Consider the following 49,346-nt stretch of genomic DNA (forward strand, 5'->3'; position numbering starts at 1 on the left):
AGGGCGGTGATGTGGTGATCGGCCGAGTGATCGTCGCGCCAGTGGCACGCGGCACCGGGCTGGGCCATCAAATGATGGAAGAAGCTCTCAAGCGGATTGACGACATCTGGCCTGAAACGCCGATTTTTCTGTCAGCCCAGGCGCATTTGCAGGGGTATTACGGGCGGTACGGGTTTGTGGCGGAGGGTGAGGAATACCTGGAGGACGATATTCCGCACATTGGCATGCGGCGTCAGTGAGCGCGCCATCGCAGGCAAGCCAGCGCCCACATTGAACCGTGTTCACCCTTTGAAACGCGGTCGAATGTGGGAGCGAGCTGCTCGCGAAGGCGTCAGCGCAATAATCGCTACATTCAGGGATAACCCAACACCTGCTTGATCGCCCCCAGATTCGCCTCGATCCACTCGCGGTCAATCGCCCCCCAGCTACGAATCCGGTAGCGCCCGGCATGATTGCGCGCGCCGTCTTCCTGCTCGAACTCACACAGGATGTCCAGGTCGGCCAATGCCGCAATCGTGTCCTGCGCCGTGCGCCGCGGCATCCCGGTGGCGTCGGTCAACGCCGGGACGCTGCTGGCCAGCCCGCTGTCGATCAGGTACGCCACGTACAGGCGGCGATAGAAACTGCTTTTGGTCTTGCTCACGTCCATGCTTGGTCGCCTGGTGAGGTTAGGGCTTGCCCTGCAAGTCGCGATACGTGAGGTACACCCGCAGGTCGAATTCCACCTGATGGTAGCCGGGCATCATGTATTCGCAGAGTTTGTAGAACGCCTTGTTGTGGTCCGATTCCTTGAAGTGCGCCAGTTCGTGCACAACGATCATGCGCAGAAATTCCGGCGCCGCCTCTTTGAACAACGCCGCGATGCGAATCTCTTTCTTGGATTTGAGATTGCCGCCCTGCACCCGCGAAATCGTGGTGTGCAGGCCCAGGGCGCGGTGGGTCAGGTCCAGGCGGTTGTCGAACAGCACTTTGTCGATGGCCGGCGCGTTACGCAGGTGTTCCTGCTTCAAGGCCAGGGCATAGCTGTACAACGCCTTGTCACTTTGCACCGCATGGCGCTCGGGGTAGCGTTGCTCCAGGTAGGCGCCCAATTGATCCTTGGCGATCATCTGGCGCACTTGCTCCTGGAGCGCTGCGGGGTAAGCCTGGAGGTATTTCAGCGCGGTCATGGGGTCTGCAACAGGGTTCGAATGGGCGCCAGTGTAGCGAATTCAAAGCAGACGGGGGTGAGACCAATCGGCCACTTCCTCAGCAATCAAGGGCTGGGCCGCCCATGGCCCCTGGACGAACGAGCAACCATTGGCCTTCAGCCATTGCGCCTGTTCGAGTGTTTCCACGCCTTCGGCGATCACTAACACATCAAAATGCCCGCACAACTGGATGATGCTGCGCGCCATCGCGGCGTCCCGCACCGAACCCGGCAGACGCGCCACCAATTGCGGGTCCAGCTTCAACGTATCGAACTCCAGGTCACGCAGATGGGCCAGCGAACACTGGCCCAACCCGAAGTCATCCAGGGCAATACGCACGCCGATCCGCCGCAACAACTTGAGCTGCTTGTTGGTTTCATCAAGGTTGCTCATCAGGCTGTCTTCACTGATTTCCACCTCCAGCTGCCGCGCCTGCAACCCATGTCGCTCAAGGACCTGCTGCAGTTGGCCGGCCAGGTTGGGCATGTTGAACTGACTGCTGCTCAGGCTCACGCTCAGCACCAGTTCTTCATCGAAGCTGGTTTGCCAGGCCTGACGTTGGGCGGCGACCTGCTGGTAAATCCAGGCGCTCAACTGGCTGATCAGCCGCGCCTCTTCAAGCAACGGCAAAAACAAGCCCGGCGGCACATCGCCGACGCTCGGGTGCTGCCAGCGCAACAACGCTTCGACGCCACGCAAGCGCCCGTCCTCCAGCGAGACCTGGGGCTGGTACACCAAGGTGAAATCCTTGTTTTGAATCGCGGTACGCACGCTGTCTTCAAGCATCAGACGCGAGCGGGCACGGCCGTTCATTTCCTGATCGTAATAGCGATATTGCTGACGCCCCGCACGCTTGGCTTCGTACATGGCGATGTCGGCCGCGCGCAGCAGGCCATTGAGGTCCGAGCCGCAGTCCGGGAAGGTCGCAATGCCAATGCTGACGCCAAGCATCACATCCAAACCGTCGACCTGCTGACACACCGACACGCGTTCGATCAGTTTTTCCGAAATCTTCGCCGCCTGTTCCGGGAATTCCAGCTCCACCAATGCGGTGAACTCATCCCCGCCCATGCGCCCAAGAATGTCGTAGGAACGCAGACACGCCTGCATTTGCTCGGAAACCCAGCGCAGCACCCGGTCTCCCGCGTCGTGGCCCAACGAATCGTTGACCCGCTTGAAGCCGTCGAGGTCCAGGTAGAGCAGCACCAGCGATTGCTCGGTTCGCTCGCTGCGCAGCAACGTGTTTTCCACTGCCTGGTGGAAGCCGCGCCGGTTCAGCAGGCCGGTCAACGGGTCGGTCACCGCCTGGAACTCCAACTGCTGGTGCAGATGGCGCACCTCGGACATGTCCAGCACCGTCACGACCATGGCCTTCTGCTCGGCGGGTAACGGCGCGCAGGACAATGCCACCGGCACCTGCTGGCCGCGACTGGTGCGCAAAATGGCGTCGTGCTGGCGCCATGTCTCACCTTTGCGATACGCCTCGTACATCGCGAACCCCAGCCAGGCCGGCACATGGGGCTTTTGCAGGAAGCTCAAAAAGCTTTCGCCCTGCAACTCGGCCATCGTCGCATTCAGCAGCCGCGAAATGGCCGGGTTGGCGTACTGGATCACACTGCCCTCGCCCACCACCAGAATGCCCTCGGCGGCGTTGTCGAGCACCGAGGCGTTAAAGGCGCGCGCGGACTCCAGGTCATGGCTCAGGCGCTGCAAGGCACGGCGGTTGCGCTGGTGTTCCAGCAACGCCTGCACCTTGGGCTTGAGAATGTGGGGGTCGAAGGGTTTGAACAGGTAATCAATGGCGCCGCTGGCATAGCCTTCCAATACAGAGGCAGGCGACTGGGCATGGGCGGTCAGGAAGATAATTGGCGTCATGCGCGTGCGTTGGCTGCCACGCATCAGGCGCGCAACCTCAAAGCCATCCATGCCGGGCATGCGCACATCCAGCAAGACCAGGTCGACTTCGTGCGCGAGCAGTAACTCCAACGCCTCCAGCCCGGAAGCCGCGGTCATCACGTGCCAATCTTCACGCTGCAAAAGCGCACGCATGCTGATGAGGTTTTCCGGGTAGTCATCAACCACCAGAAGAACCGAACTACCATCGCCGGGGTGTGGAGCGCAATCCATGCTACGTCTCTTCCTTGAAGGGCTGTACCGGTCACTTCTGATATAAAAACCGGACAAACACTGAGGCCTCACTCTAGCCCCGGTTCTAAAAAAGCAGAAGTGACGCGGGTGCCATCATTGCGCCAAAGCTCAGGAAGCCGACTAACGGTCAAGCGCTACAGCCCACGGCCCATGGGAAACATGGCTTTTTGGCACTCCTCTGACGCCAATAAATTGCCAGCAATTGTTTAACAACCGGACGATCACCGCCTATAAAGAACGTGAATGGCCCCCGGGCCAAAGCCTCACCTCTGTAAAAAGGCCAACACCATGATCGACCTTTCCACCTGGAACCTGAGCATTCCGGTCGGCTCGCCGCCCACGACCATCGACACTCCGAAACTGCTTAGCGGCTTCAAGGACCAATATTTCCAGGCCGAAGGCAGCGACGTGCAATTCTGGACACCCGTGACCGGCACGCGCACAGAAAACGCCGTCTACCCGCGCAGCGAATTGCGCGAAACCTATGCCGACGGGCGTCTGCGTAACTGGACTTACCCCGACGCCGACAACTTTCTGCGCGCCACCCTGGCCGTCAACCAGGTGCCCTCGAGCGGCAAAGTAGTCATCGGTCAGATCCACGCCTATGACAGCCAGAAACCCCTGATCAAGCTTGAATATCAATTCAAGGAAAAAACCCAGACCGGCAACATTGTCGCCAAAGTGCGCATGCGCCCGGACGAGGATGAAGGCCGCGTGATTATCGTGGCCTCCAATGTGCCGCTGGAGAAGAGTTTCACCTACGTGATCAACCTCAATAAAGCCGGGCTGCTGACCGTCGAGGCCGCTGACGGCCAGTGGAATGAGCGCATTGGTGCCGCGTGGGGCGCAAAACCGCTGTATTTCAAGGCCGGCGCGTATGTGCAGGACAACAGTGGCAACAGCAAGGAAGGCGCGCGGGTGACGTTTGCGAAGCTGGATATTGATCACGAATGAGTGTCGCCTGATTTCAAGCAGGCCTGGCCCTACGACTCCACGGATTATTCGCGTTTAAACACGCCGCTGATCCCTGTGGGAGCCGGGCTTGCCCGCCATGGCAGACTGTCAGCCAACCCATTCGGTCACTGACACGCCGCGTCGCGGGCAAGCTCGGCACCCACAGGCAATCTGCATTGGCAGGGCAACCCTGCGGCGAATCAGCTCGGCGCAACGCACAAGGGTCAAATCCCGGCCACAAAAAAGCCCGCATCGCTGCGGGCTTTTTGTTTAAACGCCTGAGGCTCAGTTCGCCTTGGCGTTCAACTCACCTTTCAGGTAACGCTGGTACATCGCTTCCAGGGAGATCGGCTTGATCTTCGAAGCATTACCGGCCGTACCGAACGCTTCGTAACGAGCGATACACACGTCACGCATCGCGGTCACAGTGGCACCGAAGAATTTACGTGGGTCAAATTCGCTCGGGTTGGTGGCCATCAGGCGACGCATCGCACCGGTGGACGCCAGACGCAGGTCGGTGTCGATGTTGACCTTGCGCACGCCGTACTTGATGCCTTCGACGATTTCTTCAACCGGCACGCCGTAGGTTTCTTTGATGTCGCCACCGTACTGGTTGATGATCGCCAGCCACTCTTGCGGTACCGAGGAAGAACCGTGCATCACCAGGTGGGTGTTAGGGATGCGTTTGTGGATTTCCTTGATGCGGTCGATCGCCAGCACGTCGCCGGTAGGCGGCTTGGTGAACTTGTAAGCGCCGTGGCTGGTGCCGATGGCGATGGCCAGGGCGTCCACTTGGGTCTTTTTCACGAAGTCAGCGGCTTCTTCCGGGTCGGTCAGCATCTGGCTGTGGTCCAGCACGCCTTCAGCGCCGATGCCGTCTTCTTCGCCGGCCATTCCGGTTTCCAACGAACCCAGGCAGCCCAGCTCGCCTTCAACCGAAACGCCGCAGGCGTGAGCCATGGCCACGGTTTGTTGGGTCACGCGTACGTTGTACTCGTAGTCGGTTGGGGTCTTGCCGTCTTCGCCGAGGGAGCCGTCCATCATCACCGAGCTGAAGCCCAGTTGGATGGAGCGCTGGCACACGTCAGGGCTGGTGCCGTGGTCCTGGTGCATGCACACCGGGATGTGCGGGAATTCTTCGATGGCGGCCAGGATCAGGTGACGCAGGAAAGGGGCACCGGCGTATTTGCGGGCACCGGCCGAAGCCTGAACGATCACTGGGGAGTCGGTCTTGTCAGCGGCTTCCATGATGGCGCGCATCTGCTCAAGGTTGTTGACGTTAAAGGCTGGGACGCCGTAGCCGAACTCGGCTGCGTGGTCCAGCATTTGACGCATGCTGATAAGTGCCATTGTGTTGTCTCTCCCGATCGTGGGTCGTTAATCGTGCAAGCCTGCCGTAGCGGCGGCTGCTATTCAAGTTATTGCAGATCAAGGGGTTAAGGCTTGGCCTGCTGAATCGTTATTGCAGTGACGGACCTGACACAAGCTCCAATTTGAAACCCGATCAATGTGAGAGCTGGCTTGCCTGCGATGGCGATTTGTCTGTCGACATCTTCGGTAACTGACCCACCGTCATCGCGGGCAAGCCCACACCCACATTTGATTTTCATTGGGCTCACTACTGGGCCTTGCAGCCTCGCCCAATCAAATCATCGGTGGCGACCCAGTAAATCAGGCCTTCCTCACCTTTTTGGTGAAACGCCAACTGGTCGTTGCTGTACAGCACGCCCGAGGCAGCAACGTCCTGTTTAAGACGATAAACCTGGTCGGAACCGCCGAGGCGTACATCCACCTCGGAACGCGCCTGGTTGGCAAAGCGCCAGTTGACCTCGGCCTTGCTGTCGCACGTCCAGGTGGTCCACTTGTCGGCCGGCTCTGCCTTGTTGAACATGTTCATGCTGCTGCAGCCGGCCAACAAGGCCAGGGCTGCCAGGGCGAAAACGCCTTTCATTGCCAATCCTCGAACGGCGACCCAAAAGGCCGCCAAAGCTGTCGGTTAGTTGATCAGACCCGTCAAGGGCAACCCTGTTCCTGACCGTTGGGCGCGGCGTCGTATTGCTCAAGCCGCTCGTTGCCGATGCGCTTGTTGATCACCGGCATGGTTTCGGCTTGCCAGTCAGCCTGGTAGCAGCTCTTTTTCTGCGTAGGCGCAGGCTCTGCAGCGGCAGGCTTCGCGCTTGGCGTGCTGCCGCAGCCGGCCAACAGGCCCGCTGCGATCACCAGTGCCAACGACTTGATCATGGGAATACTCCTTTTCCGGATCACGAGCCTTAGCCTTTGGCTCGAGTTTCCAGCACTTCAACGGCCGGCAGCACTTTGCCTTCGACGAATTCGAGGAACGCGCCGCCACCGGTAGAAATGTAGGAGATCTGGTCAGCAACGCCATATTTATCGATGGCCGCCAAGGTATCGCCACCGCCGGCGATGGAGAATGCCGAGCTTTCAGCAATGGCGTGGGCCAGTACTTTGGTGCCGTTGCCGAACTGGTCGAACTCGAACACGCCCACCGGGCCGTTCCACAAAATGGTCTTGGACGACTTCAGCAGTTCAGCGAAGTTGGCTGCGGTTTGCGGGCCGATGTCCAGGATCATGTCGTCGGCGGCCACGTCAGCGATGAGCTTGACGGTGGCTTCGGCGCTTTCAGCGAATTCCTTGGCCACGACTACGTCCACCGGCAGCGGCACGCTGACTTTGGCCGCGATGGCGCGCGCGGTGTCGAGCAGGTCCGGCTCGTACAGGGACTTGCCCACCGGGTGGCCGGCTGCGGCCAGGAAGGTGTTGGCAATGCCGCCGCCGACGATCAACTGGTTGCAGATCTGGCTCAGGCTGTTGAGCACGTCGAGCTTGGTGGAGACTTTGGAACCGGCCACGATGGCCGCCATTGGCTGCGCCGGAGCGCCCAGGGCCTTGCCCAGTGCATCCAGTTCTGCGGCCAGCAGCGGGCCGGCGGCGGCGACTTTGGCGAACTTGGCCACGCCATGGGTCGAACCCTCGGCGCGGTGCGCGGTGCCGAAGGCGTCCATCACGAACACGTCGCACAGGGCCGCGTATTGCTGGGCCAGTTCGTCGCTGTTCTTTTTCTCGCCTTTGTTGAAGCGCACGTTTTCGAACAGCACGATGTCGCCTGGCTTGACGTCAACGCCGCCCAGGTAGTCAGCCACCAGCGGCACGTCGCGGCCCAGGGCCTTGCTCAGGTAGTCGGCTACCGGCTTGAGGCTGTTTTCGGCGGAGAACTCACCTTCGGTCGGACGACCCAGGTGGGAGCAGACCATCACGGCCGCGCCTTTTTCCAGGGCCAGCTTGATGGTCGGCAGCGAGGCCAGGATTCGCGCATCGCTGGTGACAACACCGTCCTTGACTGGGACGTTGAGGTCTTCGCGAATCAGTACGCGCTTACCTTGCAGATCGAGGTCGGTCATCTTCAACACGGTCATGGGTCGCAGTTCCTGAATTACTGTTGAGGTTGTGTGGAGGCGATGTGCAGATAATGTTCGGCAACATCCAGCATTCGGTTGGCAAACCCCCATTCGTTGTCGAACCAAGCCAGGATGTTCACCAGCCTGGGGCCGGAAACGCGGGTCTGGCTGGCATCGACAATCGCCGAATGCGGGTCATGGTTGAAATCGCAACTGGCATGCGGCAACTCGGTGTAGGCCAGCAAACCCTTGAGCGGGCCGCTGGTGGCGGCGTCGCGCAGAATCCGGTTGACCTCCGTCGCGTCAGTGTCGCTGACAGTCTGCATGGTGATGTCCAGGCAAGACACGTTCACCGTCGGCACCCGTACGGCTTTGGCTTGAATTCGCCCGGCAAGTTCCGGTAACAATCTTTCGATACCTCGCGCCAGCCCGGTAGACACCGGAATCACTGACTGGAAAGCCGAACGCGTGCGGCGCAGGTCTTCGTGGTGATAGGCGTCGATGACCGGCTGGTCGTTCATCGCCGAGTGAATCGTGGTGATCGACACATAATCCAGGCCAATCGCCTGATCCAGCAGGCGCAACAGCGGCACGCTGCAGTTGGTGGTGCAGGAGGCGTTGGACACCAGCAGCTCATTGCCGGTCAGGCAATCCTGATTGATGCCGTAGACGATGGTGGCGTCGACATCCGCCTCGCTGGCCATCGGCTGGGAAAACAGCACACGCGGTGCGCCGGCGTCGAGAAAACGCTGGCCATCGGCACGGGTGTGGTAAGCACCGGAGCATTCCAACACCAGGTCGACGCCCAGCGCCGCCCAGTCGATGCCCTCGGGGGTGGCACTGCGCAGGACTTTCACGCAGTCGCCATTGATATGCAGACAGTCGCCTTCAACGCGCACTTCGCCGGGAAACCGGCCATGGGTGGAGTCAAAGCGTGTCAGGTATTCGATGCTGGCCATGTCGGCCAAATCGTTGATCGCGACAATTTCAAACCCGGCCGCCGCCCCTCGCTCAAACAGAGCACGCAAGACGCAACGACCAATGCGGCCGTAGCCGTTGAGTGCAACTTTGTAGGGACGCGGTTGGGGCATGGGGTTCTCGATCAATGTTAGTTCGGTGTTGAATGCTCTGACGCCATCGCGGGCAAGCCCGCTCCCACATTAGACCGCGATCCAAATGTGGGAGCGGGCTTGCCCGCGATAGCGCCAGTGCAGACAACGCAGACTGACTTAGTCTTCCAGCAGCTCTTCAGCCTGACCCAGGATGTTTTCCAGGGTGAAACCGAACTCTTCGAACAACGCTGGCGCCGGCGCCGACTCACCGTAGGTGGTCATGCCGATCACGCGGCCTTCCAGGCCCACGTACTTGTACCAGTAGTCGGCGTGAGCCGCTTCGATGGCAATACGCGCGCTGACCTGCAACGGCAGAACCGATTGCTTGTAGTCGGCGTCCTGGGCTTCGAACAGGCTGGTGCACGGCATGGACACAACGCGCACGTTGCGGCCCTGGGCCGTCAGCTTGTCGTAGGCCTGAACGGTCAGGCCGACTTCGGAACCGGTGGAGATCAGGATCAGCTCCGGCTCGCCAACGCAGTCCTTGAGCACGTAGCCACCACGGCTGATCGCAGCGATCTGCGCGTCGGTACGCACTTGGTGCTGCAGGTTCTGACGCGAGAAGATCAGCGCCGAAGGGCCGTCCTTACGCTCAATGGCGTGTTTCCAGGCCACGGCAGATTCGACCGCGTCGGCTGGGCGCCAGCAATCCAGGTTCGGTGTGGTACGCAGGCTGGTCAGTTGCTCGACCGGCTGGTGCGTCGGGCCGTCTTCGCCCAAACCGATGGAGTCGTGGGTGTACACATGGATCACACGCTTCTTCATCAGCGCGGCCATACGTACGGCGTTGCGCGCGTATTCCATGAACATCAGGAAGGTTGCGCCGTAAGGCACCAGGCCGCCGTGCAGGGACACGCCGTTCATGATGGCGCTCATGCCGAACTCGCGCACGCCGTAGTACATGTAGTTGCCGCTGGCGTCTTCGGCCGAGACACCTTTGCAACCTTTCCACAGGGTCAGGTTGGAACCGGCCAGGTCAGCCGAACCGCCGAGGATTTCAGGCAGCAACGGGCCAAAGGCGTTCAGGGTGTTCTGGCTGGCTTTACGGCTGGCGATGGTCTCGCCCTTGGCCGCCACTTCGGCGATGTAGGCCGAGGCTTTTTCCGAGAAGTCGGCAGGCAGGTCACCGGCCAGGCGGCGTACCAGTTCGTTGGCCAACTCTGGGAATTCGGCGGAGTAGGCCGCAAAACGCTGGTCCCACTCGGCTTCGGTCGCCAGGCCTTTTTCCTTGGCGTTCCACTCGGCATAGATGTCAGCCGGGATTTCGAACGGGCCGTGGTTCCACTTCAGCGCTTCACGGGTCAAGGCGATTTCCGCGTCACCCAGTGGGGCGCCGTGGCAGTCTTCTTTACCTTGCTTGTTCGGCGAGCCGAAACCAATGGTGGTCTTGCAGCAGATCAGGGTCGGCTGCTCGCTCTTGCGGGCGGTGTCGATGGCGGTCTTGATCTCCTCCGGATCGTGGCCGTCGACGTTACGGATCACTTGCCAGTTGTAGGCTTCGAAACGCTTCGGGGTGTCATCGGTGAACCAGCCTTCGACTTCGCCGTCGATGGAGATGCCGTTGTCATCGTAGAAGGCAATCAGCTTGCCCAGGCCCAGGGTACCGGCCAGGGAAGCCACTTCGTGGGAAATGCCTTCCATCATGCAGCCATCACCCATGAACACATAGGTGTGGTGGTCGACGATGTTGTGACCAGGGCGGTTGAACTGCGCGCCCAGGACTTTTTCAGCGAGTGCGAAGCCAACAGCATTGGCCAGGCCCTGGCCCAGCGGACCGGTGGTGGTCTCAACGCCTGGGGTGTAGCCGAATTCCGGGTGACCCGGGGTGCGGCTGTGCAGCTGGCGGAAGCTCTTGAGGTCATCGATGGTGACGTCGTAGCCGGTCAGGTGCAGCAGCGAATAGATCAGCATCGAGCCATGGCCGTTGGACAGCACGAAGCGGTCACGGTCGGCGAACGACGGGTTGCTCGGATTATGTTTCAGGTAGTCACGCCAAAGTACCTCGGCGATATCCGCCATGCCCATCGGGGCACCGGGATGGCCGCTGTTGGCTTTTTGCACGGCATCCATGCTGAGGGCACGAATGGCGTTGGCACGCTCACGACGGCTGGGCATCGCTGATCTCCTGGGGTTGCTTAAAAGAAACGGAAAAAAGGATCGGCATTTTCCCTCAGCCACCGCCTGCGGGCAATCACAGATAGTCACTTGAGGTGTTTTTCCTGCGGTTTGCGCGCTAATCGCTTGCAGAAAAGCCTGACCGCTTCGTCTAAAGGTTATAGCGGCTGCTTATAACTACCGATTATCGACCAATATCAAAACTTTTTGATATTGGCCTTGCGGGGATATCCGCCCGTCACTAGACTGCTGGCCTTATGAACCTACCCGTGCCCTCCCTGCGTCCTGACGACGGCGATGAACTGGCAGCCTTGTGCAAGGCCGCTGGTGATCCGTTACGCCTGAACGTATTGCGCGCACTGGCCAACGACTCTTTCGGCGTACTGGAACTGGCGCAGATCTTCGCTATTGGCCAATCCGGCATGAGCCACCATTTGAAGGTCCTGGCCCAGGCTGACCTGGTGGCCACCCGCCGCGAGGGCAATGCGATTTTTTACCGCCGCGCCCTGCCCCACACCGAGCTGCTCGGCGGCAAACTGCACGCCGCGCTGCTGGAAGAGGTGGACAGCTTGAGCTTGCCCGGCGACGTGCAGTCGCGCATCAGCCAAGTTCACGGACAACGCGCTGCCGCCAGCCAGGATTTTTTCTCACGGGTCGCCGAGAAGTTTCGCGCCCAACAAGACCTGATTGCCGGCTTGCCGCAATACCGCGAAAGCGTACTGGCGCTGTTGGACAAACTGGGCTTCAGTTATTCGGCCACGGCGCTGGAAGTCGGCCCTGGCGATGGCGGTTTCCTGCCGGAGCTGGCGCGCCGCTTCAAGCAGGTGACGGCCCTGGACAACAGCCCGGCGATGCTCGAACTGGCGCGCCAGTTGTGCGAGCGCGAGGCGCTGGGCAATGTCAGCCTGCAGCTGGCGGACGCGTTGAACGACACAAACCTGCGGGCCGATTGCGTGGTGTTGAACATGGTCTTGCACCATTTCGCCGCCCCCGCCGACGCCCTCAAGCAGATGGCAAATTTGCTGCAACCCGGCGGTAGCCTGCTGGTCACAGATTTATGCAGCCACAACCAGAATTGGGCCAAGGAGGCCTGCGGTGATCTCTGGTTGGGTTTTGAACAGGACGATCTGGCCCGTTGGGCCACCGCTGCGGGACTCGTTCCCGGGGAAAGCCTCTATGTAGGTTTACGTAATGGTTTCCAGATTCAGGTCCGCCATTTTCAGCGGCCGGCTGGCGACACTCACCATCGGTAAATATCAGGAAAACATCGAGATGAGCGAATACTCCCTTTTCACCTCCGAGTCCGTGTCTGAAGGGCATCCGGACAAAATCGCCGACCAGATTTCTGATGCGGTGCTGGACGCCATCATTGCTGAAGACAAGTTCGCCCGTGTGGCGTGCGAGACTCTGGTGAAAACGGGCGTGGCGATCATCGCCGGTGAAGTCACCACCACCGCGTGGGTCGATCTGGAACAGATCGTGCGCGACGTTATCACCAAGATTGGCTACAACAGTTCCGACGTCGGCTTCGACGGCGCGACCTGCGGCGTGATGAACATCATCGGCAAGCAGTCGCCCGACATCAACCAGGGCGTGGACCGCGCCAAGCCTGAAGATCAGGGCGCTGGCGACCAGGGCCTGATGTTCGGCTACGCCAGCAACGAAACCGAGGTGCTGATGCCGGCGCCGATCACCTTCTCGCACCAGCTGGTGCAGCGTCAGGCCGAGGCCCGCAAAAACGGCCTGCTGCCGTGGCTGCGTCCGGATGCCAAGTCCCAGGTGACCTGCCGTTACGAAGGCGGCAAAGTCGTGGGTATCGACGCCGTTGTACTGTCGACCCAGCACAACCCGGACGTGTCCTACGCCGACCTGCGCGAAGGCGTGATGGAGCTGATCGTCAAGCACGTGCTGCCGGCCGAACTGCTGACCAAGGACACCCAGTTCCACATCAACCCGACTGGCCAGTTCATCATCGGTGGCCCGGTGGGCGACTGCGGCCTGACCGGCCGCAAGATCATCGTCGACAGCTACGGCGGCATGGCCCGTCACGGCGGCGGCGCGTTCTCGGGCAAAGACCCGTCCAAGGTTGACCGTTCGGCGGCCTACGCCGGTCGTTATGTGGCCAAGAACATCGTCGCTGCCGGCCTGGCCGAGCGTTGCGAGATCCAGGTTTCCTACGCTATCGGTGTAGCCCAGCCTACGTCGATCTCGCTGAATACCTTCGGCACCGGCAAGATCAGCGACGACAAAATCGTCAAGCTGGTGCGCGAGATCTTCGACCTGCGTCCATACGCGATCACCACCATGCTTGACCTGCTGCACCCGATGTACCAGGAAACTGCAGCCTACGGCCACTTCGGCCGTACCCCTGCGCAGAAGACTGTCGGCGACGACACCTTCACCACGTTCACCTGGGAAAAAACCGACCGCGCCAACGACCTGCGCACGGCCGCCGGCCTGTAAGCACGCGCTGCCCCAAAAGCCCCGCCGGGTTCGCCCGGCGGGGCTTTTTATTGCCTGCGCAACAGGCATTACACATTTGGCGCCCTGAGTTCCCGACTGGGCGACAAACCCGGCGACTGCCAGCCACACGCCAAAGACCTGCATAGCAAGATTGACGTGGCGCAGGCCAAGAACGACGTGCTGAGCGTGAAGGCTTTTAAAGCCGCACGAGAGCAGGTCAACAAAGGTTGTAACAAACTGGCCGAGTCTTAAGCCAAAGTCGACGCCAGGCAGCAAACACAGGAAGCCAAGATGGATAAGAACGATGCGGTGAAAGCGTTGGGCGGCCTGTTCAAGTAATTCGAAACACCCGGTAAAAAGCCCCGCGCTGTCGGGGCTTTTTTGTGGCCGCCTGGATCACTTAGGCTGGGCGCCCCTTCCGAGCAAGGATGCTCATGATGCGTTTATTGATTGCTCTGTTACTCAGTGCCTTGCCCTTTCTGGTGTGGGCAGAAGACTGTCCCGAGGACGCCCGATCACAGGTCGGCGCGCTGGCCAGGCAGATCACGCTGTGGGATGACAGCTACCACCGGCTCGGCCAATCTCCGGTCAGCGATGAACTCTACGATCAGGCGCGCCACCGCCTGGACCACTGGCGAACGTGTTTCCCCAAAAACAGCCTGACGGCTGACAAGCCACTCGCGAGTTCGCGGGGCACACGGCCTCACCCGGTCGCGCATACCGGACTTGAAAAGTTACTGGATGAGCAGGCTGTCGATGAATGGCTCAGGACGCGGCAAGACGTATGGATTCAGCCCAAGGTCGATGGTGTTGCGGTGACGCTGGTCTATCGCCAGGGCCGGTTGAGCCGGCTTATCAGCCGGGGTGACGGACGCCTCGGCCAGGATTGGTCGACTGCCGCACGCCGGATCCCCGGCATTGTCCAGCAACTGCCGGAGCCCATCGACCTGGTGCTGCAAGGCGAACTCTATTGGCGCCTCGACGCTCATGTGCAGGCGAAACAGGGCGGGCTGAATGCTCGCAGCAAGATGGCCGGGTTGATGAACCGCCTTCAGTTGAGCGACACCGATGCCGCGGGGATCGGGCTCTTTGTCTGGGCCTGGCCTGACGGCCCGACCGACTTCAACGAGCGCCTGACCACTCTCTCACGCTGGGGCTTCACCGATAGCCATCGCTACAGCCAGCGCATTCAAAACATCGCTGAAGCCTCACACTGGCGCAGTTACTGGTACAACCATCCCCTGCCGTTTGCCAGCGATGGCGTGGTATTGCACCAGGCTGTGCATGCGCCCGGCAAACGCTGGCAAGCCAGCGCTCCCTACTGGGCGGTCGCCTGGAAATACCCGGCCGCCAAGGCGCTCGCGCTGGTGCGTAACGTGCGGTTCAACATCGGCCGCACCGGGCGTATTACGCCCATTCTTGAGCTGGAGCCGGTACGGCTGGATGACCGGCACATCCACCGCGTGAGCGTCGGCTCCCTGAAACGCTGGCAAGTGCTGGATATTCGCCCCGGCGATCAGGTGTCCATCAGCCTTGCCGGCCATGTTATCCCCCGCTTGGAGCACGTGATCCTGCGCAACGAGAACAGGGTGGAAGTACGAGTGCCCGATGCGCGTAATTTTCACGCCTTGAGCTGTTGGCAACTGGACCCTGGTTGCGAGGAGCAATTGCTGGCCCGCCTGACCTGGCTGAGCGGCAACCAAGGCCTGGCCATGCCGCATATTGGCCGCGAAACCTGGAACATATTGATCCAGGCCGGTCTAATCGCCGGCATTCTCGATTGGTTGACCCTGGATGCGGCAGAGCTTGCTAACATTGACGGCTTCGGCGAACGCAGCCGCGCGCGGGTGCTCGATAGCATTCAAAACGCTCGGCAACGTCCCTTTGCACAATGGCTCAAAGCCTTGGGTGTACCGCCCTCGGCACGTAACGACCTGGACGGCGGCTGGCAGACCCTGGCCGCCAGAGACACCCAGGCCTGGCTGGCCACCGATGGCATCGGCCCGGGCCGCGCAGCGCAATTGAGCGCCTTTTTTCGCGACCCGCAAGTACAGGCGTTGGCTCAGACACTCCGCGAGGCGGGGATAGACGGGTTCTAACCTGGCCCGACCATTTTTTAACCAACGGCAGAATTCATCCTGCCATTTGATTGCACCCTGGAGCCTTTATGAAATTTCTTGCCCCTTTTGCCTTGTTAACGGTTGCAAGCTTCATGGCAACACCCCTGCTGGCCGCTGAAGAGGTGCCGGAACTCACCGGCTGCGCCGCCAAGCGCCAAGCCATCAGCGCTCAGATCGAACAAGCCAAGGCCCACGGCAACAGCCAACAACAGGCTGGCCTGGAAAAAGCCCTGAGCGAAGTCACCGCCAACTGCACCGACGCATCCCTGAGGAAAGAACGCGAAAACAAGGTGCTCGACGCCAAGCACGAAGTCAGCCGCCGTCAGGCCGACCTCGACAAGGCGATGAAAAAGGGTGACGCAGACAAGATCAACAAGCGTAAGGACAAGTTGGCGCAGTCACGCAAAGAGCTGCAGGACGCTGTTGAAGAACTCGACCAGTAAACCCGGTCAGTGATCCCGAAACTGTTTATGGCAAGCCGTGCAGGCATCTTCGACTTTCTGCACCGCAGGCCCCAGGTTGCTGGCTTTGTAAGGCTGCACCTGGCTGGCGATCACCAGTTCACCGGTGGCCGTTTCAAGGTTTCGGGCCAACGCCTGGAACCGTGCCTGCTGTTGCCACACGCTGTCCTTGGCGCTGGTGTGATCTTCTTCGCGCACGCTCGGGAAATGCTTCCACGGTTCGTGGGACAACGCGTCAAGCTTGACCGCGCCTTCGGCGAACTTCGCGCCATCGAAAGGGATGCGCCCACGCAACATGCCGCCCAGGTCTTCGCCGGTCTTGAGCATTTGCTTGAAGATTGCCTTGCGCTGACCCAGGGGTGAATTCGGATCAACACCGCCACAAGCGGATAACGTCAGGCAGGCCAGCAATACAACGGTCAGTCTTTTAAAAGTCATGATGGCTTCAGGTCACGGGAACGGCGGCCAGTATCCTCGCCCCGCCCGTAAAGACCAATAGCCCTATTAATAATAGGGGTTGCCCAAACGCGCTGCGGCGCGGGCAATCGCTTCAGGAAGTGTTTGTATGAATGTCACCTTGAAACCCTGGAGCCGCCGCCTGGCGTGGGCTCTGCCGATCATTGCACTGCTGGCCGGCTGCGATGGCAACAAAGACGCCGGCAAAGATGAAACCGTTAAACCCCATGCCGTCGCCACGTATGTGAGTGCACCGTGGGAAGCCTTGCCGGCTGTTTCCGACAGCGACCTGCTGGCCGGGTTTGAGTCCTGGCGCAGCGCCTGCCAACGCCTGAAGGCCGACCCGATCTGGGGTGCGACCTGCGCAGCAGCGACCAGCGTGCCGGGCAACGCTCCGGCGGTGCGCAGCTTTCTCAAGGAGCGCCTGGACGTATTCGGCCTGCGCTCGGCCGACAACACGCCGAACGGCCTGATCACCGGCTACTACGAACCGGTCTACCCCGGCAGCCTGACCGAAACCGCCACTGCCCATGTGCCGGTGTACGGGGTGCCGGATGACCTGATCATCGTCAACCTGGAAAGCATCTACCCGGAACTCAAGGGCAAGCGCCTGCGCGGCCGCCTCGAAGGGCGTGTGCTCAAGCCATATGACGACGCCAGCACCATCAACGGCCAGGGCTCCACCGCCAAGCCGATTGCCTGGCTGACCAACCCGATGGACCTGCAGTTCTTGCAGATTCAGGGCTCGGGCCGCATTCAACTCGCCGGCGGGCGCCAACTGCGTGTGGGGTATGGCGACCAGAACGGTTACCCGTACCGCCCGATCGGCCGTTGGCTGGTGGAGCAAGGCGAGCTGAAAAAAGAAGACGTGACCATGGGCGCCATCAGCGCCTGGGCCAAGGCTAACCCGCAACGTATTCCACAACTGCTGGCGAGCAACCCCAGCTACGTGTTTTTCAGCGCTCGCCCGGACAGCAATGAAGGCCCGCGCGGCTCACTGAATGTGCCGCTGACGGCGGGCTACAGCGTGGCGGTGGATCGCAAGGTGATTCCGCTGGGCAGCCTGTTATGGCTGTCGACCACCAAACCTGACGGCTCGCCCATTGCCCGACCCGTGGCCGCACAGGACACCGGCGGTGCAATCACCGGCGAAGTGCGCGCAGACTTGTTCTGGGGCACCGGTGATGCAGCGGGCGAGTTGGCGGGGAATATGAAGCAGCAGGGCCAGATCTGGATGTTGTGGCCCAAAGGCGCAGCGTTGCCACACGTACCGGATGCACCTGCCGGTACCTGAGTGCTACTGACAGGCGCGACTCATGGTGCTGGGCACGCGTGTGTGGCGAGCGGGCTGGTGTGACTAGCAGACCTAATGTGGCGAGCGGGATTGATGTGGCGAGCGGGCTTGCCCCGCGTTGGGCTGCGAAGCGGCCCTAAAAAAATACACACCGCGTTCTTTCTGAAAGAACTCGGCGCTTTTAGTGGGGCCGCTTCGCGCCCCAACGCGGGGCAAGCCCGCTCGCCACCACAAGCCCGCTCGCACACCCATTCCGCTCGGCACAACAAAAAACGGGCTCGGCACAACAAGCCAGCTCACACGAGAAATCGCATCAGGCCTTAGATCGAGACAAAAAAGAAACTCGCAATCAATGCCATGCCCAATGCCCAGACCAGCGAACGCAGCATCGCCCAGTCCGCCAGGTAGCAAATGATGTACAGCAGCCGACTGGTGATAAACAGCACCGCCAGCACATTGATGGTCACCAGTGACGCCGTGCCAGCCAAGTGCGCAATGATCACTGCCGCCGCAAACGCCGGCGTCACTTCAAAGCTGTTGAGTTGTGCACTGTGAGCGCGCTTGGCGAACCCATCGAGGGTGTCCAGGAAAGCCCGAGGGTCATGGTTCTGCCGAGGCCCGAACTTGCCGCCGCTGAACTTGGCCACACCCGTGCACAGATAAGGCAGGAAAATTGCGATCAACACACACCAGAAAGCCACCGTCATCACTGATTCCTTTTGTAGTTTTAGCCAGCGGTTAGAGTTTTAGCACTAAAAATGCCACACCGCACTTAACCGCTATGAACCGCGCCACCGCCAAAGGTTCTACCGGCCTTTTGCCCCATGGCCTGCAACATCCCGCCACTGCTGCGGTCCATCCACCCATTAACCAACGCACACTCCACCTTCCAAGGACCCCGGATGCTTGAACTTGTCGCCGCCTTCATTTGCCTCACCACCCTGCTCACGTATGTGAACTTCCGTTTTATCGGCCTGCCGCCCACCATCGGCGTGATGGTCACCGCCCTGCTGTTCTCACTGATCCTGCAAGGCCTGAGCTTCATCGGCTACCCAGGCCTGGAGGAGCGTATTCAGCAATTGATCGGCCAGATCGACTTTGGCGATCTGTTGATGAACTGGATGCTTTCGTTCCTGCTGTTCGCCGGCGCCTTGCACGTCAACCTGAATGACTTGCGCAGTTATCGCTGGCCCATCGGTCTGCTGGCAACCTTTGGCGTGTTGATTGCCACCGTGGTTATCGGCAGCCTAGCGTTTTACATTTTTGCCCTGTTTGGCTGGCACGTGAGCTTCCTCTACTGCCTGCTGTTCGGCGCGCTGATCTCGCCCACCGACCCGATTGCGGTGCTGGGCGTGCTGCGAACCGCCAACGCATCGAAACCGCTGAAAACCACTATTGTCGGCGAATCGCTGTTCAATGATGGCACCGCGGTCGTGGTGTTTACCGTGCTGTTGGGCATCGCGCAGTTGGGTGAAACGCCAACCGTCGGCGCCACGGCCATGCTGTTCGCCCATGAAGCGATTGGCGGCGTGGTGTTCGGCGGGCTGATCGGCTACCTGGTGTACTTGATGATCAAAAGCATCGAGCAGCACCAGATTGAGGTCATGCTGACCTTGGCGCTGGTGATCGGCGGCTCGGCGCTGGCCACCGAACTGCACGTCTCGGCACCGATTGCGATGGTGGTTGCCGGCCTGATCATCGGCAACCTGGGCCGCAAGCTGGCGATGAACGACATGACCCGACGCTACCTGGACGGTTTCTGGGTTTTCCCAAAGGGGTCAGAAAATCCTCAATTCTTGTCACATCGAGAGGGGGCGTACAACGCCACTTGAGCTGACAATCCCCCTCTATTCCTGCCAGGCTGACTACACTAACCGCCATACCTGCAACACCCTTCAAACCCCAAACTATCTAGGTCGTGGTCACTGCCCAGCCAAGACGCCTGACACATTCCCCCCGAGCCTTCCATCGGACAGGTGATCCTAGGTGAAACATCCTGCTGGAAAACACCCCCTACAAGTGTATATTCATACAGTAGTGCTTTATGGCAGAGACTATGGAAGACCCTAGGCATAATGCTGGAAAGGTGCTTATATCGATGATTGATGTCATGTAGCCACCAACAAGGATGGGGAATTAGCTTGGCCACTCTTACCGATAAAGAAATAGACGCCCTGAAAATCGTGAATTTTATATTTCACGTGGTACATCACCGGGCCGACGATCCCATACTTTTTGACGACACGCCCCTAGGGACATTCGAGCCGTTCTTCATTGAACGTATCAAAGAAACTCTAAAAGGCAATAAGTTCTCTTTCGCTGAAATATCCCAGGTCAAGGCAAAGCTGAAAGGGTGGGAGAAAGGCGAGTCTGATTTTGTCGACGTTTCTAAGAGCCTAGCACGTCAATTTCACCGACTTGGTGATAGACGGATGAAATCAGGGGTGCTAATTGTTATTGGGTTGGTTACAGGAAACAAGAAATTCTACTCGCTTATTAAATATGACTCTGAAAAGGTAGTAACATTCCAGACGCAGGGAGCTAAAGCCATACTCCAAGCTGTAACTAATAACTTTACGGAGTCACCAAAAGCTCTTCAAAAGTCCGCGCTAATTGATTTGGATTCGCATGACTCCGAGGTAGTAATCATCGACAAGATGAGTCGCTCCGGAATTAGCGATTTTTTCAAAGAATTCCTAGGTGTGGAGCGCCTGCGAAACTCCAAGGAAATGACAGCGGATTTTGTCAAAGCGATAAAAAAGACTGTCAGAGCGCATTTAAGCGACCTACCGCCCGCCATCACCTCTAAGGTTGCTGAAAAAGTTATTGAGATAGCGAAGAAGCGCAAGGAGTTTGAGGTCGAAGAGTTTTTCACCGACTTTTTTGGCATCAATGGCGGAGATGAAATTAGAGAAACTTTCAACAAAGATTTGGAAGATCTCAACCTGACAGGTGAGGTATTTGCTTATGATAACGATGAACTACCAACCAATGAAGCGAAAAAATACGTAACAAGCGAAGGCATAACCATCAATATGCCTGCACGGGCAAAGGGAAGTTTAACTATTGAAAACAAAAAGGATGAAACTGTCATTACTATTCGTACAAGTCGTTTGCGTGAATCATGAAACAGCTAGCGCTAGAACTTCGCAGTTTCTTTGAGCGACTTACTGCGTCGGGTGGTTCTGCGCAGGTCGAAACCGCAACTGTTCTTCGAATTGATGAAGTAAGCGTTACTTCCTCCGATTTTGTCCGAGAATTGAAAGATCTTACCTTGCGCCTTGGCTCTGAGGGCATCGGAACGATAGAGCTTTTCGGAGAGGTGTCCGATAGCATCGACATCAAGGATTTCGATTTAGCGGATGTAGAGAATGACAGACTAACGGTCATCCTGGAAAAACCAGCGAATGATGGCTGGTGTTATTTTCTCACCATTAAAGGTTTCGAAAATTGGCTGAGGACAAATCAATTTTCAACACAGAACTCACAGAAAAAGATGTGTGTATGGGTTGCAGGAGAAACTTTTGAGTTTTCTACTCATCAGTTTTTAGTGAAAGAAATTGGTGGGGATAAAAATTTACCGACCGCCACTCAACATCCTGAAAAGCCTTGGAAGACGGTACGGGATCTTACCCACTCCCTTACCCCTCAATCGCTTGAGCCATGGCTGCTCACTGCTGAGCCAATTTCTGAAAGCGACCCTTTTTCGGCCTGGAAACGCGTGGCGGTGGAAAAGCTTTCATTTTGCTTGCCTGCTGAGATTCGCAAGGAAGATGATGAGACTCACGTAATATTCCGAGGCGGGCGCTCGCTCCCCATACCTATAGACCAGCCTATTAACTGGGCTGATATCGAGTTTGAAACACTTCACGACACCTGCCAGTGGATCTACTCTACCCCTAGGGAGTCTGAAACGAAATTTCAACTTTTCAACAACCACATTGCTATCAACTGGATTAGTGGGACAACATGGCCATCTGGCTCAACGACGCTATTAAAAAATAGTCTCTCCGGGGCCAAGGAAGCGTTCGCCTTTCATCTCCAGGATCAAAGCAAAGAGGCTGTCAAAAGCCTGGGGGATCTGCGCAAGGGTTTGCAGGAAGAGGTTAATAAGACACAAACTGCGACAAGGGATTTAATATCAGCTCTCTGGCGTGATTTCGCGGTGGCGGGTGTTGTCTTAGCTCTCAAGACTCCGATAGCGACTACAGGCGTAGCCGATACAGCAACCACTATTCTTTATCTCGGCGTTTCTGTGCTTCTCATATTAAGCATAGTTATCAACACTCTATCAACCTTGCGTTTTAACAGCCTTGCTGACAGCAGTCGAGAAGGATGGCGGAAGAAGATCTACAACTTCATGTCTGCGGACGACTGGAAGCGTTTGGTTGAAAAACCTATATCCTCCGGACGTACAGTTTACTGGCTTGCTTGGGCTGTGTGTTTCTGTCTGTACGCAGCGATTGTCCATTACTTCCTATCACTTGCGGCACCTAGTTTTGTAGCGAGTTACATCAATTATTATTTTTTCTGCGCGTGGAACTACATTTCAGCCTTTTTTTCATAAAGCTATAATACAACTACGGTTGGCTTTTTATGGTTGCAGGCTGAGGTAAGAGTTGTAGTCACCTTTGTCCGTATCCCGTTGCTCAGCGTAATGTCCCCAGATAGGGTCATTAAGCCTAAAAATGACGGTTAATGTGCCGTATTGGGGACATTAAATTTGCATCTCAGAGCACCCTACCACTAGGTCTCGACTCTAATTGGCAGTTAACTTTCTGATTCGCTGGGCTCTTGGCGAGCCCAGCGCAAGCTAGCTATCGACATGAATTGCCTAATAGCCAGCGCTCCACGTTCATTTCTGGCTTTCGACCCAGGTAAGGTCAGCGCTGCCTCTACCTTGGCACGACTCGCTTCGTACATTGCAAATGCGTTGAACTTAGAATCAAGCAGCACCAAAAGCACAATATCGAAGGGCTGTCGTAGATCAATTGCACCCATACGGCCAGTAATCTTTAGCGGGTTCAGGATACAGCGGCCCTTGATCTGGATTCTCGCGACGCCATCTTCCAGCGTCTCTGTAGCGTCGTAACCTGCTTGCCTTGCTGGATGTAGTGACAGCCCGAGTCTAGTAGCAGCTTCGTACTCTGCCACCTCGCCGGTCACGCCCAGCGGCTTGCCGGTGAGGCGATAGAATCTACGCGCGAGCACCTTGGCTTCTTTCAGAATCTCTAGGATTTCATCCTGTATTAATGCAGCCTGGTGAGGTTCCTGGCCATGACTGAGCTCAGTCATCTGCAAATGCCTCGAGCGCAGCGAGCAGCTTGGCTAGCTCAGTCAGGTTGGCTGCAGTCACGATGTCATATTCTCCTCGACTACTCAGCCGATACACCTCTCGTGCCTTTTTAACGCGCTCGAGAAGAGGGACGACGATGCCTGATGCCCGCTCTAGGAAGTCATTAATGTCCGCACGTGTTTGGGGAATTTTATAACCCTTAACGGCGCTAGAGATGATTACCCCCGCATCGCGAAGTTTTGCAACGCCACTGGAGCGAATTCTCTGGTCGTTGACCTCTCCGAAGCCACTATCTTTGAGGTGGGCAATGATCTCTGCAGTTGGCACGTAGTCTTTGGTGACGAATTCGCTCTGAAATCTCAGGAATCGTAAAATGCTTAGCTGCAGGTGCTCATTCTCATCAGGATGCTCCTCAACGCGCTCGCTAAAATGGTCTGCTTGGCGTAAAGCTTCCTGGTGTATTTGATAGTCTGCATATCCAGCCTCATTCGTTGGTGGCGGCAGAAGAGACTGGTACTTGGATGGCCACTCCAGCATTCCAAGAGTCAGGCTGCGGAGGATCTTCTTATAGGCAAGAACTGCTTCTTCCGATGCTTTCTCCTCGTAAATCTGAGCCACTGAGCCAGCAAAAAAATCTGCGACCTGAACCAAAACGTTGTCCTTACTGGCTACCGCCTGGAAGGCATCCTTATCGCCAAATAGGTCGTCGATGAACCGTTCTGCAACGTAGCTTTTGAGGCTCTCCTGAAATTCCAGGCCACCATGCTCGTCTACGATCATCTGAAGGTCTGGGTATGCGCGGAACAAACGATCATAGAGCAACCCGTTCACGTATTTTATGAACGAGGTTTTGATACGGAGGCCACCGTCTTTGTGAATTCGGGATTTATCAACGACAGTGAAATAGAGCTTGAATGGCAGCTCGGCTAGCTCGTTGAGGATTCGGGCACGGCGATCTGAATCCTTCGGCTTTAGATTGCTGGATTTGATCTCACCTGTTTGAAAATGACGCATGCGGAGTGCTTCAGCTTGGGTATAAGCAGCTTCCAGGTCTTTCTCTGCCACCAGAATGGAGCACACGATGAAGAAGCCCGAGCTTCCTCCCTTTGACGTATCAAGGTCGGAATTCCCGGACTCATCCACGAAGGCATATGTTCTGTCCATGAGCATGCTCCATCAACAACGTACTGAGCGCGGTGGGTCGCCCAATGGCAAGGTGGTGAACTTAGTTCGTCGCAGTGGTAGTGCCTGGAGCGGGGCCTTCGCTGAACGTGTAGTTGATGACCACGTCATTTCGGATCAAGACGTCGAGAGTTTTCTGAGTGCCTGTAGTCGTAACCTTCATGGTAACCACGTAGCTTTGAGCATGGGCTGAGCCATTGGTGTAAGTGTAGATCCACTTCTCGTCAGTCTCGCTGACTGCGCTCTTAGCGTAGGGCTCACCAAACAGCGACTTCAACTCAGTAGTCGTCGTTTTACCTTTGGTGATGCTCGCTACACTGGCCGACGGAAAGTCTCGCCCTGCGGTGTAGTGGGACGTAGCGCAACCGCCAAGTGCGACACAGATCCCCATTACTGCGATGAGCTTTTTCATATCCATCCTTGATCGTAGGAAGCTCCAAATCTAGCTGGCATCGAGGCTAAAAGCCATCACCAAGGTGATCAGCTACTTTCGTGCATTCGCAGATAATGCTTTGCACATGTAGCAAGCCGAGCCAGGGCAAAGCCCCCTGAACTGCTCCGTCTGAGAAATCAGAGGCGGCGCAGAGACTCGTTGATTTACTGCATAGCCCTGCTGCTCAAAAAAGCCTGACGCAGTTGTTGTCAGCAAATGAAATCGAGCGATTCCTTGCTCGGCGGCTATCGCTTCAATTATCCGAAGCACGGCGACACCGACCCCCTTCGATCTGTAGGCCGACACTACGACCAAGGAACGCAGCAACCCGTCCGTACCATGCGTTTCAAACCCTCCCCATCCAACAGTCTCACCATCCCGTGAGAACTCAAAAAAGGTTCGGCCTGGAAGATCAATATCGTCTGCTGGAAGGTCAGCAGATTTCAGCGCATCGCGAAAGCGCTGCCACTGTCCTCCGGCTATTTCCTTTGCCTGGATCATCATCTTCCCCTCCATCCTCTCATCTCCGTTATGCCGACACGCATGGAACGTTAGGGCACATGCCAAACAGCAGACATCATATTCGCTTTACCGAATATTCGCTAAAGCGTATATTCGATTTCCCATATGCATCGAATTCCACCATGAGCCCTGCTATCAAAGTGCTTTTCGTGTGCGTTGCCAACTCAGCCCGCTCCCTGCTTGCAGAGGCTTTGCTGCGGCACACCGACCCGCGCTTCGAGGCCTTCAGCGCAGGATCTGAACCGTCTGAGGTTGATCCGCGCACGACTCAAGCATTGGAGGCAGTTGGAGTCGATGCTACGGGCCTGCACAGCAATTCCATCAGCGAGTTTCAAGCTGATCGATTCGATTACGTAATCACTCTTTGTGATAAATCCGCAAGCGAGTGCCTACCAATGCCCAGTGCAGGTGAAGTCATTGCATGGGATTTTCCTGACCCAGTAACTAGCGATGATCCTGGCGCATTTCGCCACACGCTCCACGACATCCACGAGCGCATCAAGCTCTTCGTTTTGGTCAAGACCAAACACCTGGAGGATCTATGACAGAACCCTTGAACCCCACCACCTTATTCAAGTGCCTGGCGGATGACACCCGAGCAAAAATTTCGCTGCTTGTCGTGAGTGAAGGTGAGCTTTGTGTATGCGAGCTAACGGCAGCACTCGACCTGAGTCAGCCGAAGATTTCTCGTCATTTGGCGCTACTGCGCTCTGCCGGTTTGCTGTTGGATCGTCGCCAAGGCCAATGGGTGTACTACCGGCTGAATCCTGACTTGCCCACGTGGGTGACTGCAGTTTTGAAGGAAGTGGTAGACGCCAATCAGCAATGGCTAGAAACCGAGGCTAAGCGCCTCTGCGGCATGAACGACCGCCCGATCAACCAAGCCGTGTGTAGCTGATTCGCGCCCAACCGGATTAATGAAATGCTGATTGCCGTATTGATCTTTATCGCAACCATCGTCCTTGTCATCTGGCAACCCAAGGGGCTTGGGGTTGGCTGGAGTGCGATGTTCGGTGCCATCGTGGCGTTGCTGGCAGGCGTCGTTACCCTCGCAGACATACCGGAGGTATGGCGCATAGTCTGGAACGCTACCGGAACGTTCATCGCGGTCATTATCATTAGTCTGTTGCTTGATGAGGCAGGCTTTTTCAAATGGGCTGCGCTGCATGTGGCCCGATGGGGAGGCGGGAGCACCCGCAAGTTGTTCGCATTTATCGTCCTGCTGGGCGCAGCGGTGTCTGCCCTGTTCGCTAATGACGGAGCAGCGTTGATCCTCACACCCATTGTGATCGCGATGTTGTTGGCGTTGCGTTTTTCTCCTGCTGCTACGTTGGCATTCGTCATGGCAGCCGGTTTTATCGCGGATACGGCGAGCTTACCGCTGGTGGTTTCCAACCTGGTCAACATCGTTTCTGCCGACTACTTCGATATCGGCTTCAACGAATATGCTTCGATCATGGTGCCGGTAAACATCGTCAGCGTGGCGGCGACGTTAGCCATGCTGCTGTGGTTTTTCCGCAAAGATTTACCAAAGACCTATGACCTCAACCAACTGGACAATCCGGACGAAGCAATCCACGACCGGGCCACTTTTGTAGCCGGCTGGTGGGTGTTGGCACTACTCCTGATCGGCTTCTTTGTCATTGAGCCATTGGGGGTGCCAATCAGCGCCATTGCAGCGGTCTGTGCATTCATTCTTTACGTCATCGCGGCTCGTGGTCACGCCATCAATACAAGCAAGGTGCTCAAAGAGGCGCCATGGCAGGTGGTGATTTTTTCTTTGGGTATGTACCTGGTTGTTTATGGCCTGAAGAACGCCGGTCTGACCGACCACATCGCGCAGATCCTGAACGTGTTCGCCGGTTATGGCGTTTGGGGCGCGTCCCTTGGTACAGGGCTGCTAACAGCGTTGCTGTCTTCGATCATGAACAACATGCCCACCGTTTTGGTAGGCGCCTTATCCATTCATGCCGCCGAAGTCGATGGTGTTGTCCAGCAAGCGATGGTTTACGCCAACATCATCGGCTGCGACCTGGGCCCGAAGATCACCCCAATTGGGAGCTTGGCAACTCTGTTGTGGCTGCACGTGCTCGCCCGGAAAAATATAACGATCAGTTGGGGTTACTACTTCAAGACCGGGATCGTGCTGACCGTGCCCATCCTCGTCGCCACATTGTCCGCCCTGGCACTGCGCCTCAGTTTTTGAATCAAGGAAATCGTCTGATGAAAGTCTTGTTCATGTGCACCCACAACAGCTGCCGCAGCATTCTGTCCGAAGCGCTTTTCAACCACTTGGCGCCCGAGGGTGTAGAAGCCGTCAGCTCAGGAAGCTTTCCCAGTGGCAGGGTGAATCAACGGGCATTGCAAACGCTGGAGGCGGCGGGTATCTCCACGGCGGGCTTGAGCAGCAAGGCTTCGGATGCTTTTGAAGCCTCACCTCCAGACATCGTGATCACTGTCTGTGACCGGGCAGCGGGTGAGGCATGCCCAATCTTCTTTGGGCCAGCTTTGAAGGCGCATTGGGGTCTGGCCGACCCGTCTGACGCTAGCGGTTCGGAAGCCGAGATCACCGCAGCTTTTGAAACCACACTCGCCAAAATTCACGAGCGCGTGAGCGCATTTCTTGCGCTGCCACTGAAGACCATCAGCGCTGAACAGTTGAAAGCTGAACTGAACCGCATCGGTTCGCTTTAAAGATCAACCGAGGCGGCACCCAACCAGGCGCCGCCGTAGGAGTTTATATGCAAGACACATTGCCGAACGTACACGCCGACCTGATCGACATTCCGTCGCTGGAGCAACTGTCGCCTCGCACGCCTTCGCTCCATAAACCTCGCATTCTTCTGCTGTATGGATCAACGCGAGAGCGCTCATTCAGTCGGTTAGTCACGCAAGAGGCGGCACGCCTGCTGAATGAGTTTGGCGCTGAAACCAAGATCTTTGACCCATCGGGTCTGCCGCTTCCGGATGACGCTGCCGATACACATCCCAAGGTCGCAGAGCTGCGCGAGCTGATGCAATGGTCTGAGGGGCAGGTGTGGTGCTCCCCTGAGCGTCACGGTTCTATGAGTGCAGTATTCAAAGCCCAAATTGACTGGGTTCCGCTGGCGATAGGTGCTGTACGACCTACGCAAGGAAAGACCCTTGCAGTGATGCAGGTCTGCGGTGGCTCGCAATCTTTCAACGTGGTTAATCAGCTGCGCGTACTGGGCCGATGGATGCGGATGTTCACCATCCCAAACCAATCTTCGGTTGCCAAGGCATTTACCGAGTTCGACGAGGCAGGTCGTATGAAGCCGTCCTCGTACTACGACCGTCTCGTGGACGTGATGGAAGAGCTGATGAAGTTCACCCTACTGTTGCGGGATCGCCAGGATTATTTGGTTGATCGGTACTCCGAGCGTAAAGAGTCCGCCGAAGAGCTTTCCAAACGCGTCAACCAGCGCTCCATCTAACGTCAGTACGAGGAAGCGATATGAGCCAGATCACGATCTACCACAACCCCGAATGCGGCACCTCTCGCAACACCTTGGAGTTGATCCGTAACAGCGGGGAAGAACCGACGGTTATCGAGTATCTGAAGACCCCGCCTGATCGCACCACACTTGTCAGACTCATTGGGGATATGGGTATCGGAGTGCAGGCTCTTTTGCGTATCAAAGGCACTCCGTACGAGGAGCTGGGATTGGGCGATGCATCGCTGACTGACGAGCAGCTCATCGATGCCATGATGGCTCATCCTATCCTGATCAATCGCCCCATCGTCGTGACGCCGTTGGGCACACGCTTGTGTCGCCCGTCAGAGGCCGTTCTCGACCTTCTGCCTCAGGAGCAGAGCGGCAGTTTCGTCAAGGAAGACGGACAAGTCGTCATTGATGAGAATGGCAACAGGGTTTGATCCCACCCGAAGTACGTGGCCTTGGAGTCCCATTCGCACTCCACTTGGCCACCGTCTGCATTCGACCTAACCAGCAATTGCATCTCGTTTGACCTGCTCGCTTTGTCAACATCATAGCAAAGAGCGGCCAATAGCAGAGTCCTGATCATCCTGTTTCGCCCTTCCTCCTATCTGAAGCCAGTTTCGGCAAATAGCTGTTTATGAGCTTTCCGTCAAACGGCGCTTGCATAGGTATAGGGGGTATACCTATGATGCGCGTATGCACAGTCAAAGGGGGTTCTCCCATGGGCCATATAGCTTCAAACAAAGACGATCTTCTCAAGCGCGTGAAACGCATCGCGGGGCAAATCCAAGCCGTTGAGCGTGCACTGGAATCGGATGCCGATTGCGCGAAAACATTGCATCTCGTAGCTGCCACACGTGGAGCTATCAACGGATTGATGGACGAAATTATTGAGGATCACGCCAGAGAGCATGTAGCGAGCCCAACGCTTAGCGATGAAGAGCGCAACAAGGGTGTCGAAGAGCTTCTTGAAGCCATTCGCCGCTATTCCAAGTGAAAAATCTAGGTACATGCTCATGAGCAGCAGCCACAACATCGAAATTAATCACGTACATGACCATGTGTTCCTCGGGTCAGCACACGAAGAAAATGCCAAACGTACCCTTTGGGTTGTGGCGCTAACGGTGGTGATGATGGTCGGCGAAATCGTCGCCGGCTATATCACTGGCTCGATGGCTCTACTCGCCGACGGCTTTCACATGGCAACCCATGCAGGCGCTTTGGGCATCGCTGCAGTTGCGTACAGTTACGCAAAACGCCACGCCTCCAGCAGTCGTTATAGCTTCGGTACGGGCAAGGTTGGAGACCTGGGTGGATTTGCATCGGCGCTCATTCTCGGCATGGTGTCCTTGGTAATCGCCGTAGAGTCGGTCATGCGTCTTTTGCAGCCGACGGAGGTTCAATTCGGAACCGCTACGCTCATTGCGATTGTGGGTTTGATCGTAAACATTGTGAGCGCGCTTCTGCTTGGCCACGGTCACAGTCATGGGCACGATCATGATCATCATGGGCACGGCGATAACAACCTGAAATCAGCTTACGTCCATGTGATAGCGGACGCTCTGACCTCCGTCCTGGCAATTGCAGCACTGCTCGCTGGCCGGTATCTCGGATGGGTGTGGCTGGATCCGGTAATGGGCATTGTGGGCGCCATAGTTATTGCGCGTTGGGCATGGAGTTTGATGGGCGTCACCTCGGCTGTACTGCTGGATCAAACTGATGAGCACGTTGCAGATGAAATCCGCGAGCTGGTAGAGAAGCCGGGTGATGCAACCATTACAGACCTGCATGTCTGGCGGGTCGGGCCAGAGGCGCATGCGGCTATTGTCAGCGTCCTCGGCGAATCCACTTTGAACGCTGAAAGCATTCGTGAACGACTGAAGCCTGTCCACGAAGTCAGCCACCTTACGGTCGAGTTTCGATTAGTTTGATTCACCGGCTCCCCAACCTCGACTTCATAGGAACTCCTAATGCCACTAGGGAAACGTGAGCTTGCGCGTATCGAACGTCGATTAATTACTACCCTCACCGAAGCGTGCGAAACAGCAAAAGGGGAGATCGAAGGATTTACGTGGCTCACTCACACCGCCGACCTGAATGCGTTGAGTGAAACCCTCAAGGTAGTCTGGGTGTTCGAAACACTGGCTGACAAGAAGCTCGCCCAGGCTATAGCGAAGGCGCGCATTGTTGAGTTGACCTCTATCGCGTTGAACGAGGCCGACATCGATCTGAACCTTTCAGACCGCTATGTCTGCTTTGACTCTGAGGAGGAGTGCCAGCGCACGCATGGTGGCAACTGGAAAAATCGCCTTGCTCAATCAGGCGCGACTAAAGGGGACTGACAATGGCTAAAGAAATCGAAAATCCCTGTATCTCGACTTGCCAGCTAAGTGGTGATCTCTGTGTGAGTTGCGGGCGCAGCAAGGAAGACATTAGAAAGTGGAAACGCATGAAGCGGCCTGAAAAAATGGCAGCTGTGCAAAGAGCGAACGTGCGATTGAAAGGGCTGAAAAAAGCGCAAGGTTAGTCACTTCCACAGGATGACCGTTGCCCGAGCTGTGCTCAAGCAGCTGCAAGGCCACCTCACTGCCGAAGTCTGATAGTCACAACGCACAGCGAGTGAACCTACTGCGATGCAACCTCAAGCTTGGGGAAAAGAATGGGTTCCAACGGAGGGGTTGCCTGACACAGCCCAAGCCTCCAGTAACCGACGTCGTGCCATTTTCCAAGCTTGAAGCCCACTTCTGGATACGTCCCAATGTGTACGAATCCTAGCGACTCGTGCAGACCGACACTTCCTTCATTGGGCTGCGCAATTCCGGCGTAAGCTGCGCGAAACCTCTGCTTTTCGAGAATCGGAAGCAAGGTTTCATAGAGTTCACGGCCAACGCCCTGCCGGCGAGCCGACTCGGCTATATACACCGTCACGTCCACAGCCCATCGGTAGGCCGGACGAGCGCGATGCTGGCTTGCGTAGGCATAGCCCTTGATCTCCCCACCTTCTTCGGCCACCAAGTAGGGATATGTCAAAAGCGTTGTCGCTATTCGCTGAGCGATTTCCTCAGCGCTTGGCGGAATCTCTTCGAACGAGATGGCCGTTGTCGAAACGATGGGGGCGTAAATGCGCTGGATGGCTACAGCGTCTGCTACCGTCGCCGTACGGATTTTCAAAGCCATGCAAGTCGTCCCTGATTCGAAAGCTGAACATTACCCTTTTTAGATCAGCCTTGGACATGGTCGAAATGTGAAGATGTTATGAGCGCCACCATTCGCCTGAGTAGTTCAGCTAGGCCTCTACATCGATCTGACTGATACGACCTCAACATATTTGTACTTCTTCCTTGCAGCCCTCACGGCCTCCTGCTCCGCAAGCAACGAGCTCAACGTATCAGCCTCGTGAATCAACTCGGTCATTTTCCCCTCAAACTCGTTCCCAACCCGGAGCGTGACCCGCAGCCTGGGCGTAAACGCCTTCGTCACTTTCTTCTTGGCTAGTGGAGCCTCTGCGGGCTTCGTGAAAACGATCTCTGGCACAGGCTCCAGCACTAGCGGAGTAGAAACTTGCTCCTTTGGCTGAGGCGTACCAAAAAGGGCACGACGCATTTCTTCTTCGGTTAATTCAGAGTTCATAGAGCATCTCAAAGGGGTGGCACTTCACTGGTAAAATTCTACAAGGATTGCTGCTGACCGGCGTCCATCGGGAAACTGCTTGGACGTTAAATCCCCAGTTCGATTTCAATACATGAGCCTCGCAGGGCACGCGAAAGCTGCGCCTTTGGTAGCAATGTGATGAGCCCATCAACCAAGCTGCTGGCGTGACGAGCGTATAAGGTGACTGTGCCTGCAGCCCGAATTCGACCCGGTACGAAGGCACCGACTCGTTCCTGGGCAATTTTCAGTATATTCAAGACTTCTTGGCTAACCTTGTCGTGGGATAGATGCTCAACGACTGGTCTGGACGGGCACCCGGCGCGGCTCCACATTTCTATGACAGCTTCGAGGAGTCCGTCTGAGCCAAGATGCTCGAGGGCCATTTCCCATAGCTGACCTTCCTGCACCATATCCAGGCGAGCCCTAGTCATAACGGAGTTCCAGCAAAATGAGGCTCTTTCTTGATTGCGAGTTCACCAAGCTCTCAGCCACAGCGAAGCTGATATCACTCGCACTGGTTAGCTGAAAATGGACGCGAATTCTACGTGGAATTGCTCGACACATGGCGAGAGGAAGATTGCAGCGACTTCGTCATAGAGATCGTTCTTCCGCAGCTCTGGGGCGGTGGCAATGCACAACCCATTATCAGGGCAAGAACTGCACTGCTCGATTACCTAGCCTCGTTCGACGAAGTCCTGGAGATTGTCACAGACGCTCCACAGTACGACTGGGAGCTTTTCTGCGAACTCGCATATGACAATGGTACATGGCCAAGGAACGTTCGGAATTACCCCACCGATGCAACCACTCTAGATGCCTCAAGTGACGGGGCTCCGCTTCCGCATCACGCTCTTCTTGACGCCCGTATCATCGCTAGCATGTTCACCGAAAGCGATCTGAAGAAAGGGTAATGAAGTCCTAAGAGGCCAAGGTGAGCTAAAGCTGTCTTTCACAGCAAACCTTCCTGAGGCATTTTCAACCTGGTGCTGGTCATTCAAAAATCAGGCCTGTTCGGACTTGCTGGTCAAATACCTACGAATAGTAGTTTTAGACAGACCCAACGCTTCCGATATCTCAGTCACTGACACTCCCTCACTGTTCAGGCGATTTGCCTCTGCGGCTTTCTGCGCTGCTCCGGATCGCGCCGGTCGACCAGGAGGAAGCTTCCCTGCACTTACCAACGACTCCATCTCAATATCTACGCTGTCCTTTTTTATCCTATTTAGTTGCTTATTCAGACGCTTCAGCCCCTCCCTAAGCGGCTCGTTGGACTGTAGACACGTCGCCATGAGAATCAATGAGGCCGGCTCAACCTCAAGCAGCGCTGCGAGACGAATGAGCACATCAATCGTGATGTTCACCTCCCCACGCTCAATCCGGCCCCAATAGGAACGGTCAATAGTGATCAGGTTTTCTTGCGTAAGACCTTTTTTTCTACGCAGTGCTCGCACCACTACAGCTAGGGCTTCTGCGGCCTCCATGACATTTCCCCACGCAAATCGAGGATAAGGCCATATTGCGACGCACCATAACACGGGCTATGATCCGTATTACGGCGCTATCAGCGTTTTTGAGGCCTGCTTTTCGATGCATATACATCCGTAAGCGGAGCTAAGCACCTTGCTTGCGGCAGCCATCTGCTCGAGTGCGAGCGACAACAAGCGGGATTGAATTGTCAATTTCCCGGTTATTAATGAAAGGAAGCCCTATGGCTAGCGTCGAAGAACCCGACTTCATGAATGCGCCACGGACACCACTTGAGGGCCTGTCGAGCACCTCTGCAGCTCGAGCTTTAGCAGTCGAACGCTTTCCTAAAAAGCCTTACTGCCTAGTCCGCGACTGGACAATATTTCGCATTGAAGTCACCCGCGACGAACTCTTCAAATGTCATGCAGCGGGCCAGCTCCCGATGATCCTGTTTGCTCACAACGTGGCCGAGGACAGCCAAGGCCGTTTCGAACGCGGCGATTGGGTTCGTTCAAGCATGTGCACCGGTCTCCACGACGGTATTGCGTTCGAGACCAGAAACTCTGTTTACGTATTGATTGGCCCTGGTCATGAACAGCTCGCAAGCCTGAAAGACGTTTTCTCCCTCTTCTAACCTGCGCTCTATATCGGAGCCCCTTCAGGCCAAGGACATACGATGTTTAGAACACACGACGCCGACATGCTGGGCCTACCAGGCATGTTCGGTGAGGGTCAGTACCAATGGCATCAGGTATCCAAAGTGCTTCGTAATCACTGGTATCACGTAACCGTCCAGGCCAAGACCAAGGGCCGAATTTCAGAGGCGGTTCTGATGATCGACAGCGAACCACGGCTTCAGCAACTGCTGATTGCCCAGGACTCGGAGACGATCATCACAGAGGTGCAAGTTGTCACACCTGCCCACATGAATGGCACGGGAGTTTGGCGCATGGAGAAGCTGACCAAAGTGACGCTTGGTGAAGACCAAAACGAGTGTGTTGTGTGCCTGCTAGAGGTGGAGACCGGCTCCAAATACCACAGCTCTCACCAACCTAGCTTCAACACTGATGTGCTGAGCAACCTTCGTCCGATCTATCACGCAAACATGATTCGTACAGCCTGAGATTTACCAAGATTTCTGCACGATACCAGCACAGATGGTTGCGTGTGGAATTCCTGGTTACGCCGTATATACCGCCAACGGAGTGCAACAATGCTGAACATGATTGGCTTGGATTTTTATGGGAAGCGCCACACAGAATTCGACCTAATACGAATCAAAAAAGCTCAGGCGCAAGGCTTCGATAGACCGATCACAGCGTATCTTTGCAGCGCCTCCATCAAAGCCCGAACGGGCATAGGCGTAGTGTTTGGTCACAACCGTAAAGACCAGTATGGGCGGTTCGGCGACGGCCATTTGATCCGCACTTCTGATGTGATCAAAGTCGAGCGTGAAGGCAGGTTTTGGGTGATGACGACGGAGAATAGTCGTTACGTCTTGGCGACGTTCCAGAGGGGTAATGGACGTGCAAGCCTGCGTGAGTTTCTGCGGCTTTCACGGGGGATGCACCACTTCACCCCGCGAGGGTTACAGTAATGGTCGTGGTCTTCTTCCACTGGCGAACCCTCCTGAATGGCTTCGAGGTGGTGTCATGATCGTCAAGGCAGGCGAAGTCATCTGCATTGCCTCGGGCATTTTTGAGAATTACGACCGCGCTGGGCCCTTTGTTGCAACGCAGGACTTCGACCTCGATTCATTAATAGCAGAGGCAGTGAAGCCGCTCACAGAGAAATGGGAAGTGTCGAGTTTGTTTGGCGATATACCCAGGGTGCTTTTCGAAAACGGGCTTATCACCAAGCTTCCTTGTCGCAAAATTTACCTAGGAGCGATGGGCGAAGTCGACATTCGGGAAGAGCAGGATGACCTTTGATGACGACGCTTCAAGCATTTTACTAAAGCGTCATGATGGTAGCGATAGAGCTGAGATGGTTTGCCTTGCAGTAGCCGCAGTTAGGATCGCGGTAAACGTCGATGACTTCAGCGGCTTGTGCCGCTCCGGTCATGGGTAGTGTCGTGAACGCGGCAATTCGCAGACTGGCATTCATGCGAGTTCTCCAGTTTATTACTAATTCTTACCGGCAGCAGCAACCGCCGCCGTTCCCGCCACAGCCCGAGTTTTTCTTACTCGCTACGCTTTCCACTGTCGCCAGCTGTGCTGGATAGCCCGCGTTCTCCAGGGCTGTAAGCAGCGCATGGCTGTGCGAATCGCCGCTGACCTTCACCCGTCCGGCTTTTAAATCCACCGATACGTAACTCACGCCTTCAACTGGGCGCAGCGCTTCGGTGACATGTTTGACACATGAACCACAGCTCATGCCTTGGACTTGCAGTTCAACAATTTTCATTGGTGACTCCTCACAACAAAGTTGATCATGGAAAGACTAACGCATGAGGCTTTTTTGCGGCGTTGGCTTATCCTCAACCTTGCCGCCATGGCAAGGTCAAGCGGTCGTTGTCACTCAATCAATGGAAGCCTGGCGCAGACGTAAGGCGTTGAATACTACCGACGCCGAGCTCACGCTCATGGCCAGTGCGGCAATGAGCGGTGACAGAAGGTGACCGGTAAGTGGATAGAACAAGCCGGCAGCCAGTGGGATGCCCATGGCGTTATAAAGGAAGGCGAAGGCCAGGTTCTGGTGCATATTTCTCACCGTCGCGACTGACAGGCTGCGCGCCCGTAGGATACCGAGCAGATCCCCCTTCACCAGAGTGACCTGAGCGCTGTTCATCGCCACGTCAGTGCCAGTGCCCATGGCGATTCCTACATCAGCGCGAGCCAGTGCGGGGGCATCATTAATGCCGTCGCCGGCCATCGCCACCCGGTGTCCGGCTAGTTGCAAAGATGCCACCAGACGTTCTTTATCTTGCGGCTTGACCTCGCCGTGAACCTCCTCGATGCCCAACTGGCGGGCTACCGAGCGAGCAGTTGTAAGGCCGTCGCCAGTGGCCATGATGACCTTGACGCCATCCGCCTGCAGACGCTCGACGGCCAGCTTCGTGGTGGGTTTGATGGGGTCGGCAACAGCCAGTAAACCCGCCAGGGCGCCGTCCACTGCCAGGTACATGATGCTCGTACCGTCGCCGCGTAGCTTCTCGGCATGTTCTTGCAAGCTGTCTGTGGAAACGCCGGCTTCCTGCATCAACGCGGTATTGCCTATCATCAGTCGGCGACCCTCGACCTGACCGCTTACACCAATACCTGAGGCTGACTCGAAGGTTTCAGGTGTCACCAGTTTTAGCCCTGCGGCACGAGCCTGCTCGACGATGGCGTGGGCCAATGGATGCTCACTGCCCTGATCGAGACTTGCGGCCAGGCGCAACACTTCATCCTGAGTAAATCCGGGTACGGCCTCGACGCTATGGAACGCTGGTCGACCTTCCGTGAGGGTGCCAGTTTTGTCGACTATCAAGATGTCTATCTTGCGCAGGTTTTCGATAGCGGCGGCATCGCGAAACAATACGCCGCTGCCAGCAGCCTTGCCGGTGGCAACCATGACTGACATCGGTGTCGCTAGGCCAAGGGCACAGGGACAGGCGATGATCATGACCGCGACAGCGTTGATCAGTCCGAACACCCAACTTGGCTCGGGCCCCCAAAGCCCCCAGCCGAGTAGAGTCAGCGCGGCGATAGCAATCACCACAATCACGAAGTAACTAGCAATCACATCTGCCAGCCGTTGCATCGGCGCTTTTGAGCGTTGTGCCTGCACAACCATCTGCACAATCTGTGCGAGGAGGGTCGCTGATCCTATCTTCTGCGCCTGCATCACCAGACTACCGTGGATGTTGAGAGTGGCGCCGATCAGCGCGTCGCCGGCCCTCTTCATGATCGGTATCGGTTCGCCGGTGAGCATCGACTCATCTACAGCGCTTTCGCCTTGCAATACCTGGCCGTCTACAGGTACTTTTTCTCCCGGACGCACACGTAATGTGTCGCCGCTGTGTACGTGTGTCAGAGGGATGTCTTCTTCCGTGCCATCGGCATTGATCCGTCGGGCAGTTTTTGGGGCCAGTCCAAGCAGCGACTTGATGGCAGCCGAGGTTTGCGAGCGAGCCTTGAGTTCAAGCATCTGGCCGAGAAGGGTCAGTGAGATGATCACAGCCGCTGCTTCGAAGTACACACCGATGCGGCCCTCCATCATGAAGTTGCTGGGGAATACATCGGGGGTCAGGGTTGCCACGACGCTGTAAAGGAAGGCCGCCGCCGTGCCGAGGCCGATTAGCGTCCACATGTTCGGACTTCGCTGAATCACCGAACGCACACCACGCACATAAAACGGCCAGCCAGCCCACAGCACGACGGGTGTAGCCAATCCCAGCTCGACCCAATTTTGCGTGGTGCCATGGAACAACTCCAGGGCATGGCCACCCATAGCCAGCACGGTGACGATCACTGTCAGCGGCAATGTCCACCAGAAGCGCCGGGTGAAGTCCTTGAGTTCTAAGTTCTCTTCTTCCTCCAATTCGGGAATCACCGGCTCTAAGGTCATGCCGCACTTAGGGCAGACGCCGGGGCCGATCTGGCGAATTTCCGGATGCATGGGACATGTGTATTCAGCGGCACCCGTTAACGGTTCTGCTGTTGTCTGAGGGACTGGTTCGATTTTCGGTTGAGATATTCGATAACGCTCGGGCGCTGTCCTGAAGGCCGTTTGGCATTTCAGACTGCAGAACCGGTAGTGTTGCCCCTCATATTCCGTGCTGAACTGGCTGTCGTTACTGACGGTCATGCCACATACCGGGTCATGGGAGCCAGTGGCTTGGGGTTCAGAGTTCTGTATTGGGCCGTGCTCTTGACGAACCTCAGGGGTGTGCATGAGCTAACTCCTGTTCGCATCCTTGGTTGAGACTGAGGTTTCGCCGTGATGATTGTGACCACCGTGGTGGTGCCCGAAAAAATGCATCAGCGGGCACAACAGCAAAATCATATAAGGCAGTAAACCCAGCATATGGCCGTAGTGTTCTCTTGCCAGATAGAACAGCACGATCACCAGCAGCATACCCAGCGCTATGCCGGGTTTGCTCCTCCAAAATGTTGGAGAGGTGTTAGCGGAATGTGGCGAATTCACCATGGTTCTGTACTCCTGAGGGAGTGCGGTTTAGTGATACGTCGTATAGGTGCAACGGGCGGCAGTTTTACCCTTGGCATATTGGTTAAGGTAAAACCGTCGCTGCATTGCCTACAGGCTTGTGCGCGTCACTTGCTCGTCGGCATGTTCATCATGCTCGTTTGCTGATCCATCATTTTCATCATCATGTTCATCATTCCCATCTCCATGCCGTCTTTGTTGCTGCCCATGCCCTTGCCATGACAGTTCTTATGCATCATGTCCATGCTTTCCTTCATCGTCTTCATGCTCTCCTGCATGGCGGCGTGTCGCTCGGCAGGGGTCTTGGCGGCGGCTGCCTTGTCGTGTGCAGCCTGCATTTTTTGCATTTGCTCGGTCATGACATTGTTTTGCATCGGCGTAGCTGCTTCGCTTGTCTTGGCGGGCGCGGTCTGCCCCTCCGGGTGATGCTCATCGACTGCCGAGGCGATAAGTGGGCTGCTCACGAGCAGGGTGGCGAGGATAAATTTCAATGTGGCATGCATGGCAATCTCCAAAGGGTCAGGACAATTCAGGTAATACCAAGCCGCGCCAGGTTGGCGCAGTCAGACAGTGCGCCGAAGATCGGCGCGCAGAAGGTCGGATTAATCGTTGAAACGGACGAAAATCAGGCGGGCAGGAGGTCTGGCCGGTACAGGACGCCGTAATGCAAGAAAGGCAAAAGCGGAGGGATTGGCGGGATACAAAATCAGCAACGCTGGGATAAGGAGCAGAAACGTCCAACTGAACAGGTCAAATATTTGAAGATGGAGCGAAGGACTTACAGCTATTGCCGCATCGGAGCAGTGCTGAAGGCAACCGAGGGCATGGGCGTCGTGGCTATCGTGATCTTGCGTGGTGATCAGCGAGACATGAGTTGTAGCCGGATTGTGGCTGGGCTGTGCCAGACATCCCTGGGTCGCTGCCAGACCAAACGCTAACACCCACAGCACGATGGCGAGGCGTATGAACGTTGGTTGACGATGGCGAAACCAGAACATGGAGAATCTCCGGTACTGATTAGCGGATTTTGATTTTTCAACATACTCCACATTGAAGTGCCACAGTTGATCTACATCAATTTATGCAGCCGGCTGTCGGTTCTGTGGTGCGGTCAAATTTTATGACGCCCATCGATCTTTCAGATGTTGAGTTTCTCCGGGTGCTGTCAAAAGTGTAATCACCGGCTAAGCGTGCTGACAGGTACGTTCCCTCATCATCCTCATCGAGCTGACGCTCAAACTCTCTGGTTTCATCGAGAGTCAATTCCTTGAAGGAGATGCACTATGAAAGCAACCAACGTTGTGATTCTTACACTCAGTTTGGCTATATCGTCCCTGGCCTTTGCCGAAGGTGGCGGCGACCGTGCGGTTGAGCGCATGGAACGAGCTCGCGAGACGGCAATGGCCACCGGAAAGTCTGCCCCCGGAGCTGAGGCGCAAGAAAATATTGCACAAGAGAAGCTCAAGGCTGAAAAGCAGCCTCACCATTGCTGAGCCAACCAGCTTACTGAAATGTAATCACCCCGTTTGCTGGCTTATGGCATCTTCCGATACATCAAGCGCACTAGCTCGTCTAGCGTTAGCCCTTAGGGGCACGCCCAGTGCGCACATCTAACATCCGACTGACGGGACATGAATCGGTATGCAAGCCAAAACCTCTCGGCGCACCTTTGTGAAAGGACTCACCGCAGGCGGGATTCTCGGTGGTTTAGGCCTCTGGCATACCCCTATCTGGGCCGCCCCTAGAGTGGGCGATGCCAATGTCTTGTCAGGTACAGAGTTTGACCTCTTCATCGGAGAAACACCGGTAAATATCACTGGGAACTCCCGGACGGCCATGACCATAAATGGCGGGATTCCTGGGCCCCAGCTGCGCTGGCGTGAGGGCGATACCGTGACCTTGCGGGTCAAGAACCGCCTCAAGGATATGACTTCTATCCACTGGCACGGAATTATCCTTCCGGCAAACATGGACGGTGTTCCAGGCCTTAGCTTCCATGGAATTGAGCCTGATGGCACGTACGTCTATCAGTTCAAGGTCAAGCAGAACGGAACGTACTGGTATCACAGTCACTCCGGCTTCCAAGAACAGGTTGGTGTGTACGGCCCACTGGTCATCGATGCCAAAGAGCCTGAGCCTTTTGAGTATGACCGCGACCTCGTGGTGATGCTTAGTGACTGGACTGATGAAAATCCTGCTTCGCTGATGAAAACACTGAAGAAACAGGCGGACTACTACAACACCCATAAGCGAACAGTGGGTGACTTCATCAATGACGTGGCTGACAAAGGTTGGTCAGCGACCGTCGCTGATCGCAAGATGTGGGCCGAGATGAAGATGAATCCTACGGACATTGCGGACGTCAGTGGTGCGACGTACACCTACTTGATGAACGGACAGGCTCCGGACTCCAATTGGACTGGCACCTTCAAACCTGGCGAAAAGCTCAGGTTGAGGTTCATCAATGGTTCAGCCATGTCCTACTTTGATGTACGAATTCCAGGTTTGAAGATGACTGTTGTGGCCGCTGATGGCCAATACGTCAAACCGGTAAGCGTGGATGAGTTCAGGATCGCCACTGCCGAGACTTTCGACGTGATCGTCGAACCCACGCAAGAGGCCTACACACTGTTTGCGCAGTCGATGGATCGGTCGGGTTACGCCAGAGGCACCTTGGCTGTCCGGTCTGGCATGACTGCTCCAGTGCCTGCGCTAGACCCTCGTCCTCTAGTCACCATGGCCGACATGGGTATGGCCGGTATGGATCACGGTGGGATGGCCGGTATGGGCGATATGGCTGGAATGGATCACAGCAAAATGGCCGGTATGGGAGACGACTCGATGCAGGGTATGTCAGGTATGGACGGCGGAGCCATGAAAGATAGCTCTGGTGCTATGCAAGGCATGTCCAGCATGCAGGGAATGGATCACAGCAATATGTCCATGGGCGGCATGAATGGTATGGGAGAAATGCAGTCGCACCCAGCCACAGAGTCCAACAATCCCCTCGTCGACATGCAAGCAATGTCGACCTCTCCGAAGCTCGATGATCCTGGCATGGGCCTTCGCGACAATGGACGAAAGGTGCTGACGTACTCTGATCTAAAAAGCACGTTTGAGGATCCAGATGGCCGTGAGCCAAGTCGCACTATTGAACTGCACTTGACCGGTCATATGGAGAAATTTTCCTGGTCTTTCAACGGCGTGAAGTTTTCAGACGCCGAGCCGGTAAAACTGAAGTATGGCGAGCGAGTTCGGTTCGTTCTTGTGAACGACACCATGATGACTCACCCCATCCACCTGCATGGGATGTGGAGCGACCTTGAAGATGAAAACGGGCAATTCCTTGTCCGCAAACACACCATCGATATGCCGCCAGGATCAAAGCGCAGCTACCGGGTGACTGCAGATGCGCTGGGACGCTGGGCCTATCACTGCCATCTCCTATACCACATGGAAATGGGCATGTTCCGTGAAGTGCGCGTGGAGGAATAAGGAGATGGCTATGAGTAATTTCTTAAGCGGGACTCGCATGCACTCGGCTGTACTCACGGTCGCTCTCACTGCTGGTGTTGCCTTGCCGGCAGCTGCTGAGTCTAGCCAGGGGGTGGCCGCTGGGCAGATGCAGGGCATGGATCACAGCCAGATGCAGGGTATGGATCACAGCCAGATGCAGGGCATGGATCACAGCCAGATGCAGGGCATGGATCACAGCAAAATGGAGGGTATGCAGCCCGCCAAGCAACCACTAACTCAAAGCCGGACTCCGATACCACCACTTACCGATGCTGACAGAGCCGCAGTCTATAACGCCCCTGGTGGTCATGAAGTTCATGACACTGCAATCAACTCATTTTTTATATTTGAGAAACTGGAATGGCAGGATGCTGACGATGGAAGCGCGCTGAACTGGGAAGCACAAGGTTGGATAGGGGGAGATGTTGATCGGCTATGGTTGCGCTCCGAAGGTGAGCGCACCAATGGGAAGACTGAAGAAGCAGAGGTTCAGGCACTTTGGGGCCACTCCATTAGCCCTTGGTGGGATTTAGTCGGTGGGGTTCGTCAAGACTTCAAACCAGGCGACCCACAAACGTGGGCTGCTTTCGGTATTCAGGGCCTGGCTCTCTACAATTTCGAGGCCCAGGCTACTGCTTATCTGGGTGAAGGTGGCCAGACCGCTGCTCGGTTGGAGGGTGACTACGACATTCTCCTTACCAATAAGCTGATTCTGCAACCGACGGCAGAATTCAATTTCTATGGCAAAAACGATCCTCAACGCGGGGTCGGTTCAGGGCTGTCTGAAAGTGAGGTTGGTTTGCGGCTTCGGTACGAAGTCCGCCCGCAATTCGCACCTTACGTCGGTGTAACTTGGAATCGGGCTTATGGCAGAACCGCAGACTATGCCCGCGAGGAAGGCGAAGATAACAACGAAGCACGCCTAGTGCTCGGCGTCCGAGTGTGGTTCTGAAACAAAGTTAGCGGTACTAAATAATTATCTAACCTCATTACAACAGCTTCGCGCTGTGAGGAGCCTTGCATGTCCGTATTCAAATCCTGTGTTGTGGCCGTCGCTCTTTCTTCTAGCCTGCTGCTCAGTGCAGTTGCCCAAGCTCACCCGAAGCTGCTGTCTTCAACTCCGGCTGAAGGCGAGAGCGGCCCAGCTCCTGCGAAGATTGAACTGCATTTTTCCGAAAACCTGGTTACTCAGTTTTCCGGGGCCAAGTTGGTCATGACGGAAATGCCTGGCATGTCACACTCCCCTATGCCCATGAAAGCCAGCGTGTCTGGCAGTACCGATCCTAAAACCATGATCTTGACCCCGGCCTCTCCTCTCACCGCTGGTACTTACAAAGTCGAATGGCGAGCGGTCTCCTCCGATACCCATCCGATTACCGGCAGCGTTACTTTCAAAGTGAAATAAGCGTGGGCGACCCATTGAATGTGGCGCTGCGCCTCGCGCTTTATCTGGATCTAATGCTCCTGTTCGGCCTGGCGGTCTTTGGACTGTACAGCTTTCGGGGTAAAGAGCGCGTGTCCGGAGCGGTGCTGCATTTTGGGTGGATACTGCCCGGCACCGCTGCTATAGGCATGCTTTTGTCCGTAGCAGCTTTCATGATTATCACAAGCAATATGAGCGGCGCCTCCGACTGGGACGAGCTGCGGCCTCATCTGGAAATGATGCTGTACGAGACTGAGATCGGCTATAGCTGGGTGACGCGCATGATCTCGCTGGCAGTGGTGATTTTTGTCGCAAGTCAGAGCAAGCGATGGCCAACAGGGAGTCTCTGGGTTGCTACCTTGGCAGGCAGCATCGCCTTGTCCACGCTTGCTTGGACAGGTCATGGGGCAATGGACGAAGGTACTAAGCGGTTCTGGCACTTTGCAGCTGATATTCTGCACCTCCTCTCCGCTGGGGGCTGGATCGGAGCTCTTGCGGCGTTTGGCCTGATGTTGAGGATTAAAGGGGCTAATCCGGAGCAACTCGTAAGAGTGCTGTCACGAGCGCTTAAAGGATTCGAAACAGCGGGTGGATTTATTGTTGGCACAATCATAATTACTGGCGTCGCTAATTATCTCTTCATTGTCGGGCCGACAGTAATCGAACTCGTAACTAGCACCTACGGCATTCTCCTGCTGATGAAAGTCCTGCTTTTCGCTGGGATGATTGGGCTTGCTGCACTCAATCGTTTCTACCTGAGTCCCTCACTTGAACGTTCTTTGAAGGCTGGGGATTATTCTCTGGCAGCAACTGCCTTGAGAAAAAGTGTGATGCTCGAATCGACCTGTGCAGTTGTCATCGTTTTCTTGGTGGCATGGCTAGGAACGTTGAGCCCTTCAATCGAGATGGCTCAAGGGTGATTCATGAGCCAGATCTGAGCGTCACTATGGACGCTCAGGACTAGGTAAAAACTATCGGCTCGAGGGGTAGTCAGCGACCACTTCTTGCGCACCTGCCTTGGTGAGCCCCAATACTTGATAAGGTTGATGATTCTGGCCGTAGTCCATGCCGGGGGAGCCTGCTGGCATGCCTGGTACTGCAATTCCTGCGAGGTCTGAGCGGCCACTCAGCTTCTTGATTTCTTCCGCAGGGACATGCCCCTCTACGAACTTGCCGTCAATAACAGCCGTATGGCATGACGCGAGTCCCTGCGGCACTCCTAAGCTCTGCTTAATAGCGCTCATATTGCTTTCAACATGGTCGACCACCTTGAATCCATTCGATTCAAGGTGCTTGACCCACTCCTTGCAGCATCCGCAGTTCGCGTCACGATGCACATCGATTGTGAGCGGCTCAGCCGCCTGCGCGACAGCACAAATCATCAAGCCCACGGCGAGCGATAGCTTTCGTTTGAACATTCGATGCACCTCGTAGCGTTTTAGTATGCGGTTGCTCTGCAAGCCCCCTAGCCTTGGGCCAGCCGTCATGCTTCCACAGTGGTTGGAATTAGGTTAAGCGCAAAAAGCTCAAATCGCTGATTACATTTTTGTAAGCCGCCTGCCAATTCACTCCATCCAACCCATCACACACCGACCTGTCGTGGCATCGGGCGATCCGTGGGCTGTTGAGGCAATTACATTTACGTAAGCTTGCGCACAGATGTCAGATTGGTAGCACACTAGAACACCGCAAACCGGAGCCCGTGCATGAAACTCTTGGTCGCAGAAGACGAACCCAAAATCGGAATGTACCTACAGCAGGGTCTTGTGGAGGCTGGCTTCACTGTCGACCGAGTTGTTACGGGAACAGAGGCGTTGCACCATGCGTTAAATGAGACCTATGACCTTCTGATCCTGGACGTAATGATGCCCGGCCTGGACGGCTGGGAGGTCATTCAATCTGTCCGCATAGCCGGGAACTCAGTTCCTGTTTTGTTTCTGACAGCCAGGGACGGGGTTGATGACCGGGTCAAAGGGTTGGAACTAGGAGCGGACGATTACCTAGTCAAACCCTTTGCATTTTCCGAATTGCTTGCTCGCGTCAGAAGCTTGCTCCGCCGTGGTTCCGCCGTACCCAACCAAACATCTATCAAAATCGGCGATCTGGAGGTCGATCTTCTGAAACGACGTGCCTCCCGCTCAGGTCGACGCATTGACCTCACCGCCAAAGAATTCTCCCTCCTAGAACTCCTTATGCGCCGTAGAGGGGAAGTCCTGCCAAAATCACTGATCGCATCGCAGGTTTGGGATATGAACTTCGACAGTGATACCAACGTGATCGAAGTAGCAATTCGCCGGCTCCGGGCCAAAATCGATGATGATTTCGACACTAAGCTGATTCAGACCACCAGGGGAATGGGCTACATGCTAGATGCGCCGGATACTGAATGAAGCGTGTATCTCTTACCTTCCGTTTGAGCATGATGTTTGTCTGTGCCGTGGTAGCCGTGCTGGTTGTAGCAGGCTTTACCTTCGATGCTTTTAGTAGACATCACTTCAAAGCGCTCGACCGTCAAGCGATGACGGAAAAGCTCGTATCCATTCGGCAAATCATGGATGGCGAGGCCGGCTCCGTAGACTCTTCAGAAGTGGTGTTACAACTGCAAGCCCTGCTGGGCGCCCATCAGGAGCTTTCAGCATCGATTGTCACCAACGGAGGGAGGACGATCTTCGCTACTCCCAACGGAACTGCACAGCCTACCGCTGCGGTTCATGAGGCTGGGGAAGGTTTGTTGGAGTGGACGGCTGGCGGCCATACGTATAGAGGCATGAAGGCCCAAGTTCATTTAGTGAATGAAGCTGAGCCACTAACCGCATGGTTAAGTATGGATATCACCAGTCACATGCACTTCGTTGAAACTTTGCGTTGGTGGCTGGTCATTGGGCTGGCTATCAGCGCTCTGGTCAGCGCAGCGTTAGGGTGGCTGGTGGCGCGCAGCGGGTTAAAGCCGGTCGCACAGGTGACGCAAGTCGCGGCCTCAATGTCAGCCGGTTCGCTGAAAGAACGCATCCCGATGGACTCGGTGCCTCGTGAGCTTGAGAGCCTTGTCTCTTCTTTCAACGCCATGCTTGCTCGCCTTGAAGAGTCTTTTGTTCGGCTGTCCAACTTTTCAGCCGATATTGCGCACGAGCTACGAACCCCTATCAGCAATCTGCGTACACACACCGAAGTCATCCTTTCAAAGAAACGTGCACCGGACACTTATGAAGAGAATCTCTATTCAAACCTGGAGGATCTGAACCGACTCTCCAGCATTATTGACGGCATGCTTTTCTTAGCAAAATCGGACAACGGTCTGGTTCTACCTGCCAAAGAGAAAGTCGAGTTGCGTTCGGTGGTCGAAAAACTTTTCGAGTATTACCAGTTGCTGGCAGAAGACACCGGAGTAAAGCTACAAGTCTCCGGACACGGCGCGGTCTATGGTGACGGTACGATGTTGGATAGGATGATCTCGAATTTACTTTCTAATGCGCTCAGGTATACCCCTCCTGACTGCACTGTCTCCGTAAAAATCGAGTCGTTGGGTAGCATAATCAGCTTGTCAGTGAAGAACCCCGGCGAGGAAATAGCTGGAGAACATCTGCCCCGGTTGTTTGACCGTTTTTACAGAGTCGATCCTGCACGTAGAGAGGGTGCTACGAACAACGCGGGGTTAGGTTTGGCAATCGTCAGATCACTGGTTGACGCCCATGATGGCGCCGTTGAGTGTGTCTCCGGAGGAGGCTATACGACCTTTGAGATCCGCTTACCTGCTTGGCCTGCTGACTGAGAATAAAAGAAAACTCCCGTGCCTCTTCTTTGAGGAACAAGGCCGCAATGCGGCCTTGTTTATTTACGGCGTCACTCGTGTGAATGGCCGTGCCCAGCGATCTCAGAAGTTGCGTCTTTTTCATCGCCTCCGCAGGCCGTCATCAAACCAAGGAAGCAGATCAGGAGCATCGAACGGATCATGGTTGTTGGGGTTTTCATTGGAATACTCTTCAAAAATGGATGAAATTGAATGACATGTGGTCAAGCAGCACGCTGCGTTTCTTGCCGTAGCACAGCCATCGCTGCTTCTGATTACTGTTTGACGCCCAAATAATCGCCGCTGGTTTTCAGTGTGATGGTCACGTCGTTAGTGCTGCGATTACGCCAAAACCAACCATGGGTGCCGTCAAAGATGGCGGTAAATTCACCCTTATCACTTTTGACCTGCTTGCCCTTGTTGTAGCTATGGAAGTAACCCTTCTCACCGTTGTAGGGTTCGCCATGGGTATCGAAGTTCACAGGCCCACCAACCGCAGTCCATTCGTAGCCAACAGACTTGCCCTTCAAGACTTCGAACTTTATTTCAGTCCCTTCACCTGGCTTGAGCGTGACGCTCATTTGATTAGTCTTCAAAGCTGAAGTGGGTGTGGGAGCCGGCTGAGCAGCAGGTTTCGCAATAGGCTGGACTTGCGCAACCTGTGGAGCTGGAGCTGGAGCAGCAGCTTGCGGTGGCGCGGCATCCGCCAAAGCTTCCTGAGCAAGGATGATCTTCAATTCGCCCATTTGGGTCAGTCCCAGTGCTCGGCCCACACCCGTTGGATCGACGGCATATTCCGAAGGCATAACCACTGTCACCAGCAGGCCGACCGCAGTCAGCAGTGCAATGACAGTGGAGCGCACCAGTTTGCGAGTGCTTGGCAATTCATTAACAGTGGGAAGCGGAGTATTGAACATGGTCAGAATTCCTTACGCGGAGACAAACAGGCCGGTGATCTGGTAACCCATCAAGAGGAAACCGGCACTCATCATGGCGACGTTGGCGGTATAGGCGTGGCGCCAGAAACTGCCGGTGCGCCGCCAATACCCCATCAGAATGAGAATCGCGCTGAGGGCCAGTAACTGGCCGATCTCAACACCAACGTTGAAGGCGATCAGGTTCGGAATCAGGCCATCAGGTGAGATCTCGTATTCCTGGATCTTCGTCGCCAGACCAAAACCGTGGAGCAAGCCGAAGATCAGCGTGGCCACTTTGGTGTTGGGTTGGAAACCGAACCAGCGCTGGAATGCGCCCAGGTTATCGAGCGCCTTGTACACCACCGAGAAGCCGATGATGGCGTCGATGATGTACGAGCTGATGCTGACCTCTGTAAGTACGCCAAGCAGCAGCGTGACCGAATGACCTACAGCAAACAGCGTGACATACAGCCCCACGTCTTTCAGGCGATAGAGGAAGAAGATCACCCCGAACAGAAATAGCAGGTGGTCGTACCCGGTCATCATGTGCTTGGCGCCCATGTAAATGAAAGGCAGCAACATGACGCCGGAGCTTTCCTGGATGAAGCCTTTGTCACCTTCCGCGACGGCGTGAGCCATCGCCTCGGGCATTCCCAGGAAAAGTGCAGCGATAAGTAAAAACAACGTAACCGTCTGGCCAACTCACCTCTCAGCACACAGACCAGCTCAGACAAGAACGGGTGGAAAACAAAGCCTTGCCCGCAGGTATACCCATTGAATAAGCCTGTATCTGACGTAGCTCATGCGGAGC

56 protein-coding genes and 4 pseudogenes (1 of these 60 running past the window's edge) are annotated in these 49,346 nt (G+C 56.0%); 33 read left to right on the plus strand and 27 right to left on the minus strand.

Features of this window, described 5'->3' with window-relative positions:
* Positions 1-239, plus strand: the 3' portion of a protein-coding gene (locus tag AC19YS_RS23155; protein ID WP_106575619.1) for a GNAT family N-acetyltransferase. 214 nt of this gene lie to the left of the window's left edge; the window shows 239 of its 453 coding nt (coding positions 215-453); its start codon lies beyond the left edge, outside the window; its stop codon occupies positions 237-239.
* 113 nt (positions 240-352) lie between these two features.
* On the opposite strand, the gene AC19YS_RS23160 is transcribed toward AC19YS_RS23155, so the two are convergent.
* The 3 genes from AC19YS_RS23160 to AC19YS_RS23170 are packed head-to-tail and all read right to left on the minus strand — an operon-like array spanning position 353 to position 3,317.
* Positions 353-649 (minus strand): winged helix-turn-helix domain-containing protein, encoded by a 297-nt coding sequence (locus tag AC19YS_RS23160; RefSeq protein WP_500602731.1) that lies wholly within the window; start codon positions 647-649, stop codon positions 353-355.
* A 19-nt stretch (positions 650-668) separates the two neighbouring features.
* Positions 669-1,169, minus strand: coding sequence for a M48 metallopeptidase family protein (locus AC19YS_RS23165; protein WP_094949103.1), 501 nt, complete (start codon positions 1,167-1,169; stop codon positions 669-671).
* Between the two features lie 42 nt (positions 1,170-1,211).
* Entirely contained in the window at positions 1,212-3,317 is a 2,106-nt protein-coding gene (locus AC19YS_RS23170; RefSeq protein ID WP_106575622.1) for a putative bifunctional diguanylate cyclase/phosphodiesterase, read from the minus strand.
* Positions 3,318-3,626: 309 nt separating this feature from the next.
* Here AC19YS_RS23170 and AC19YS_RS23175 point away from each other — a divergent pair, with 309 nt between their 5' ends.
* Positions 3,627-4,292 (plus strand): polysaccharide lyase family 7 protein, encoded by a 666-nt coding sequence (locus tag AC19YS_RS23175; RefSeq protein WP_106576070.1) that lies wholly within the window; start codon positions 3,627-3,629, stop codon positions 4,290-4,292.
* A gap of 285 nt (positions 4,293-4,577) precedes the next feature.
* On the opposite strand, the gene fba is transcribed toward AC19YS_RS23175, so the two are convergent.
* The 6 genes from fba to tkt all read right to left on the minus strand — a co-directional run bounded on the left by fba (position 4,578) and on the right by tkt (position 10,935).
* Complete coding sequence (gene fba, locus AC19YS_RS23180; RefSeq protein ID WP_500602732.1) at positions 4,578-5,642, minus strand: class II fructose-bisphosphate aldolase; 1,065 nt, start codon at positions 5,640-5,642, stop codon at positions 4,578-4,580.
* Positions 5,643-5,910: 268 nt separating this feature from the next.
* Complete coding sequence (locus AC19YS_RS23185; RefSeq protein WP_119737525.1) at positions 5,911-6,243, minus strand: MliC family protein; 333 nt, start codon at positions 6,241-6,243, stop codon at positions 5,911-5,913.
* 62 nt (positions 6,244-6,305) lie between these two features.
* Entirely contained in the window at positions 6,306-6,533 is a 228-nt protein-coding gene (locus AC19YS_RS23190) for a hypothetical protein (protein WP_106575624.1), read from the minus strand.
* 29 nt (positions 6,534-6,562) lie between these two features.
* On the minus strand, positions 6,563-7,726 hold the full coding sequence (locus AC19YS_RS23195; RefSeq protein WP_106575625.1) for a phosphoglycerate kinase: 1,164 nt from the start codon (positions 7,724-7,726) through the stop codon (positions 6,563-6,565).
* A 17-nt stretch (positions 7,727-7,743) separates the two neighbouring features.
* On the minus strand, positions 7,744-8,799 hold the full coding sequence (gene epd, locus AC19YS_RS23200) for an erythrose-4-phosphate dehydrogenase (protein WP_106575626.1): 1,056 nt from the start codon (positions 8,797-8,799) through the stop codon (positions 7,744-7,746).
* A gap of 138 nt (positions 8,800-8,937) precedes the next feature.
* Positions 8,938-10,935 (minus strand): transketolase, encoded by a 1,998-nt coding sequence (tkt, locus tag AC19YS_RS23205; protein ID WP_500602733.1) that lies wholly within the window; start codon positions 10,933-10,935, stop codon positions 8,938-8,940.
* 257 nt (positions 10,936-11,192) lie between these two features.
* Between tkt and AC19YS_RS23210 the strand changes: the two genes are divergently transcribed.
* From AC19YS_RS23210 to AC19YS_RS23230, 5 genes and pseudogenes are all read left to right on the plus strand, one after another.
* Entirely contained in the window at positions 11,193-12,188 is a 996-nt protein-coding gene (locus AC19YS_RS23210; protein WP_200622147.1) for an ArsR/SmtB family transcription factor, read from the plus strand.
* Between the two features lie 19 nt (positions 12,189-12,207).
* Positions 12,208-13,398: a methionine adenosyltransferase gene (metK, locus tag AC19YS_RS23215; RefSeq protein ID WP_099234792.1), complete on the plus strand. Its 1,191-nt coding sequence runs from the start codon at positions 12,208-12,210 to the stop codon at positions 13,396-13,398.
* A 78-nt stretch (positions 13,399-13,476) separates the two neighbouring features.
* Positions 13,477-13,737 (plus strand): annotated as a pseudogene (locus AC19YS_RS23220) (hypothetical protein); the annotation flags it as partial.
* A gap of 95 nt (positions 13,738-13,832) precedes the next feature.
* On the plus strand, positions 13,833-15,497 hold the full coding sequence (gene ligB / locus AC19YS_RS23225; protein ID WP_500602734.1) for an NAD-dependent DNA ligase LigB: 1,665 nt from the start codon (positions 13,833-13,835) through the stop codon (positions 15,495-15,497).
* A gap of 68 nt (positions 15,498-15,565) precedes the next feature.
* Positions 15,566-15,961 (plus strand): DUF1090 domain-containing protein, encoded by a 396-nt coding sequence (locus AC19YS_RS23230; RefSeq protein WP_106575630.1) that lies wholly within the window; start codon positions 15,566-15,568, stop codon positions 15,959-15,961.
* A 6-nt stretch (positions 15,962-15,967) separates the two neighbouring features.
* Here AC19YS_RS23230 and AC19YS_RS23235 read toward each other — a convergent pair whose 3' ends face one another.
* Positions 15,968-16,417, minus strand: a complete 450-nt coding sequence (locus AC19YS_RS23235) for a c-type cytochrome (RefSeq protein WP_106575631.1) — start codon at positions 16,415-16,417, stop codon at positions 15,968-15,970.
* Positions 16,418-16,544: 127 nt separating this feature from the next.
* On the opposite strand from AC19YS_RS23235, the gene mltA reads away from it, so the two are divergent.
* Positions 16,545-17,729: a murein transglycosylase A gene (mltA, locus tag AC19YS_RS23240; protein WP_124418637.1), complete on the plus strand. Its 1,185-nt coding sequence runs from the start codon at positions 16,545-16,547 to the stop codon at positions 17,727-17,729.
* A 320-nt stretch (positions 17,730-18,049) separates the two neighbouring features.
* Here mltA and AC19YS_RS23245 read toward each other — a convergent pair whose 3' ends face one another.
* Positions 18,050-18,436, minus strand: a complete 387-nt coding sequence (locus AC19YS_RS23245) for an MAPEG family protein (RefSeq protein WP_106575634.1) — start codon at positions 18,434-18,436, stop codon at positions 18,050-18,052.
* Between the two features lie 195 nt (positions 18,437-18,631).
* Between AC19YS_RS23245 and AC19YS_RS23250 the strand changes: the two are divergent.
* From AC19YS_RS23250 to AC19YS_RS23260, 3 genes and pseudogenes are all read left to right on the plus strand, one after another.
* Positions 18,632-19,492, plus strand: a pseudogene (locus AC19YS_RS23250) (cation:proton antiporter); the annotation flags it as partial.
* A 378-nt stretch (positions 19,493-19,870) separates the two neighbouring features.
* A complete protein-coding gene (locus AC19YS_RS23255; RefSeq protein WP_064361252.1) occupies positions 19,871-20,857 on the plus strand; it encodes a nucleoid-associated protein in 987 nt (328 codons plus the stop codon).
* Positions 20,854-22,296 (plus strand): hypothetical protein, encoded by a 1,443-nt coding sequence (locus AC19YS_RS23260; RefSeq protein WP_064361253.1) that lies wholly within the window; start codon positions 20,854-20,856, stop codon positions 22,294-22,296. Before AC19YS_RS23255 ends, AC19YS_RS23260 begins: the two co-directional genes overlap by 4 nt.
* Before the next feature lie 203 nt (positions 22,297-22,499).
* On the opposite strand, the gene AC19YS_RS23265 is transcribed toward AC19YS_RS23260, so the two are convergent.
* The 4 genes from AC19YS_RS23265 to arsN2 all read right to left on the minus strand — a co-directional run bounded on the left by AC19YS_RS23265 (position 22,500) and on the right by arsN2 (position 25,144).
* Positions 22,500-23,024 (minus strand): hypothetical protein, encoded by a 525-nt coding sequence (locus AC19YS_RS23265; protein ID WP_064361254.1) that lies wholly within the window; start codon positions 23,022-23,024, stop codon positions 22,500-22,502.
* Entirely contained in the window at positions 23,017-24,189 is a 1,173-nt protein-coding gene (locus tag AC19YS_RS23270; RefSeq protein WP_064361255.1) for a DUF3800 domain-containing protein, read from the minus strand. Before AC19YS_RS23270 ends, AC19YS_RS23265 begins: the two co-directional genes overlap by 8 nt.
* Before the next feature lie 61 nt (positions 24,190-24,250).
* On the minus strand, positions 24,251-24,619 hold the full coding sequence (locus tag AC19YS_RS23275) for a hypothetical protein (protein ID WP_038443869.1): 369 nt from the start codon (positions 24,617-24,619) through the stop codon (positions 24,251-24,253).
* Positions 24,620-24,691: 72 nt separating this feature from the next.
* Positions 24,692-25,144, minus strand: a complete 453-nt coding sequence (arsN2, locus tag AC19YS_RS23280) for an arsenic resistance N-acetyltransferase ArsN2 (protein WP_256673683.1) — start codon at positions 25,142-25,144, stop codon at positions 24,692-24,694.
* Positions 25,145-25,284: 140 nt separating this feature from the next.
* Between arsN2 and AC19YS_RS23285 the strand changes: the two genes are divergently transcribed.
* The 10 genes from AC19YS_RS23285 (at position 25,285) to AC19YS_RS23330 (ending at position 31,150) form a co-directional block, all read left to right on the plus strand.
* A complete protein-coding gene (locus AC19YS_RS23285) occupies positions 25,285-25,707 on the plus strand; it encodes an arsenate reductase ArsC (RefSeq protein ID WP_158879130.1) in 423 nt (140 codons plus the stop codon).
* On the plus strand, positions 25,704-26,060 hold the full coding sequence (locus AC19YS_RS23290) for a metalloregulator ArsR/SmtB family transcription factor (RefSeq protein WP_053177965.1): 357 nt from the start codon (positions 25,704-25,706) through the stop codon (positions 26,058-26,060). Before AC19YS_RS23285 ends, AC19YS_RS23290 begins: the two co-directional genes overlap by 4 nt.
* Before the next feature lie 24 nt (positions 26,061-26,084).
* The gene (locus AC19YS_RS23295; protein WP_007247284.1) at positions 26,085-27,368 is read left to right on the plus strand and encodes an arsenic transporter; all 1,284 of its coding nucleotides are present in this window, start codon (positions 26,085-26,087) and stop codon (positions 27,366-27,368) included.
* A gap of 17 nt (positions 27,369-27,385) precedes the next feature.
* The gene (locus AC19YS_RS23300) at positions 27,386-27,856 is read left to right on the plus strand and encodes an arsenate reductase ArsC (protein WP_099455476.1); all 471 of its coding nucleotides are present in this window, start codon (positions 27,386-27,388) and stop codon (positions 27,854-27,856) included.
* A 47-nt stretch (positions 27,857-27,903) separates the two neighbouring features.
* On the plus strand, positions 27,904-28,617 hold the full coding sequence (arsH, locus tag AC19YS_RS23305; protein ID WP_038443860.1) for an arsenical resistance protein ArsH: 714 nt from the start codon (positions 27,904-27,906) through the stop codon (positions 28,615-28,617).
* 20 nt (positions 28,618-28,637) lie between these two features.
* Positions 28,638-29,060: an arsenate reductase (glutaredoxin) gene (gene arsC, locus AC19YS_RS23310; protein ID WP_038443859.1), complete on the plus strand. Its 423-nt coding sequence runs from the start codon at positions 28,638-28,640 to the stop codon at positions 29,058-29,060.
* Between the two features lie 284 nt (positions 29,061-29,344).
* Positions 29,345-29,620, plus strand: a complete 276-nt coding sequence (locus AC19YS_RS23315) for a metal/formaldehyde-sensitive transcriptional repressor (RefSeq protein WP_080725266.1) — start codon at positions 29,345-29,347, stop codon at positions 29,618-29,620.
* A gap of 19 nt (positions 29,621-29,639) precedes the next feature.
* On the plus strand, positions 29,640-30,554 hold the full coding sequence (gene dmeF, locus AC19YS_RS23320) for a CDF family Co(II)/Ni(II) efflux transporter DmeF (RefSeq protein WP_038443855.1): 915 nt from the start codon (positions 29,640-29,642) through the stop codon (positions 30,552-30,554).
* A 39-nt stretch (positions 30,555-30,593) separates the two neighbouring features.
* Positions 30,594-30,965: a hypothetical protein gene (locus tag AC19YS_RS23325; protein WP_038443854.1), complete on the plus strand. Its 372-nt coding sequence runs from the start codon at positions 30,594-30,596 to the stop codon at positions 30,963-30,965.
* A gap of 2 nt (positions 30,966-30,967) precedes the next feature.
* The gene (locus AC19YS_RS23330) at positions 30,968-31,150 is read left to right on the plus strand and encodes a DUF1289 domain-containing protein (protein WP_080727717.1); all 183 of its coding nucleotides are present in this window, start codon (positions 30,968-30,970) and stop codon (positions 31,148-31,150) included.
* A 98-nt stretch (positions 31,151-31,248) separates the two neighbouring features.
* On the opposite strand, the gene AC19YS_RS23335 is transcribed toward AC19YS_RS23330, so the two are convergent.
* A complete protein-coding gene (locus AC19YS_RS23335; protein WP_038443853.1) occupies positions 31,249-31,800 on the minus strand; it encodes an arsinothricin resistance N-acetyltransferase ArsN1 family B in 552 nt (183 codons plus the stop codon).
* 117 nt (positions 31,801-31,917) lie between these two features.
* Positions 31,918-32,253: a hypothetical protein gene (locus AC19YS_RS23340; RefSeq protein ID WP_038443850.1), complete on the minus strand. Its 336-nt coding sequence runs from the start codon at positions 32,251-32,253 to the stop codon at positions 31,918-31,920.
* A 469-nt stretch (positions 32,254-32,722) separates the two neighbouring features.
* Between AC19YS_RS23340 and AC19YS_RS23345 the strand changes: the two are divergent.
* Positions 32,723-33,185 (plus strand): annotated as a pseudogene (locus tag AC19YS_RS23345) (3'-5' exonuclease family protein).
* A gap of 90 nt (positions 33,186-33,275) precedes the next feature.
* Here AC19YS_RS23345 and AC19YS_RS23350 read toward each other — a convergent pair.
* Positions 33,276-33,755, minus strand: coding sequence for a helix-turn-helix domain-containing protein (locus AC19YS_RS23350; RefSeq protein WP_050499464.1), 480 nt, complete (start codon positions 33,753-33,755; stop codon positions 33,276-33,278).
* Between the two features lie 227 nt (positions 33,756-33,982).
* On the opposite strand from AC19YS_RS23350, the gene AC19YS_RS23355 reads away from it, so the two are divergent.
* From AC19YS_RS23355 to AC19YS_RS23370, 4 genes are all read left to right on the plus strand, one after another.
* Entirely contained in the window at positions 33,983-34,375 is a 393-nt protein-coding gene (locus tag AC19YS_RS23355; RefSeq protein ID WP_051903165.1) for a DUF6957 family protein, read from the plus strand.
* 42 nt (positions 34,376-34,417) lie between these two features.
* A complete protein-coding gene (locus tag AC19YS_RS23360; RefSeq protein ID WP_158879131.1) occupies positions 34,418-34,864 on the plus strand; it encodes a hypothetical protein in 447 nt (148 codons plus the stop codon).
* A 90-nt stretch (positions 34,865-34,954) separates the two neighbouring features.
* A complete protein-coding gene (locus AC19YS_RS23365; RefSeq protein WP_032894847.1) occupies positions 34,955-35,338 on the plus strand; it encodes a hypothetical protein in 384 nt (127 codons plus the stop codon).
* Positions 35,339-35,393: 55 nt separating this feature from the next.
* The gene (locus AC19YS_RS23370) at positions 35,394-35,672 is read left to right on the plus strand and encodes a hypothetical protein (RefSeq protein ID WP_095023249.1); all 279 of its coding nucleotides are present in this window, start codon (positions 35,394-35,396) and stop codon (positions 35,670-35,672) included.
* A 61-nt stretch (positions 35,673-35,733) separates the two neighbouring features.
* On the opposite strand, the pseudogene AC19YS_RS23375 reads toward AC19YS_RS23370, so the two are convergent.
* From AC19YS_RS23375 to AC19YS_RS23400, 6 genes and pseudogenes are all read right to left on the minus strand, one after another.
* A pseudogene (locus AC19YS_RS23375) lies at positions 35,734-35,847 on the minus strand (DUF411 domain-containing protein); the annotation flags it as partial.
* A gap of 27 nt (positions 35,848-35,874) precedes the next feature.
* A complete protein-coding gene (locus AC19YS_RS23380) occupies positions 35,875-36,147 on the minus strand; it encodes a heavy-metal-associated domain-containing protein (protein ID WP_032894845.1) in 273 nt (90 codons plus the stop codon).
* Between the two features lie 114 nt (positions 36,148-36,261).
* Positions 36,262-38,532: a heavy metal translocating P-type ATPase gene (locus AC19YS_RS23385; RefSeq protein ID WP_032897731.1), complete on the minus strand. Its 2,271-nt coding sequence runs from the start codon at positions 38,530-38,532 to the stop codon at positions 36,262-36,264.
* 90 nt (positions 38,533-38,622) lie between these two features.
* Positions 38,623-38,874: a DUF2933 domain-containing protein gene (locus AC19YS_RS23390; protein WP_032894843.1), complete on the minus strand. Its 252-nt coding sequence runs from the start codon at positions 38,872-38,874 to the stop codon at positions 38,623-38,625.
* Positions 38,875-38,999: 125 nt separating this feature from the next.
* On the minus strand, positions 39,000-39,395 hold the full coding sequence (locus tag AC19YS_RS23395; protein ID WP_032894840.1) for a hypothetical protein: 396 nt from the start codon (positions 39,393-39,395) through the stop codon (positions 39,000-39,002).
* A 99-nt stretch (positions 39,396-39,494) separates the two neighbouring features.
* Positions 39,495-39,890 (minus strand): hypothetical protein, encoded by a 396-nt coding sequence (locus AC19YS_RS23400; protein WP_032894838.1) that lies wholly within the window; start codon positions 39,888-39,890, stop codon positions 39,495-39,497.
* Positions 39,891-40,175: 285 nt separating this feature from the next.
* On the opposite strand from AC19YS_RS23400, the gene AC19YS_RS23405 reads away from it, so the two are divergent.
* From AC19YS_RS23405 to copD, 5 genes are all read left to right on the plus strand, one after another.
* Entirely contained in the window at positions 40,176-40,385 is a 210-nt protein-coding gene (locus tag AC19YS_RS23405; protein WP_032894835.1) for a co-regulatory protein PtrA N-terminal domain-containing protein, read from the plus strand.
* 148 nt (positions 40,386-40,533) lie between these two features.
* Entirely contained in the window at positions 40,534-42,387 is a 1,854-nt protein-coding gene (locus AC19YS_RS23410) for a copper resistance system multicopper oxidase (RefSeq protein ID WP_032894833.1), read from the plus strand.
* Positions 42,388-42,514: 127 nt separating this feature from the next.
* Complete coding sequence (locus tag AC19YS_RS23415; protein WP_232964630.1) at positions 42,515-43,360, plus strand: copper resistance protein B; 846 nt, start codon at positions 42,515-42,517, stop codon at positions 43,358-43,360.
* A gap of 69 nt (positions 43,361-43,429) precedes the next feature.
* Positions 43,430-43,813 (plus strand): copper homeostasis periplasmic binding protein CopC, encoded by a 384-nt coding sequence (gene copC / locus AC19YS_RS23420; protein ID WP_032894831.1) that lies wholly within the window; start codon positions 43,430-43,432, stop codon positions 43,811-43,813.
* Positions 43,814-43,815: 2 nt separating this feature from the next.
* Entirely contained in the window at positions 43,816-44,751 is a 936-nt protein-coding gene (copD, locus tag AC19YS_RS23425) for a copper homeostasis membrane protein CopD (protein ID WP_032894830.1), read from the plus strand.
* A 51-nt stretch (positions 44,752-44,802) separates the two neighbouring features.
* Here the strand turns inward: copD and AC19YS_RS23430 are convergent, their stop codons facing one another.
* Positions 44,803-45,249, minus strand: a complete 447-nt coding sequence (locus tag AC19YS_RS23430) for a DUF411 domain-containing protein (RefSeq protein ID WP_032894829.1) — start codon at positions 45,247-45,249, stop codon at positions 44,803-44,805.
* A gap of 288 nt (positions 45,250-45,537) precedes the next feature.
* On the opposite strand from AC19YS_RS23430, the gene AC19YS_RS23435 reads away from it, so the two are divergent.
* Both AC19YS_RS23435 and AC19YS_RS23440 read left to right on the plus strand, forming a co-directional pair.
* Positions 45,538-46,221, plus strand: a complete 684-nt coding sequence (locus AC19YS_RS23435) for a heavy metal response regulator transcription factor (RefSeq protein ID WP_032894827.1) — start codon at positions 45,538-45,540, stop codon at positions 46,219-46,221.
* Positions 46,218-47,600, plus strand: a complete 1,383-nt coding sequence (locus AC19YS_RS23440; protein WP_047338274.1) for a heavy metal sensor histidine kinase — start codon at positions 46,218-46,220, stop codon at positions 47,598-47,600. Before AC19YS_RS23435 ends, AC19YS_RS23440 begins: the two co-directional genes overlap by 4 nt.
* A 293-nt stretch (positions 47,601-47,893) precedes the next feature.
* Here AC19YS_RS23440 and AC19YS_RS23445 read toward each other — a convergent pair whose 3' ends face one another.
* On the minus strand, positions 47,894-48,535 hold the full coding sequence (locus tag AC19YS_RS23445; RefSeq protein ID WP_158879133.1) for a transmembrane anchor protein: 642 nt from the start codon (positions 48,533-48,535) through the stop codon (positions 47,894-47,896).
* Positions 48,536-48,547: 12 nt separating this feature from the next.
* Complete coding sequence (locus AC19YS_RS23450) at positions 48,548-49,186, minus strand: HupE/UreJ family protein (RefSeq protein WP_240344226.1); 639 nt, start codon at positions 49,184-49,186, stop codon at positions 48,548-48,550.
* Between the last annotated feature and the right edge of the window lie 160 nt (positions 49,187-49,346).

The sequence above is a fragment of the Pseudomonas sp. MF08831 genome, assembly GCF_059862645.1.

Coding starts and splice junctions, on each gene's coding strand:
- AC19YS_RS23160 (WP_500602731.1), bottom strand. CDS start 649: ATGGACGTGAGCAAGACCAAAAGCAGTTTCTATCGCCGCCTGTACGTG.
- AC19YS_RS23165 (WP_094949103.1), bottom strand. CDS start 1,169: ATGACCGCGCTGAAATACCTCCAGGCTTACCCCGCAGCGCTCCAGGAG.
- AC19YS_RS23170 (WP_106575622.1), bottom strand. CDS start 3,317: ATGGATTGCGCTCCACACCCCGGCGATGGTAGTTCGGTTCTTCTGGTG.
- AC19YS_RS23175 (WP_106576070.1), top strand. CDS start 3,627: ATGATCGACCTTTCCACCTGGAACCTGAGCATTCCGGTCGGCTCGCCG.
- fba (WP_500602732.1), bottom strand. CDS start 5,642: ATGGCACTTATCAGCATGCGTCAAATGCTGGACCACGCAGCCGAGTTC.
- AC19YS_RS23185 (WP_119737525.1), bottom strand. CDS start 6,243: ATGAAAGGCGTTTTCGCCCTGGCAGCCCTGGCCTTGTTGGCCGGCTGC.
- AC19YS_RS23190 (WP_106575624.1), bottom strand. CDS start 6,533: ATGATCAAGTCGTTGGCACTGGTGATCGCAGCGGGCCTGTTGGCCGGC.
- AC19YS_RS23195 (WP_106575625.1), bottom strand. CDS start 7,726: ATGACCGTGTTGAAGATGACCGACCTCGATCTGCAAGGTAAGCGCGTA.
- epd (WP_106575626.1), bottom strand. CDS start 8,799: ATGCCCCAACCGCGTCCCTACAAAGTTGCACTCAACGGCTACGGCCGC.
- tkt (WP_500602733.1), bottom strand. CDS start 10,935: ATGCCCAGCCGTCGTGAGCGTGCCAACGCCATTCGTGCCCTCAGCATG.
- AC19YS_RS23210 (WP_200622147.1), top strand. CDS start 11,193: ATGAACCTACCCGTGCCCTCCCTGCGTCCTGACGACGGCGATGAACTG.
- metK (WP_099234792.1), top strand. CDS start 12,208: ATGAGCGAATACTCCCTTTTCACCTCCGAGTCCGTGTCTGAAGGGCAT.
- ligB (WP_500602734.1), top strand. CDS start 13,833: ATGATGCGTTTATTGATTGCTCTGTTACTCAGTGCCTTGCCCTTTCTG.
- AC19YS_RS23230 (WP_106575630.1), top strand. CDS start 15,566: ATGAAATTTCTTGCCCCTTTTGCCTTGTTAACGGTTGCAAGCTTCATG.
- AC19YS_RS23235 (WP_106575631.1), bottom strand. CDS start 16,417: ATGACTTTTAAAAGACTGACCGTTGTATTGCTGGCCTGCCTGACGTTA.
- mltA (WP_124418637.1), top strand. CDS start 16,545: ATGAATGTCACCTTGAAACCCTGGAGCCGCCGCCTGGCGTGGGCTCTG.
- AC19YS_RS23245 (WP_106575634.1), bottom strand. CDS start 18,436: ATGACGGTGGCTTTCTGGTGTGTGTTGATCGCAATTTTCCTGCCTTAT.
- AC19YS_RS23260 (WP_064361253.1), top strand. CDS start 20,854: ATGAAACAGCTAGCGCTAGAACTTCGCAGTTTCTTTGAGCGACTTACT.
- AC19YS_RS23265 (WP_064361254.1), bottom strand. CDS start 23,024: ATGACTGAGCTCAGTCATGGCCAGGAACCTCACCAGGCTGCATTAATA.
- AC19YS_RS23270 (WP_064361255.1), bottom strand. CDS start 24,189: ATGGACAGAACATATGCCTTCGTGGATGAGTCCGGGAATTCCGACCTT.
- AC19YS_RS23275 (WP_038443869.1), bottom strand. CDS start 24,619: ATGAAAAAGCTCATCGCAGTAATGGGGATCTGTGTCGCACTTGGCGGT.
- arsN2 (WP_256673683.1), bottom strand. CDS start 25,144: ATGATGATCCAGGCAAAGGAAATAGCCGGAGGACAGTGGCAGCGCTTT.
- AC19YS_RS23285 (WP_158879130.1), top strand. CDS start 25,285: ATGAGCCCTGCTATCAAAGTGCTTTTCGTGTGCGTTGCCAACTCAGCC.
- AC19YS_RS23290 (WP_053177965.1), top strand. CDS start 25,704: ATGACAGAACCCTTGAACCCCACCACCTTATTCAAGTGCCTGGCGGAT.
- AC19YS_RS23295 (WP_007247284.1), top strand. CDS start 26,085: ATGCTGATTGCCGTATTGATCTTTATCGCAACCATCGTCCTTGTCATC.
- AC19YS_RS23300 (WP_099455476.1), top strand. CDS start 27,386: ATGAAAGTCTTGTTCATGTGCACCCACAACAGCTGCCGCAGCATTCTG.
- arsH (WP_038443860.1), top strand. CDS start 27,904: ATGCAAGACACATTGCCGAACGTACACGCCGACCTGATCGACATTCCG.
- arsC (WP_038443859.1), top strand. CDS start 28,638: ATGAGCCAGATCACGATCTACCACAACCCCGAATGCGGCACCTCTCGC.
- AC19YS_RS23315 (WP_080725266.1), top strand. CDS start 29,345: ATGGGCCATATAGCTTCAAACAAAGACGATCTTCTCAAGCGCGTGAAA.
- dmeF (WP_038443855.1), top strand. CDS start 29,640: ATGAGCAGCAGCCACAACATCGAAATTAATCACGTACATGACCATGTG.
- AC19YS_RS23325 (WP_038443854.1), top strand. CDS start 30,594: ATGCCACTAGGGAAACGTGAGCTTGCGCGTATCGAACGTCGATTAATT.
- AC19YS_RS23330 (WP_080727717.1), top strand. CDS start 30,968: ATGGCTAAAGAAATCGAAAATCCCTGTATCTCGACTTGCCAGCTAAGT.
- AC19YS_RS23335 (WP_038443853.1), bottom strand. CDS start 31,800: ATGGCTTTGAAAATCCGTACGGCGACGGTAGCAGACGCTGTAGCCATC.
- AC19YS_RS23340 (WP_038443850.1), bottom strand. CDS start 32,253: ATGAACTCTGAATTAACCGAAGAAGAAATGCGTCGTGCCCTTTTTGGT.
- AC19YS_RS23350 (WP_050499464.1), bottom strand. CDS start 33,755: ATGGAGGCCGCAGAAGCCCTAGCTGTAGTGGTGCGAGCACTGCGTAGA.
- AC19YS_RS23355 (WP_051903165.1), top strand. CDS start 33,983: ATGGCTAGCGTCGAAGAACCCGACTTCATGAATGCGCCACGGACACCA.
- AC19YS_RS23360 (WP_158879131.1), top strand. CDS start 34,418: ATGTTTAGAACACACGACGCCGACATGCTGGGCCTACCAGGCATGTTC.
- AC19YS_RS23365 (WP_032894847.1), top strand. CDS start 34,955: ATGCTGAACATGATTGGCTTGGATTTTTATGGGAAGCGCCACACAGAA.
- AC19YS_RS23370 (WP_095023249.1), top strand. CDS start 35,394: ATGATCGTCAAGGCAGGCGAAGTCATCTGCATTGCCTCGGGCATTTTT.
- AC19YS_RS23380 (WP_032894845.1), bottom strand. CDS start 36,147: ATGAAAATTGTTGAACTGCAAGTCCAAGGCATGAGCTGTGGTTCATGT.
- AC19YS_RS23385 (WP_032897731.1), bottom strand. CDS start 38,532: ATGACCGTCAGTAACGACAGCCAGTTCAGCACGGAATATGAGGGGCAA.
- AC19YS_RS23390 (WP_032894843.1), bottom strand. CDS start 38,874: ATGGTGAATTCGCCACATTCCGCTAACACCTCTCCAACATTTTGGAGG.
- AC19YS_RS23395 (WP_032894840.1), bottom strand. CDS start 39,395: ATGCATGCCACATTGAAATTTATCCTCGCCACCCTGCTCGTGAGCAGC.
- AC19YS_RS23400 (WP_032894838.1), bottom strand. CDS start 39,890: ATGTTCTGGTTTCGCCATCGTCAACCAACGTTCATACGCCTCGCCATC.
- AC19YS_RS23405 (WP_032894835.1), top strand. CDS start 40,176: ATGAAAGCAACCAACGTTGTGATTCTTACACTCAGTTTGGCTATATCG.
- AC19YS_RS23410 (WP_032894833.1), top strand. CDS start 40,534: ATGCAAGCCAAAACCTCTCGGCGCACCTTTGTGAAAGGACTCACCGCA.
- AC19YS_RS23415 (WP_232964630.1), top strand. CDS start 42,515: ATGCAGGGCATGGATCACAGCCAGATGCAGGGTATGGATCACAGCCAG.
- copC (WP_032894831.1), top strand. CDS start 43,430: ATGTCCGTATTCAAATCCTGTGTTGTGGCCGTCGCTCTTTCTTCTAGC.
- AC19YS_RS23430 (WP_032894829.1), bottom strand. CDS start 45,249: ATGTTCAAACGAAAGCTATCGCTCGCCGTGGGCTTGATGATTTGTGCT.
- AC19YS_RS23435 (WP_032894827.1), top strand. CDS start 45,538: ATGAAACTCTTGGTCGCAGAAGACGAACCCAAAATCGGAATGTACCTA.
- AC19YS_RS23440 (WP_047338274.1), top strand. CDS start 46,218: ATGAAGCGTGTATCTCTTACCTTCCGTTTGAGCATGATGTTTGTCTGT.
- AC19YS_RS23445 (WP_158879133.1), bottom strand. CDS start 48,535: ATGTTCAATACTCCGCTTCCCACTGTTAATGAATTGCCAAGCACTCGC.
- AC19YS_RS23450 (WP_240344226.1), bottom strand. CDS start 49,186: ATGCCCGAGGCGATGGCTCACGCCGTCGCGGAAGGTGACAAAGGCTTC.